This is a genomic window from Amphritea sp. HPY (assembly GCF_050870985.1).
Classification (GTDB): Bacteria; Pseudomonadota; Gammaproteobacteria; order Pseudomonadales; family Balneatricaceae; genus Amphritea.
Map to the genome: position 1 here is coordinate 1,200,721 of NZ_CP194015.1, position 57,671 is coordinate 1,258,391.

The following is a 57,671-nucleotide window of genomic DNA, read 5'->3' on the forward strand; positions in this document are numbered from 1 at the left end:
ACTCGTAGCCGTCGAGCTCCGAGCGGGGCGCCTGGGCGGATATTTCCACCTGACCCCGTGGTAATACCGTAGTGCCATTGATCACCCCCCTGCGAGAGGAGATATCTCCGGTAATATCGCCTAAACAGCTATCCGGCGTTGAAATCGCAATATCCACTATGGGCTCCAGTATAATCGGGTTGGCTTGTTGGATTGCATTCAGAAATGCCTTTTTGCCTGCCACTACGAAGGCTATCTCTTTGGAATCCACCGAGTGGTGTTTGCCATCGTAAACCGTGACCCGGATATCCTGTAGCGGGAAACCGGCAATCGCGCCACCTTCAAGCACCTGTCTCACTCCTTTTTCTACCGCTGGAATAAACTGGAACGGAATGGCTCCGCCCACCACCTTGTTCACAAACTCAAAACCCTCACCCCGTGGCAGGCTTTCCACCCTTAAAAACACCTCACCAAACTGGCCCGCACCGCCGGTCTGCTTTTTATGGCGGAAGTGACCTTCTGCTTTTCCGGTAATGGTTTCCCTATAGGCGATGCTGGGTGGTGCCGTTTCCACATTGATATTGTACAGATCGCTCATTTTTTCCAGCAACATACGCAGATGCAGATCCCCGGATCCGTAGATCACCGTTTCGTGTAGTGCGGCGTTGAACTCTACCCGCATGCTGGGATCTTCCGATGCCAGTTTGTGTAACACATCCGATAATTTTTGTTCGTCGCCCCGACGGCTGGGCGTGATGGCCAGGCCGCACATCGGTGGAGGTAACGTCAGGGAGCTGAGATGGTAGTAGTCCTCGTCGTGGGAGTCGTGTAGCACCGCATCAAAGTGGATATCATCAACCTTGGCTACAGCGCAGATGTCTCCCGGCACTGCCGACTGGATTTCTGAATGCTGCTTACCCTGCAGTTTCAGCAGGTGAGCTACCTTAAACGGCTTGCGGCCATCGCCAATAAATAACTGGGTCTGCGCGTTGACACTGCCCTGGTGTAAACGGAATACCCCCAAGCGTCCCAGATAGGGATCCACGCTGACTTTAAAAACGTGGGCGATTACGTGTTTGTCCTGGTCAGGTTGCACTGTTACAGGCACCTCATCGGGTGCCTCTCCCCTAAAAAAAAATGGTGGGTTGCCCTCCAGCGGATTGGGCATCAGGCGGGCGAAAATATCCAGTAGTTCCGGCACCCCTGCACCGGAACGGGCAGAGACAAAACAGACCGGCACCAGGTGGCTTTCTCGCAGGGCCAGCTCAAAGGGGGCGTGTAGCTGCTCCGGACTGAGCTCCTCTCCCTGTTCCAGGTAGAGCTGCATTAAATCTTCGTCCAGCTCCACTATCTGGTCGACAATGGCGGTGTGCACCTCTGCGACTGAGGAGAATGCCGTGCCTTGTTCACCGTGCTCGAAAAAGCAATCCACCACTTTATCTGCCCCGGCCGCAGGCAGATTGATGGGCAGACATTCAGGCCCGAATTGCGCCTGAATCTGCTGCAGCAGCACTGTCAGGTCAGGATGGGAGGTGTCGATTTTGTTGATTACAATCATACGGCACAGCTTACGGTCGGCGGCTACTTCCATAACACGCTGGGTTATCTGTTCGATTCCCATCTGGGCATTGATGCACACTGCGACACTGTCGACGGCGGGCAAGACACTGATGGCACGCCCGGCAAAATCCGGGTACCCCGGCGTATCGAGCAGGTTGATGTGGCTGCCAGCGTGATCAAAGCTGCACAGGGCAGAGTCCAGCGAGTGTTGCAGTTTGCGCTCCTGAGGGTCAAAGTCACAGACAGTGGAACCGCGTTCGATGCTGCCGGCAGTATTGATAGCGCCTGAGGCGAGCAACAATTGTTCCGTCAACGAAGTTTTGCCGCACCCCGCATGGCCCATAAGCGCAATATTGCGAATATTTTCTGTTGTAAATCGAGGCACTGTCCATCTCCTTTACGGATATCTGATTATGGGATAAAACACGTAAAAGTTACTTCAAGAATAGCCAATAGCGGACTTATCGAACAGGGCTGATTCAAGACGGGTTTAGGAAAAGGATCGCTGTGCCAGTCGCTGGTTGTTTTGACAAAGCATCATCTGGATGGCTTTCTTACGCACTGCATCCAGGTAAGCCTGGTAATCACTGAAACCGTGCTCATGGTCTGCCTGGTTGAGGGACTGGCTCTCCGTCAAAGCACTCTGTAATTTCAACTGCCTGGCCTGTTGTTGGATTCTGGATATGCCGGGCAATTGCTGATCACCTGGATGCATGTCGTCTCACCCCCTTTTCAGTTAACAGAATTCAAAGTGTAGAAGGGATTTATAAGTTGCCAGTGATCATGGTCTGCTGATGATTCATTGATCCTGATCAGCTCTAGCCTTGAGCTCTGCTTTGTGTAGTTACTGACCAAACAGCATTAGTAGCAATATCTTGTCGCTATAGTTCCAGTAGCGGCTAAATCGAAGATCCTTTTCCAGGCGTTCCATCTGCTATATTCCAGATATGCGGTCTGTTTCTGGAGGTGCAATATGTCGACTGTTCCTGAAGGAATCTTTGTTACAAAAGCGCGCTTCATACGAAAGTGTTGCCGTTTACCCTGCCTGCTGATCTTTTTAGTCCATTTACTGTTTTTCTCAGTACCGCTCTATGCTTCCTCTGCAAATTTTCAGTACCAGATGGCGATAGGTTCACCGCAGGAACAGCAGGTGATTGATACGGGAGATTATAAAAGTGGGCTGACACTCTGGGCTTCTCGTGCTGAGCAAGGTGATGCAAGTGCTCAGAACAATCTGGGGATCATGTATGCCAATGGCTGGGGCGTTCAGCAGGACAATGAAGTGGCTGCCAGGTGGGTGACACTTGCCGCAGAGCAGGGGGATTTATTTGCCCAGAATAATTTGGGAATCATGTATGCCAGGGGGCATGGCGTGCCACAGAACGACAACGTTGCAGCAAAATGGTTTACCCTTTCAGCCCTGCAGGGCTGGTCGTACGCACAGTTTTACCTGGGTATGTTCTATGCCTCCGGTTTGGGAATAGCCCAGAATAACGAGGCTGCGGTTAAGTGGTACAGGCTTGCTGCTGAACAGGGCCTTGCCGAAGCTCAATACAACATGGGCTATATGGTTAGCGGTGGACGTGGGGTTAGCCAGGATGATCAGGCCGCGACCCGGTGGTACAAGCTTGCCGCCGAACAGGGACTTGCCGAAGCTCAGTTCATTTTGGGTAACCGATATGCCTTCGGAATTGGCGAACAGCAGGACTATAAAGAAGCCGCAAAGTGGGTCTCTCTGGCTGCTCAGCAGGCACACCCTCAGGCCCGGCTTATCCTTGGCATGATGTACTTTTATGGCAAGGGCAAACCTCAGGATTTCCAGACCGCTATCAAGTGGTTAAATCTTGCTGCTGAGCAAGGTGACCTCACGGCTATGGAAAAGCTCGGCAGTATCTATTTACTGGGTGAGGTGGTCGCCGAAGATAAAGTGCATGCCCTCATGTGGTTAATTATCGCAACGCTAAGAGGTGGGGATCCAAAAATACGTGATTTAGTTGCTCAGGCAATGACTCCTTCCCAGCGTAATAAAGCACAAGAGCGGGCTTACGAGTGGCTCGGTGAGCGTGGCGTATACAGACAGCCGTGAATGGGCTGATAGCTGCTTTGTTTTGTGGATTTATTGGCTCGTCGTAATATAGTCGCAGACTCAATCTGCAGTTCTTTAATCGTCCCGGTTACCAGATGCGCTCATAGTTTTTCAAACACTCAGAGTTGCCTCCGTTTAAATCATTTATTGCTCATGTTGTCGTAGACAGCTGCTGGGTTGTCGCATCTGCGTTGTATCGAGTCGCTCGCAAGTAGTACCGGCGAATGTCCTCTGATTATTATGATCTCATGTTAGTTCCCGGGGCGCACAGAGCTGTGTTGGCAGGAGCTGAATCAAATAATGCGGGGCCTGCCGTTCTGCTTCAGCAGTGCGATGATAATGTTAAAGGAACAGCTATGAACAGAGAAACACCGAATTATATTCTGACCGCCACCTGCAAAGGTGTTATCGGCTCGCTGGATGTTGTGACCCGTTTTCTATGTGAACGACAGTGCTACGTCCATGAGATGCACACCTTTGATGATACAGAGGCCTGCCGGTTCTTTATTCGGGTTGAGTTCAAAAATGACAGCGTAGATGCGCTGCCAATCGAAGAGCTGAAATCCCAGTTCGCGGAAGCATCGGCTAAATTCGATATGCAGTGGGAACTACGTGATGCCAGTGTACCGGAAAAAGTGGTTATTCTGGTTTCAAAATATGATCACTGTTTGCAGGACCTGCTGTATCGCTACCGTACCGGTTCTCTGAATATTGAGATTCCTGCGATTATTTCCAACCATCCTGATCTGAAAGAATTGGCTGAATGGCATGGCATTCCATACCATCACCTGCCAATCACTGCAGAAACAAAGCCACAGCAAGAAGCACAGATGATGGAGGTTATTGAGCAAGCCGGAGCGGATCTGGTAGTGCTTGCCCGTTATATGCAGGTTTTGTCGAACGACCTGTGTAAAAAGCTGGAAGGTCGTGCAATCAATATCCACCACTCCCTGTTGCCGGGCTTTAAAGGTGCCAAACCTTACCATCAGGCGTTTGATAAGGGCGTTAAGCTGGTGGGGGCTACCGCGCATTATGTTAGTAGCGATCTGGATGAAGGTCCTATTATCACCCAGGGAATCGAGCCTGTTGATCATAGTTTTACCCCTGAACGTCTGGTGGCAAAAGGGCGTGATACCGAGCGTATGACGCTAAACCGTGCAGTAAAACTGCACTGTGAACAGCGGGTGTTTCTGTATGGCAATAAGACAGTGGTCTTTAGCGGCGAGTAAGTAGCAGCGAATAAGCAGCGACGGATAAGCGACAGAAAATAACTGCGCAATCTGCACTGATAATCAGGAGCAGGGTAACTGACAGGAATCATCTGTGCAGCTACCCTGCGATTTTGTTTTTGCTGAATTTGTTTATGCAAAGTAAGTAGGGTGATGAGATCATGACAGTTGAAGAGCAACATCTGACCGATGAAGAGTTGATCGCAGAGGCAGAGATGTCTCCCTGTGTTGGTGTCTGTAAATCAGACGAAAATACCGGTTGGTGTTTTGGTTGTGGCCGGACTGATACAGAGATTGAACAGTGGCAGGCGTTTGATGCAGGTACCCGTGCCGGACTGGAAGCTGAGATGCCTGACCGGGTGAAACAGCTGATTGAGCGTCGCCGGGCAGAGCGGGGTGGTTCGGCCCGTCGCAGTCGGCGCCGTACCTGACGCTGGCGACAGTGGAATTAAGATTTAAAAAACTATTTTCACTGCAGAGCGGGCAATTAACCAAAGCAGGGGGTTAATTGCCCGGTCTGCTTTCGGTACAGAGAATACATTAAGGGCGACTTCCCAAGTATGGTACTCAGCCGCCTAACTCCTCCAAAGCGGACATTCTCTGGAGCAACACGGTTGGACCCTTATCGACCCAAAGCCAACGTTCAGTGTCGCAGGTTGACGGCATGCGTAGAGAGATCATCCCCCGAATGCGGATCGGCTCGACTGTTTTATATCGTTATCACGACTGGGGGCTTGGCACAGCGAGGGACCGGCACCAGCTTTCTCATCGATTTGATAGTCCACTATTCCATCTACCCTTGCAGGCACTACACTTAGAATTAAACAGAAGAGCTCTTAAATTTTACATAAGGGAGCAGAAGATGGCAGTCGCAGAAACCGTACAACATTTTCTTGAACACCATTCCGTTGAGTACGGTCTGGTATCGCATCCTCACACAGGATCCAGTCACGAAACAGCCGAAGCCACTCATGTGAGTGAAGATCATATCGCCAAGGCCGTCCTTGTTAAGGATACTGCCGGCTATGCCATGGTCGTGGTTCCGGCTAGTAACTGGGTTGAGATAGAGCATTTACGAAAGGAATTCAACCGGGATTTTCATCTCGCTACTGAAGACGAACTCGCAAAACTGTTCAGCGATTGCGAGGTAGGGGCAGTCCCGCCCCTTGGCCCTGCTTATGGCGTCGAGACGTTCCTTGACCAGGCGCTGACCAGTCTTGCCAACGTTTATTTTGAGGCGGGTGACCATGAGCAACTGGTCCACACGACGGGGGATGATTTTCGAGCATTGTTGGGTGGTGTACGACACGGCTACTATAGTCATAGTGACTGATCAGTGAGAAGCAGAAGCAACTACACGCTTCAACGATGACGTCACCCCTCAAGCAGCATTGGCAGATACATTGAAACTAATAGATATCTCATCAGAGAATTACGGTGCAGTAATTTATGTTGGTGGCCATGGGCCATAATGGTGTTTAGCGGAAGATCATAGCTCTACTTGCCTGTGAGCAGTGCCGATACTAAGCTAGAGAGGGAAATAAAGTGCATGCGGACATCAATAAATTAGGACAGTACGGTATGAGTAAGGGTACAGTAAAGTGGTTCAATGCAGACAAAGGTTTCGGTTTTATCACTCCGGACGATGGAGGCAAGGATCTGTTCGTGCACCACTCTGAAATCAAGACGGGGGGCTATACAACACTCGATGAAGGCCAGAAAGTAGAATACGAAGTCGGACAAGGTCAGAAGGGGCCGTGTGCAAATAATGTTGTGCCGATTTAATTTTAAGCTGCAACACATAGAAATAACAGCCAGGCGACGCTATAAGGTGGATGCCTGTTGTTAGTGTTATCACTATTAGTTGCCCACGAGTGACCGTTCTGTGTAAAACGGTTGAACTCTGATGCACCGCCCAAAGCTGCCCCTAATGCCTCCTCTTTGTCACTGGAGCCGTAACCTGAAGCTCGGATAGGTAAACATTCAGCGTCCGCTATTGGCACGTAACCGACCATCAGCATCCTGGGAACGTGCAGAGGGTCGCTTACCGACACACACAGCGGACATAAAGTCTCGCCCTGGCAGGACTCACCCGCATCGATTCAGATTCTCTATAGCGGACATTGCAAGCTCAGGCCCAAAAACTAGATTTAATAACTATGTTCTAATTGTCAAAGCTGACAAAAGCGAATACGCGAAATAAATAATTATGTTAAATAAAGGAAGCCCCTGTGTGATCCCCTTGATGAGAAGGGCGTCTCGGTTGTAATTCGCTAGGCACAAGAGATGATCCCGTCCCACGCTGCCATGGCATAGTCTGCAACAGCAAGGAGATCTTTTCGTGAGGCCCCATCGCGTGCCTGTATCGACATACCTTGTTGAATTACGGTGTAGAAAGTTGCGATTTCCCGCCAGTCTGGCCCGTTAGGTAACTCGCCATCACTAACACCTCGTTCTAATCGCGAATGCAGCACTGTCATACATTGCGCACGACGCTCTTGCAGCGCTCTGCGAATGGCTTCATTTCCGCCTTCGGCATGTAGTGCTCCGAGTACGATGAGACAACCACGCGGTTTGTTGGATCGAGTAAACTCTTCAGCGCTTGCTCGAAGCATGGCTTTGATAGCCAAACGTGCTGTCGGCTCAGTTGTCATGGTTCCCCAGATCCGTCCTCCTTCAGTTGCACTATAGAGTTCAACAGCTTCATGGAATAACTTTTCCTTGCTTCCGAATGCCGCGTAGATGCTAGGAGAATTGATCTTCATTGCGTTTATTAGGTCCGGCATGGATGTGCAGTCAAACCCCTGTGCCCAGAACACTTCCATTGCCTTCTGTAGTGCAGCGGAGCGGTCAAAGTTCCGCGGTCGGCCTCGTTTTGTCATGGATGAATTCCTTTTTGTATTAATCGACACAAAAACGCCTTGATCTAAGTCATAGGGCTTATTATATTATGTATCAGTCGTTACATAAATAGGAAGTTAACATGAGTAGATTGAGAGGCAAGGTGGCATTGGTGACTGGCGGTAGCAGGGGTATGGGAGCCGCAATCGCCAGACGTTTAGCGTATGAGGGTGCGGATGTTGCGCTGACTTACAACAGTTCGGGAGATAAGGCGAATACTGTCGTTGCCGAGATCGAACAAGTGGGTCGTAAAAGCCTGGCGATAGCTGCGGATAACTCTGATCCTTCCGCCATTCAGGCGGCTGTGGAGAGGACTGTTGCTGAGTTGGGCCAGCTCGATATCCTCATTAACAATGCTGGCATTTTTGTCGTGAAGCCAATTGATGAGCTAACGCTTGATGACTTCGAACAGACGCTAGGTGTTAACGTGCGAGCTGTATTCGTCGCTTCCCAGGCAGCCGCTGCACATATGGGCGAAGGTGGTCGAATTATTTCGATCGGTAGTAACCTGGCTGAGCACGTGCCTATGCCGGGAGTAAGCCTATACAGTCTCAGTAAGTCAGCTCTTATAGGGTTTACAAAGGGCCTGGCTCGTGACCTTGGACCTAGAGGCATCACTGTTAACATCGTGCATCCTGGTTCGACAGACACTGACATGAATCCTGCCAATGGTGAGTACGCAGATGTGCAGCGCAGCCTTATGGCAATTCCCCGCTTTGGTGAGCCAGATGATATTGCTGGCTTTGTCTCTTGGCTTGCAAGTGATGAAAGTCGTTTTATAACCGGTGCCGGTCTTACCATCGATGGTGGCACCAATGCATGATCGCTGATTTAAGCGCTCACTTGGATGCGGGCCGTCGAGTCTGCGTCCTCTTTTCCCACCCAGTAAAGCACACTTTGGTTTGATCAATATGGACATGAATGTCGCGAAATCGGACGTTACGCAGATTGGTGTTAAAGCGTGCGAATCCTCAATCACTTTAGCTATTAGCCTGCTTGCTTTCACGATGTTTGTGATTGTCACGTCGGAATTCGTTGTCGTAGGCTTGTTGCCTGAAATGGCCACAGATCTCAATGTACCGCTCTCTGACGCTGGCTGGTTTGTCACCTGCTTTGCGCTTGCAGCATCGTTGCTTGGTCCTGTGTTGACAATACTCGCTTCTCGCTACAACCCGCGTGATTTCCTTATTGCTTCAGCGATCGCTTTCGCCGCAGGTAACCTTGCGATTGCATTAGCTCCACATTACTACATAGTTATTGCCACCCGGGTGTTACAGGGTAGTCTCTTACCTGCCATTGTCAGCGTCGCTGCTGTAGAGGCCGCCCGGATAGCAGGCTCTGAGCGTAAGGGGTGGGCTATCTCTCGTGTCAATTTAGGAGTGGCTGCCACCACTATTCTAGGTATGCCTGCTTAGTGCGATAGCAGCAGACAAGGTGGGTTGGCCAGCGAGTTTTGCAGTGCTTGCGCTGCTGGGCCTAATCTCGGCAGGTCTTATTGCTCTCTGGTTCCCACGTGCAAGCATGGTAATTGCAAAGCAATCATCGCTGCTGACTGAGGTCTCTCTACTGCGGCGGCGAAACCTCTTGATACACCTCTTGCTGTCATGTGTCCTGTTCGCAGGTATGTTTGCCGGATATACCTATATTGCTGCTCTGCTCGGAACTTTGGCCAGTATCGATGGGTCGACGATTGGCTGGGTACTGATGGGCTTTGGGCTTGCCGGGGTGTTAGGGAATTGGCTTTCCGGGCGTGTTGTAGACCGTGACCCAATTGCGGCGTCTGCTTGGGTCTCGTTCGCTTTAGCTATTGCTATGGCTTTAATTGCATCCGCAGGAAAGAGTCTGTTTGGGTTAATCTTGGTTGTCGGATTGTGGGGTTCTGCGCATTTAGCTGCATTTGTTGTCAGTCAAATTCGCGTAATGCAGGCCGGTCGAGGAGCGGAAGCCTTCGCCTTATCGTTGAATATTTCCGCCTGCAATCTCGGCATAGGCTTTGGTGCGACTTTAGGTGGTGTTGCTGTGACTCACTACGGCGTGGTGGCTGCTGGCTATGTTGGTGCAGCAGCGGCTGCTGTCGCATTTTTTATCACTATTGTGATGGTTGTGGATAGGCCCCGTTCGGATGCTGGGTAATCTAACGCAGCTTTGAATAGTTTAGTAAGCCAACGTTATTTCGATGAAAGTGCATGATATGGTTCTATTAAAAATAATAAGTCAGGGTATTATCAGCCCTCAGTGCCAGCTTTACCCTTTGTCCGCTTTTCAATCTCCAGAAGGCTGACTAAAAGCGCGAATCACCAGAACTCTCATGACTGCTCTTGGCACATACCCGTCATTAAAGCTTTACAGACCAGTGCTCTCTCGCATCAACAAAAGCGCACCAAAGAGGACGCTGATAGATTGCCTATCCATGTTTCAACTCGTTTTCAGTCGAATATCAGGAAAACCTCAGGTCGTTATATTGGCGCTAAATGGGCAGCCTCCCCGAATAGGCTGCTACCATTATGTACTGTATCGCCTACACTTTTACGCAGTAGCGCCGGATTTTCTCACAGCCTGAGCGGTCAAAAGAGCCATTAAATGGAATAGAAGAAGGAGCCAATACCTTGATGTATTTACTTAAAAACGATGATCTGGGCAAGCTGATCATGCGCCTGACAGTGGGTATTCTAATACTGCTCCATGGCGTCGCCAAGATCGATAACCCCGGCTCCCTCGACTTTATCGCCGGCCAACTGGCCAACAACGGCCTGCCCGGCTTTATCGCCTACGGTGTATTTGTAGGCGAGGTTGTCGCTCCGTTACTGCTTATCGGCGGTGTATACTGCCGCTTCGCCGCGTTGGTGATTGTCTGCAACATGCTGTTCGCCATCGGCCTGGTGCATACAGAAGAACTGTTCATGCTAACCAAGAACGGCGGCTGGGCGCTGGAGCTACAGGGTAGTTTTCTATTCGGCGCTGTTGCAATCGCCCTCTTAGGTAGTGGCCGCTACGCCATTAAGAGCGACTGACGAAGAACCAGAAACAACCTCGGATTAACTTGGAAGCTACTTTTGATCGCAACAACTATGGGTCCTGATATTTATGCTCTTGGCTGCTTCTTCTTGAGGCGTTATTGCTAATCCGCGGTGGCTTTATAGAGGTCGTGACCTGCCGATAGCAGACGCTCGGAACGTTAGTACTAACGTCTGCTCCTTTACTTCGTTGTTGAATAGCCCATCCTCAAACCTCAATCAGGCGACCCGGCTATGACCTGTTTGGGTCGAAAGCAAACCAGGCCCTGCCTGGATTAATTGCCCATCAGCAGAATGGTTTTTATATTTGAATAATTTCGCTGTGTAATGATTAATACTGTTGTCAGCTTATTTAAGCCTTGACTGGTTGTTATCGAGTAGGGCTTTGCTGAACTGCACCGGTACCCCTCTTACAAGTAAGGTTTAATGTCGCTCAGCGAACAGTTTGTGCCGCTAGCAAACTCCTTTAGGTTGGTCTGTTCCTGATAGCTTGTACCCTGGCCCAGGTTTTTATTTTAGAGGTAAGGTATGGCTTTTCGTTTGGGTATAGATACAGGTGGCACCTATACAGATGCAGTGTTGGTCGATGACCAGCAAAAGGTTGTGGCTACCTTCAAAAGCCTGACTACACGTTATGACCTGACTATCGGTATCGGTAATGCGTTGGCTGGATTGCCTGCTGAAATGTTACAAGAGATCACCCTGGTTGCACTGTCTACCACATTAACAACAAATTCCGTTGTTGAGGGGCAAGGGGCGCCGGTTTGTGTGTTGCTGCCCGGTTATAACGAACGCCAGGTTGCCCAGAGTGGCTTGCTGGATATTGTCACCGAAGAGGGAGCGGTTCTGTTGTCCGGGGGGCACGATGCAAATGGTGATGAGAACGAGCCTTTGGACGAAGCACGCGCGCGAGCAGCCATTCTGGAGCGCAAAGATAAGGTGTCCGCATTTGCTATTTCGGGCATGTTTGGCACCAGAAATACCAGCCATGAAGTGCGCTTACGCTCACTGGTTGAAGAACTCGCCGGTAAGCCTGTGGCTTGCGGCCATGAACTGGCCAGCAGTCTGGGTGCTCCACAGCGTGCACTGACGGCGGTATTGAATGCCCGGATGGTGCCTTATATCCAGCGTCTGATCAGTTCAGTTAAAGAGATTCTCAGTCATCACCAGATTCACGCGCCGCTGATGATCGTAAAAGGCGATGGTTCGCTGGTGAATACTGATACAGCCCTGCAGCAACCGGTAGCGACAGTTCTTTCCGGGCCCGCCGCCAGTGTGGTTGGCGCCTGTGCCCTGAGTGGACTGAAAAACGCCATTGTTGCTGATATGGGCGGTACCACCACTGATATTGCAATCGTTACCGATGGTCAGCCGCAGCTGTGTTCTGAAGGCGCACGGGTCGGTGACTGGCAGCCGATGGTTGAGGCTGTACGGGTGTACTCTGTTGGTCTGGGTGGCGATAGCGAAGTGCATTACAGCACCGCGGAGGGGATCGGTATCGGTCCGCGCCGGGTGGTGCCGATGTGTCTGTTGGGTCATCAGCATCCCTGGGTGCTGGAACGTCTGGAACATCAGTTGAATGATTATCCTAACGCGCGTAATAACCGTTTTGTGATGCGACTCGAAGCCAATGAAGTGCTGCTGAACCAGCTCAGTGAAGATGAGCGGTATGCATGGGACCGGCTGGCAGATGGACCATTGGAACTGGAAACTGCAGTGATGGAAGATCGCCAGCTGGGTCGCTCCCTGGCAATACTGCAGCGCGCCGGTCTCGCAATCTACAGTGGCTTCACACCATCGGATGTGGCCCATGTGCTGGGTTTGAGTAAGCATTGGTGCAGCGATACCGCAAAACTTGCGGCTAAAGTGTGGGCCAGGCAGCTGCGTAACCTGTATGGCATGGGTAAGTGGGAGCTGGGCGATGCGAAAGAGCCTTGTCGTGAAGTCTATCAACTGATTGTTACTAAGATCAGCACTACATTGGTAGAGGCAGGTCTGCATCAGGCAGGCAAACTGAGCGAAGCGCGAGCGCAGAATCTGGCAGGATTACTTACCGAGCTGATCTTTAATTCAGAGAGGGAACCGGGGGCCGGCGCGCTGTTCAATCTGGACTTTGCCGCCGATTATCCACTGGTTGCCGTGGGGGCTCCGTCCGCCAGTTACTATCCTGTTGTGGCCGATATGCTGGGTACAGAACTGATATTGCCGGAGCATGGTAACGTAGCTAACGCAGTAGGCGCGGTGATGGGCTCTGTGGTGCAGCGGGTTAAAGTGACAATCTCCCAGCCAACCTATGGTGCGTTCTCTTTGTACCATAAAGGCGAGCCGAAGCGTTTTAATAGCCTTCAGGAGGCGGAGAAGTGTGCTGAACAGATAGTCAGAGAGCAAGCGCTGAAAGCTGCCCAGGCAGCAGGTGCTATCTCTGTTGAGGTGGTCGTCTCGAAAGAGGAGAACCATATTACCCATGATATCGATGGTGAGCTGTTCCTGGATAGCGAGATCATCGCGACCGCAACCGGGCGACCGGATTGCAGTGCCATGACATTAGAGGACAGCGGGCCTGCCATAGTTAACCCGTCTCCCGGTAAAGGCCAGTCGTTCGAATCGGCTAGCCGGCACTGATGACATTACGTCAGGCGGATGGGTTTAATGACACGTATTGCTAGCCGGGATTCAATTATAGCGCAGCTGTCAGCCCGGTTAGCAGAGCAGGGATTGCTGGTCCGTTCCGCATTCAATCTTGCCGTCGATGATCCTGCACAGCCTGAGGGGCTGGCGCGTCCCGCTGCAACGATGTTGCTGATCGGTAATGCAGGTGCCTCTATGTGGCCTGCTTTCAGCCAGTCATCGGAATATCTAGACGGATTGCCTGATCCGCTGGACCGCTGGAGTGCCAGATTTGCCCGGCAACTGGCGGCAGAGTTTGATGCTCTGGCGCTGTTTCCCTTCGGTGGTCCGCCTTATCATCCCTTTCTTAGCTGGGCTAGGAGGGGGGAGCCAGGCTATGCATCCCCGCTGGGGCTGACGCTGCATCCGGAGTATGGGCTCTGGCATGCTTACCGCTTTGCGTTGGCATTTACCGATACTCTTAATATTGACGAGTGGCTTGATATTAAAGAATGGCAGGTGGTGGGGCAGATAGCGGCTGAGGCAGCTAACCCTTGTCTGCTCTGTGCGAAGAAGAACTACGCTGAAAAACCTTGTCTGACGAGTTGTCCGGTCGATGCTTTTACCGGTTCAGATTACCGGGTGGTGGACTGTGCTCGTTTTCTCGATCAGAATCCCCTGCATGATTGTATTCAGCGGGGCTGTCGTGCCCGCAGGGCTTGTCCGGTTGGGCGAAGTTATCATTACGATGATCTGCACGCCCAATTTCATATGCGTCAGTTTGTTGTCAACCATATCTATAAGGACTCTAAGCAGTGAGTTATACCCTGTATGGCGCACCCGATAGCGCTAATATCATTATTCATATGGTGCTGGAACAGATGGCGGTGGAGTATGACCTGGAGTGGGTCGATCGTGGCAGTAAAGCGCATCGCTCTGAACAGTTTCGCAGAACCTTGAATCCGCAGGGGCTGATGCCGGTTTTGCTGGATGGTGATAAGCCTGTTTTTGAAACGGCGGCAATAGCACTGCACCTGGCTGATAAGCATCAGCAGTTGGCGCCAGGGCTTCTTGTCGTGCCTGAACGGGCCTGGTTTTTACAATGGTTATTTTATCTGTCGAATACTCTGCATGCCGATCTGCGGGTGCAGTTCTATCCGGATCGTCACGTCTCAGATGCAGCTGCAGTAGAACCATTGCTGGAAAAGACCCGCCAGCGAGTAGCCGGTCATCTGTCCTTGCTGGATATGGAGTTGGCTAAGTATAGCGATGGCCCCTGGTTTCTGGGGCGGCAGCTGACTATTCTGGACTTTTATCTTGGGGTTTTGTGTCGCTGGTCTGTTTTGTATCCCCGTGGCAAGGCGTTAGCCTGCAGCGCACTGAGCAGTCTGCCAAATTTACAGCGCTTGTTGAGCGCGCTGGAGCAGCTACCCGCAGTTCAGAGGGTATTTCTACAACATAAGATCCAGGCTCCTTTTATTACTCAGCCGACGCCACCTGAGCTACCTGCTGAGCAGGTTTCGGCATCCTGAAATAACACGGTGGCAGGAATATTAAGATCACTTTGATTCGGCTTTTTGATATAGCGCAGCCGCTCAGGCTTTTTCTATGATGGGTATGCTCTTACAATGGGCGCACATTTTTTGTTGATTCCTTTCATTGATTCTTTTTATTGGTTTAAGGGCCTGCTGTAAAAGGCTGATATAAAAGCTCAGCGCAGCATAATTTAGGAACACCCGATGAAACAACTAGTCCTTGGCGGAGCCCGCTCCGGAAAGAGTGCCATAGCAGAGCGACTGGCAGCGGATTCAGGCAGTGAAGTGATTTATATCGCTACGGCCACCAGTGGCGATGGTGAGATGGCTGAGCGAATTGCTAAGCATCGTGAGCGCCGACCTGATCACTGGTTGCTGGCTGAAGAGCCTCTGCGGCTGGCCGCGACACTGAAGCAGCAGGCCCGGGAAGGGCGCTGTATCCTGGTCGACTGCCTGACGTTGTGGCTGACAAATATCATGTTCATGGATGAGGGCAAGCATTTTAACAGCGAGATGGATGCCTTGCTGGAAACCCTGCGGCAGCTGCCGGGCGAGATTATCATGGTCAGTAATGAGATCGGTATGGGGATTGTGCCGATGGGCGAAATGACGCGCCAGTTTCAGGATGAATCGGGCCTGCTGCATCAAAATGTAGCTGCCATCTGTGATCGTGTGGTTTTAACTGTTGCGGGCCTGCCGCATACCTTAAAAGGCGAGAAATTGTGATGATTGAATGGCTGATTAATACCCCGAAAGCACCGGATTCATCTCTGCAGACAACAGCCCTGGAACGTCAGATGCAGCTGACTAAGCCGCCGGGGTCTCTGGGGCGACTGGAAGATCTGGCGATCCGCCTGAGCGCCATGCAGGGGCGGGAAAAGCCGTCTCTGGAGCAGGTCAATATTTCTATCTTTGCCGGTGATCACGGCGTTGTCGCAGCTGGCGTATCCGCATTTCCGCAGGAAGTTACCGTGCAGATGGTGGCAAATTTCTCTGCGGGTGGTGCTGCGATCAGCGTGTTGGCGCGATCTCTGGGTGCAGACCTGCAGGTTGTCGATGTCGGCACGGTGAACGATCCGGGCGAACTGCCGGGTGTGATCAACCGCCGTGCCGGCGCTGGCACCGCTAATTTGCACCAACAGGATGCAATGACGCCTGAGCAACTGGCTATTGCGATGAATGCCGGACGTGAATCTGTATTGCGGGCGCATGAAATGAGTGCTGGTCTGTTTATCGGTGGTGATATGGGGATCGGTAATACGACTTCGGCAGCTGCTATAGCCTGCGCATTGCTCGGTGCTGAGCCAGTCGATCTGGCGGGACCTGGAACCGGACTGGATAGTTCGGGTGTATCACATAAAGCCAGAGTGCTACAGGAAGCGCTGATACGTTATCAAGGTCTGGCTAGTGATCCACTGGAAGCTCTGCGTTGTCTCGGTGGCTTTGAGATCGCAGCGCTGGCTGGGGCATATATCAGCTGCGCGCAACAAGGTTTGCCGGCGCTGGTGGATGGCTATATAACCACTGCAGCGGCTCTGGTCGCAGTGAAGCTGCAGCCCGGTGTTAAAGACTGGCTGATATTTTCCCACTGTTCAGCGGAACCGGGTCATAAAGCGATGCTTGAAGCGTTAGAGGCACTGCCTCTGTTAGATCTGGGAATGCGTCTGGGTGAAGGCAGCGGGGCGGCAACCGCAGTGCCGCTGTTGCGACTGGCTTGCGAACTGCATAATGGTATGGCGACCTTTGCCGATGCCGGTGTTGCGGAAGGTTGAGTGATTAAATAGAAGTATTTTTTTTGGTTTAGCTTCTGCTGCCGGGGCAGTAACCTGTGTTACTGTCCCGGCGCTGAGGGCTTGTCAGCTACCCCGAAAGGATCAGTTCTGAGTAGGTATCCACTGTGGAATCGCCAGCTCATTCTGTCTCAGGGCTGCGGTAAGAGTATTGAGCAACAGACAAGCGATGGTCATCGGGCCGACACCGCCGGGGACCGGGGTGATCGCACCGGCCACTTCACTGGCACTGGAAAACTGCACATCACCGACTAAGCGTGTTTTACCATTATCCTGTTCGATGCGGTTGATACCTACGTCAATTACAGTGGCGCCGGGTTTGATCCAGCTGCCTGTCACCATTTCAGGTCGGCCTACGGCAACAATTAGAATGTCGGCTCTGCGACACTCATCTTCCAGGTCTTTGGTACGGGAGTGGGCGGTGGTAACAGTACAGTTTTCGTTTAACAGCAAAGTGCTCATGGGTTTGCCGACTATATTTGAACGCCCCAGTACCAGCGCACGACTGCCATTCAGATCGCCTAAGTGATCTTTCAACAGCATCAGGCAGCCCAGTGGTGTGCAGGGAATAGTGCCATTGCCACCGGTTGAAAACCGGCCCACATTAACGGGATGAAAGCCGTCCACGTCTTTTTTCGGGTCGATGGCGTTGATCACGGTGTCAGCGTCTATCTGTTCCGGCAGGGGGATCTGCACCAGAATGCCATGCACGCTGTCATCGTTGTTTAACTTTTCAATTAGCGCCAGCAGCGTCTCCTGTGAGGTAGTTTCCGGTAGCTTATGGACAAAGGATGACATACCGGCTTCGATGGTTTGTTTGCCTTTGTTACGCACGTAGACCTGGCTGGCGGGGTCTTCACCAACCAGTATTACCGCCAGTCCTGGCGTAATTCCCTGTTCATGGAGCTTTGCCACTTCCTCTGCGATATCGCTACGGAGATTGGCGGCAAACGCTTTACCATCAATGATATGTGCCATCTGTGTAAGGTCTCTTATTTACTGGTGCTGGTTACTGGCTTATCTGCAAAGCCTGTTATCTGCTGTCGCTATTTTTACTTAGTCTTTATAAAAACAGGTCTGTATAAAAAAGCGGTCAAATAACGACGTAGATCAGATCTCTTATTTTCAGCTATACAGATTAGGCTTCATTAGTATTGCGGCATACTTCCGCGCGACCTGCTTTTTGCGCCTCGCGACCGGCTGTTTTGGGGGTGTCGCTTTCCAGTAACTTCGAGTCGCAACGAATGCCCGCACCAATAACGGTCTCGCCATAATCTAAACCCACATTCCGTCAGTGAAGACGGCGAAGATTGAATAACTGTTGGGGTTTGGCTGATGACTGATGTTGAAGAAATGTATGACGAAGAAGAACTTGATCTCTCGACTCTCCCCGATGATGAGCTTGTCGAACAGATGTATGACGATCTCTACAACGGCATGCGCGAAGAGGTTATGGAAGGTACTGAGATCCTGCTTGAGCGGGGCTGGACACCGGCTAAGGTTCTGAATGAAGCGCTGGTTGCCGGTATGGCCATTGTTGGTGTGGATTTCCGTGATGGAATTCTGTTCGTTCCAGAGGTGCTATCTGCCGCGGGTTCAATGAAAGGGGGGATGGAGATTCTTCGTCCGCTGCTGGCTGAAACCGGTGCTGAGTCTGTCGGCAAGATGGTAATCGGCACTGTTAAAGGTGATATCCACGATATCGGTAAGAACCTGGTGGCGATGATGATGGAAGGCGCTGGCTTTGAAGTGATCGATATCGGTATCAACATCCCGGTTGAAGATTATCTTGCCGCCCTGGAAGAACACAAACCCGACATCCTGGGTATGTCGGCGCTGCTGACCACTACCATGCCGTATATGAAAGTAGTGATCGATACCATGAAAGAGAAAGGTATTCGCGATGACTACATCGTACTGGTAGGCGGAGCGCCACTGAATGAAGAGTTTGGTGATGCAGTTGGCGCCGACGGCTACTGTCGTGATGCCGCTGTTGCTGTTGATATGGCAAAGGAGATGGTTGCTCAGCGACGGGCTGCCTGATCCGGACTGATAGCTGTAGTGAGCTCTTAAGTAAGTTCTATAGATAGTTAGCGGGGCGCCAAATATGCAGGCAGATGTAAATTCACAGCAGCAGGATCAGCCACGTCAGCGGGCCTGTAAAGTGCCGCAGTCGATCCGTGAATACTCGACCGAACGGTCGGATGCTTCTGCGGTAGTGATTACCTGTTCGGCGCTCTTGCGGGAGATCACTGCGATCTCCCGGGCTAATGGCTGGACTCATCTGCAGACACAGAGCATTAGCGCTGAGTTACATAATTTTCCGGAAAAGATTCCGGCGGCGGTTAAACAGCATATTGATGCTGCAAAAGCGAAAGGGCAGCAGGTTTTTGTTGCCTACGGTGACTGCGGTACTGGTGGATTGCTGGATGCCATGCTGGAGCAGGAAGGCATAGAAAGGATCCCCGGCGCTCACTGCTATGAGTTTTTCAGTGGCGGTGAACGTTTTAGCCGTTTTCATGAAGATGAGCTAGGTACTTTTTACCTGACTGATTTTCTGGTGCGTCATTTTGATCGTCTGGTTATCCGAGGGCTCGGGCTGGATAGAAAGCCTGAACTGGAGCCTCTTTATTTTGGTCATTATCGCAAGCTGTTGTATATCGCACAGAGCGATAATGATGACCTGAAACGTCAGGCTCAGGCGGCCGCAGATCGACTGGGGCTGGAGTTTGAATATTACGTAGGCGGTAGCGGTGATCTGGGTGCCGCACTTGAAACCTTTAACCGCAGAATCGCGGTTGAACTGAAGTAACCAGATTATCCCTATTCGTTGCAGTTTGATTCCACGGTTTTAGCGATCGTGGCGGGAGGTATATGTGTATTCCGTTCGTCTTTGGGTAGTACGCCATGCGGGTGCGTTTGAGCGTATTTACAACATGTTTGAGCCTGTTTTGGTTAAGTTGCACCCGGTGTGGAGCAAGATCGGCTATCAGCGGGCTGAGAAGCCGATGAGCAAATTTGAGCAGGCCTGCAAAGGGCTGCTATTTGATTGCAAGATGTGTGGCCAGTGTGCGCTGAGCTCTACCGGTATGTCCTGCTCTATGAACTGTCCGAAAAATCTGCGCAATGGTCCATGTGGCGGCGTACGCCTGAATGGTAATTGCGAGGTATACGCCGATCGCCGCTGTGTCTGGGTAGAAGGCTGGAAAGGAAGCCAGAAAATGAAAAATGGTGATCGAATTTTCGCGGTACAGAAGCCGGTTAATTTCAGCCAGCAGGGGAGTTCATCCTGGCTGCGGGTAGTGCGGCAGATCGCTAAGCGTAAAGAACAGTCTGGGGAGAAGTCACAGTGATTTTTCATGATGAACCAAACATCGGCGATCCGTTACCGATTCTGCCAGACCATACGTCTCCGGGTCGTCTGGAGCGGGTGTTAAGGGCCGGTCATTTTGCGGTGACTTCCGAGCTTGCGCCGCCGGATTCTGCTAATCCGGAAGATGTTTACGAGCGTGCCCGGGTGTTTGATGGTTATGTTGATGGCATGAACGCAACCGACGGTTCCGGTGCCAACTGCCATATGTCCAGCGTGGGTATGTGTGCGTTGCTGACCCGGGTTGGTTATTCCCCGGTGATGCAGATTTCCTGCCGTGATAAGAATCGTATCGCTATTCAGGGCGATGTCCTCGGCGGTGCGGCGATGGGCGTTACGAATATGCTCTGCCTGACCGGAGACGGTGTGCAGGCGGGTGATCATCCTGAGGCTAAGCCGGTATTCGACCTGGATTGTATGTCATTGCTGGAAACGGTGCGCGGCATGCGCGATAAACATGAGTTTCTCAGTGGTCGTAAGCTGACCGATCCGCCTAAGGTGTTTCTGGGAGCCGCGTCTAACCCGTTTGCGCCACCGTACGATTTTCGTCCCCATCGTATGGCGAAGAAAATCGCCGCCGGTGCGCAGTTTATCCAGACCAACTACTGCTTTGATATTCCCCGCTTTAAAGAGTTTATGGCCCGTTCGCGTGACCTTGGCTTGCTGGAGAAGGTTTTTGTCCTGCCTGGCGTAGGGCCAATGGCATCGGCCAGAACTGCCACCTGGATTCGCAACAATGTACCTGGCATCCATATTCCGGACGATGTGATTAAACGTCTGGCTGGCGCAAAAGATCAGAAAAAAGAGGGCCAGCAGATCTGTATAGACCTGATTCAGGAGCTTCGGGAGATCGAAGGCGTGAGTGGGGTGCATGTGATGGCTTATCGTCAGGAAGAGGCGGTAGCTGAAATTATTGATCGTTCGGGTGTACTGGATGGGCGTGTGCCCTGGTATCCGGGACGCGACGAAGAGTTACTCAAAGAGAGAGCATAATCATGACCGATACTATTATCAGCTCAGCCACTAAAGAAGCCATCATCGGCTTTGAGCGTCCGTTTACCATTATCGGTGAGCGTATCAACCCTACCGGACGTAAGATTCTGGCTGCTGAAATGAAAGAGGGCGATTACAGCCGTGTAGAAGCGGATGCCCGGGCACAGATCGAAGCTGGCGCTCATATTCTGGATGTGAATGCCGGTATTCCTCTGGCTGACGAACCGCGTATTCTGGCTGAAGTAATTCAACTGATTCAGGGTTTCAGTGATATCCCATTATGCATCGACTCCTCTATCGTGGCGGCGCTTGAAGCCGGTTTGGAAGTGTATCAGGGTAAAGCGCTGGTTAACTCGGTAACCGGTGAAGATGAACAGATGGAGCAGGTACTGCCGCTGGTTAAGAAATATGGCGCAGCGGTTGTCGCTATCTCTAACGATGAGACCGGTATCTCCCAGGATCCGGATGTTCGCTTTGAAGTTGCGAAGAAGATCGTCCAGCGTGCTGCGGATTATGGTATTCCAGCTTGCGACGTAGTCGTAGATCCGCTGGTAATGCCGGTAGGTGCGGTTAACACTGCCGGTGTTCAGGTGTTGAAACTGATCCATCGTCTGCGTACTGAGCTGAAAGTTAACACTACTTGTGGCGCATCTAACATCAGTTTTGGCCTGCCTAACCGGGATGGCGTTAACGGTGCTTTCCTGAGTATGGCGATCGCTGCAGGCATGACCTCTGCAATCGCTAACCCGCTGCATAAAGAAGTTATCGCCGCAACGCTGGGTGCTGACGTTATGATGGGGCGTGACCCGGATTGCATGAACTGGATTCAGCGTTTCCGTGAGGCTCCTGCAGAAGGTGCTGAAGGTGCCCGTGGTCGTCGTACCAGCGGCCGTCGTCGTCGTACTGCCTGAGGAAAAAATATGTCTGACATAGCTACAGTTGTTTTTACGCCAACCGGTCTGCGGGGTGAGTTCCCGGTAGGTACTTCTGTATTGCAGGCAGCACAGCAATTAGGTGTTGATCTGGAATCCAGTTGCGGTGGTCGCGGAGTCTGTGGCCGATGTCAGGTCATGCACAGTGTCGGGGAGTTTCCCAAACATGGGATTACCTCCCTGGCCGAACACCTGACCCCCCCCACTGAGCGGGAAGAGGGTAAGAATAACGAGGTACTCAGGCACGGACGTCGCCTGGGATGCTCAGCCCGGATCCTGGGCGATATGGTTGTTGATGTACCGTCCGACAGCCAGATACATAAACAGCATATAGTGAAAGAGGCGACCGCTGTTGAGATCGATCACGATCCGGCGGTGAAGCTATTCACTGTGCAGGTACCGCCACCGAATATGGATGAACCGCAGTCTGATCTGCGGCGGGTGCAGCAGATGTTACTCGATCAGCATCAGGTTCAGGCGATCAGTACCGATCTATCAGTGCTACAGGCATTACAGCCGGCATTAGATGGTGCTGAGCGACAACTGACCGTTGCGGTGTACCATGATACCGAAGATCAGAACCAGATAATTGCAGTATGGCCAGGTACTAAAGAGCGGGTTTATGGCTTGGCTGTAGACCTGGGCTCGACGACTGTTGCGGCACATCTGTGTGATCTGACCAGTCTTGATGTGGTTTCCAGCTCATCGGTCATGAATCCGCAAATTCGCTTTGGTGAAGACCTGATGAGTCGGGTTTCCTACGTCATGATGAATGAAGGCGGTGATCGTGAGATGACCCAGGCGGTGCGCCAGGCTTTTAATGAGATGGCAAAGGATGCTGCCGGGAAAGCCGGTATCGAGCTGGAAGATATTCTCGAGCTGACGGTAGTGTGTAATCCAATTATGCACCACTTGTTCCTGGGAATTGATCCGACGCCATTGGGGTCGGCTCCGTTTGCGCTGGCGACGGATCGTCCGGTGACTGTGCGTTCAGCTGAGCTTGAAATTCATCTGCATCCGCAGGCGCGATGCTTCGTGCTGCCATGTATTGCCGGACATATCGGTGCTGATACTGCCGGTGTTATTCTGGCGGAACGTCCGGATCAGGCTGACGAGATTACACTGATTGTCGATGTTGGTACTAACGCTGAAGTAGTGCTGGGCAATAAGGATCGGTTGCTGGCCGCGTCCAGTCCGACAGGTCCTGCTTTTGAGGGTGCGCAGATCAGCTGCGGTCAGCGAGCAGCAGCAGGTGCTATTGAACGGGTTCGCATTGATCCTGTAACACTGGAACCCCGTTTCAAAGTGATTGGCTGTGATCTCTGGTCTGATGATCCGGAATTTACAATACAGACTCGCAAGATCGGTATCAGCGGAGTTTGTGGTTCCGGCATTATTGAAGTGTTGGCGGAGTTGTTCCTGGCGGGCGTGATTGATTCCGATGGTGTGATCGATCCTGCGATGGCGGAGAAGAGTCCCCGTATCGTCCCTAATGGACGAACTTTCTCATATGTATTGTATGAGGGGGCTAAGACCCTGAGTATTACGCAAAATGATGTCCGGGCGATTCAATTGGCAAAGGCCGCATTGTATGCAGGCACGCAGTTGTTGCTTGACCATATGGGTATCAGCAAGGTTGACCGTATCTCTCTGGCAGGGGCTTTTGGCAGCCATATCGATGTTAAGTACGCAATGGTTCTGGGCCTGATTCCGGACTGTGATCTGCAGAAAGTCGGACCGGTGGGTAATGCTGCCGGTACCGGTGCTCGAATCGCACTGCTTGATCGCTCTAAGCGTAATGAAATTGAGCAGGTGCTGCGCCGGGTGGAGAAGATAGAAACCGCCACCGAGGCTAAGTTCCAGGATCATTTTGTGCAGTCGATGGCTTTTCCGCATCTTACCGATCAGTTCGTTGAACTGGCCAAAGAGGTTCAGTTGCCTGAGCGTCGTGTGGTAAATGCCGCTGGCGGTAGTCGCGGTGCTGGCCGTGGCCGGCGCCGGGTTCGACGAGCCTCATAGATAGAGTCGGCGTGCGACAGAAGCGATCTGAGAAATAAAAAACCGGGTGATGCACCCGGTTTTTTTACGTTCAGGATGAGCGGCGATGCAGTTCCATTTCTCTTGTCAGGTTACTCCCGGCCGGGTACTTTTAGTTTACGTTCATCTCGTGGTGGCAGGCCGAAGAAGTCGCGGTAGCACTTACTGAAGTGTGGTGCTGAGACAAAGCCGCAGGCCAGAGATACATCGACGACAGATTTGTCGGTTTGTAGCAGCAATCGGCGTGCGCAGTTGAGTCGCAGATCCATGTAGTAGCGGGTGGGTACGCAGTTAAGATACTTCTGGAAAAGACGTTCCAGCTGACGCCGTGAAATGCCTACCAGGTTTGACAGCTCATCGACGCTCATAGGTTCTTCGATATTAGCTTCCATCAGGGTCACTGCTTCGATCAGTTTCGGCTGGCCAGAGCCAAGGTGTAACTGTAGAGGCGTGCGTTGACGGTCATGGCGGCCACGAATTCGGTCGCACATGAACTGTTCTGAGATGTTCGCAGAGAGCTTGCCGCTGTTGGTTTCGGTTATCAGGTTCAACATCATGTCCATGGGGGCGTTGCCACCGGCACAGGTGTAACGATCCTGATCAATTTCATATAGCTCATCACTGAGCTGGAGTTTAGGGAACTCTTCGCGCATGCTGGCTATGTTTTCCCAATGCACGGTGCATTTGTAACCGTCCATCAGACCGGAGCGGGCTAGCAGATATGTGCCGGTGCACAAGCCGCCGAGCTTAACTTTCTTACGGGCCTGGTTGCACAGGTATTTTTGCAGGTCTTTTGAGAAAACGCCTGTTACGTCTACCCCGGAGCAGACGAAGATCATGTCCAGCGGAGGCGCCTCTTCGATAGAGTAGTCCGGGGCAATCATCAGGTCGTTGCTGGCGGGTACAGGAGCACCGTCCAGCGTAATTACGGGCCACTCGTAAAGTACTTCTCCCGACAGCCGGTTGGCCATTCTGAGAGGTTCGATGGCGGAAGTGACCGCAATCATCGAATATTTAGGTACTAGCAGGAACCCGAAACGCATGGGTCTGGTTTGTTGCTGCTGAGGTGTCATGTCTTCCTCATCGGAATATTATTACTGCACTCTTCCTGCACATACCTTGCTGCAGGTTTAAGCTGCAAAAACTGATAATTTCTGCATTGATGGAAGAGCTCATAATTTTTGTAATTATAGTGCGCTGGCTGCTTTTCATTTCCATTGTCTGGAAGCGAAGGTTCTCATCCGTGGGATATTGCACAGCGAACCTACCTGTCAAAAACAAGGGATCAGCCTGAGTATTATTATCGGGCCGGTTGCCTTTGGTTTTTACAGCATAGAATGTTAATAATCTTTATTATTTTTTTAGTTTTGACACCGCGAAGGTATAGCAGCCTTCGCGGTGTTTTTTCAAGTTACTATTTTATTCAAACTACTATGTTTATCAGGAGATATTTGAGTCCGGGAAAGATGCCTTTCGCTGTTCCATATAATCCAGCAATGCCTGGTCAATCGCCGGATCCAGTTCGGGCGCCTGATAGTCGGCCAGCATCTTTTTCCAATGCGCGTTGGCTCGCTCTTCCTGGGTCTTGCTACCTTCAGACTCCCATTGCTCGAAACTATTGTTGTCCGCTAAAGGAGAGCGATAGAACGCGGTTTTGAAGTTAGCCTGGGTGTGAGCGCAACCGAGGAAGTGATTACCAGGGCCTACCTCGCGGATAGCATCCAGTGCCTGGCCGTTCTCCGACAGGTCTACCCCTTTAAGCAGGGTTTCCATCATGCCGGCATTATCAGCATCCATGACGAATTTTTCGTACCCCATTACCAATCCGCCTTCCTGCCAGCCGGCAGTATGCAGTGCAAAGTTAACACCAGCCAGAGCGGTTGGAATCAGAGTACTTACCGCTTCACCAGCGGCCTGAGCATCCGGTACTTTAGCGGCGCAGAAGCCGCCACCGGAACGGAATGGTACGCCCAGCCGGCGTGCCAGATTGGCCATGATATAAAGTACCAAAGCAGGTTCCGGGGTGCCGAAGGTCGGTGCACCAGACTGCATGGAGATTGAGCTGGCGAAGCTACCCATAACCACTGGGGCACCAGGATTTACCAGTTGTATAAATGCCATACCCGCCATCGCTTCAGCCAAGGATTGCGCTGCCGTACCGGCTACAGTAACCGGTGACATAGCACCAGCCAGGATGAACGGGGTGACCACACAGGCCTGATTGGCTCGGGCATATACCTTGGCCGCCCCCAGCATAGTATCGTCGAAGGTCATTGGTGAGTTAGCGTTGATCAGGCTGGTAACGATGGTCTTTGGTTTGCCTGTTTCCGGATCGATGTAGTTATCACCGAACAGGATCTTACACATCTCTACCGTATCTTCCGCACGCTCGGGTGCTGTTACGGAGCCCATGAAGGCTTTATCGGAGTACTTCATGTGGGTGTAAAGCATGTCGAAATGACGCTTGTTAACCGGCAGGTCGACAGGTTCGCAGATGGTGCCGCCGGAGTGGTGCAGGCTAGGTGACATGTAAGCCAGCTTAACGAAGTTCTGGAAATCTTCGATGGTGGCGTAACGTCGGCCTTTGTCCATATCGTAGACGAACGGGCAGCCGTAAGCTGGAACAAAAACTGTGTTCTTGCCGCCAATGCGTACATTGCGTGCCGGGTTACGAGCGTGTTGTGTGTACTCCCGGGGAGCTGAAGCCTGGATAAGGGAACGGCACATGCCGCGCGGGAATTTTACCAGCTGGCCCTGAACGTCGGCGCCGGCATCACGCCAGATCTGTAACGCTTCTTCATCGTCACGAAATTCAATGCCGACCTCTTCGAGAATGGTTTCGGCATTTTGCTCGATCAGGCTCAGGCCGTCGTCATCAAGCACTTCGTAGTAGGGAATGTTACGGGTGATGTAAGGTACGCTGGCAACAGCTTCCTGAGATCCGGCTGAACGGCCTGCTCGGCCACGACGGCTGCGTCGTCCACGTACGGGTGCTTCTGTATCGCTCATTATCTGTGCTCCGATTTGTTCAGGTGAACCTGGGTCAGTGATGCCAATTTTTAATAAGTCGATGACCTGCTGAGGTCGCTCGATTGCCTGTTTAAGGTTTCAATCAGTATGGTTTGGCAGTAGTTGTGGAGCTGATCCATTAGCGACATTGTTCTGTTTCAAAGCGTCACTCCGAGGGAGGGATTTGTCGCATATGATCCGGTTTTGCCGTTTCTGATTATCGTTGCTGAAGCTTGTTACGGCTGCTTCTATTGCAGGACCGGATGGGTCGCAAATGAGATACTTTGGTGAGACTTGTTTTGCTAGATTTATTGTTTTTTGCTGCAGCAGTTTGCATTCAATCGCCTTCGGGCTATTTTGCTTATGCTGCTACAGAGTACCTAAGCAAGCCCAATGTAACGGCTGGGTGCGTATGTTCCTGTCAGGAGAGATCGATTTGGATTATCTACCGCTGTTCTTCAAGCTGGAAAACAGAACTGTTGTATTGGTTGGTGGCGGGCAGGTGGCGTTGCGCAAGGCCAGCTTGCTGGTGCAGGCCGGGGCCCGACTGGTGGTTATAAGCCATGCTGTTAATCCCGAACTTGCTGAGCTGGTTAATACGCATCAGGGCGAGGTAATCATCGATGATTACCATAGTAAGTTTCTTAATAGTGCTGATCTGGTTATTGCTGCAACGGACGATTATCAGCTCAACAGCAGGGTTCACTTCGATGCTGTCGAACGTCGGTTACCGGTTAGCGTGGTGAATAACCCCGCGTTGTGTAGTTTTATTTTTCCGGCAATTATTGATCGTTCTCCGGTCATTATTGGTGTCTCTTCGGGAGGGGAGTCACCGGTGCTGGCGCGTTTACTGCGGGCTAAGCTGGAAACCTGGATTCCCCAGGGCTACAGTCGCCTGGGTAAGCTGGTCGGACAGTTTCGCGAACAGGTGGCTGCCCGGTTTAGTGGCGTTAATGAACAACACAGGTTCTGGGAGAAAACCCTGCAGGGGCAGGTTGCAGAGAACGTATTTGCCGGTTGTGAAGACGCGGCAGCAAAGCTATTGCAACGGGCTCTGGATGAGTGTGATCCTGAGTATCAGCCTGCATATAAGACAGGGGAGGTCTATCTGGTCGGTGCCGGCCCGGGAGATCCCGAGTTGCTTACTTTCAAAGCATTGCGGCTGATGCAGCAGGCGGATGTCGTACTTTACGATCAGTTGGTTTCCGCTGAGGTTATGGCGCTTTGTCATACTGATGTCGAGAAGATTTATGTTGGCAAGCGCTGTGGTAATCATGCGATGTCGCAAGAGGCGATCAACGGGCTGATGGTTAAGTTTGCCCATAGCGGAAAACGGGTATTGCGCCTGAAAGGGGGCGATCCGTTTGTCTTTGGTCGCGGCGGTGAAGAGCTACAGGCCCTGAAGCAGCATGAAATTCCGTATCAGGTAGTGCCTGGTATTACTGCTGCCAGCGCTTGTTCCACGTACGCAGGAATACCGCTGACCCATCGTAACTTTGCCCAGTCGGTGACATTTGTGACCGGCCAGTTAAAAAACCGCACCAGTGATCTTAATTTTGCCCAGCTTGTACATCCTAACCAGACTGTTGTGTTCTATATGGGGTTACAGAATATGCCGTACCTGTTTCAACAGCTTATCGGTCATGGCAGGTCTGCTGATACGCCGGCGGCTATTGTTTCCCGGGGCGCAACTTCTGAGCAGAAAGTATTGACCGGGACTCTGAGTGACCTGGCTGGAAAACAGCGACAGGCACAACTGGCGGCGCCAGCACTGATTATTGTCGGAGAGGTCGTGAGTCTGCATGATGATCTGGCCTGGTTTGGCGAAGAGGTGATGTATAACCATGGTCTGGTGTTGCCGGATGAGATGGCTGAGAACGTTTCCAGAGCCTGTTAATCTATTCTTTCCTCGCAGTATTCTTCAGTCTTTTGTTTTTTTAAATGGTAAAAAAAGCCGGCTAATAAGCCGGCTTTTTTATGTTGCAGAGGAACTTATTGAACTTCGCTCTTCAGGCCTTTATATAAGCTCAGACACATGAAGATCAGTACTACAGTAAATGGCAGTCCTGTTGTGATCGCGCCAGCCTGCAGTGCGGTCAGTGCTTCAGAGCCGCCACCATACAGCAATACACCAGCAACAACACCCTGAAGCACAGCCCAGAAAATACGCTGTGGCACTGGCGCATCGACCTTACCACCGGCAGTGATTGAGTCGATTACCAGAGAGCCCGAGTCGGAAGAGGTGATAAAGAACACCAGTACGAGCACGATTGCCAGGATAGACGTCAGCTCTGTCAGAGGCAGGTTTTCCAGCATGTGGAACATCGCCAGGGATACATCACCAACACCTTTAGTCAGTTCACCAACACCGCCCTGAATCTGGTCCAGAGCGCTACCGCCAAAGGCTGCCATCCAGATCCCGGATACCAGGGTTGGAATCAGAAGCACAGCCGTCATGAATTCACGTACCGTACGGCCTTTGGAAATACGCGCGATGAACATCCCGACAAATGGAGACCAGGATACCCACCATGCCCAGTAGAACACAGTCCAGCCGGTGTAGAACTTTTCGTCGTCCCGGCCGATCCAGTTACTCAGCGGGATAATGTCACTGGCATAGCTGCTCAGTGTGCCGACGAAATTGCCAAAGAAAGCTGTGACAGAGCCTGCAACAACCACGAACAGCAGCAGTACAGCGGCGATGCACATGTTGATATTACTCAGCACTTTAACGCCACCATCCAGACCGCGTATTACGGAGAATATAGCGATTGCTGATACCGCAATGATGATACCGACCTGGGTGGAGATATTGTTATCAATGCCGAACAGGAAGTTCAGGCCGCCTGCTGCCTGGGAAGCGCCCAGACCCAGAGAGGTCGCCAGGCCAAAGATAGTAGCCAATACCGCTACGATATCGATTACGTGTCCCATTGGTCCCCAGACTCGCTCACCCAGTAGTGGGTAGAAAGCGGAGCGGATCGTTAGCGGAAGGCCTTTATTGTAGGTGAAAAATGCCAGTGCTAAAGCGACGACACCATAGATAGCCCAAGGATGCAGACCCCAATGGAACATCGTCGCGCCCATTGCGGCAGACGCGCCTTCCGGAGTATTGGCTGCTGCATTAAGCGGCGTGCCCCACCAGTCGGTATAGTAAGCTACCGGCTCAGCAACACTCCAGAACATCAGGCCGATGCCCATGCCTGCAGCAAACAGCATCGAGAACCATGACATTCTGCTGAAGTCAGGTTTGGCTGTTTTTCCGCCGAGTCTGATCTTGCCAACAGGCAAAAAAATCAGGGCGATGCAGAACAACACAAAGAGATTGCCGCCAATCATAAACAGCCAGTCAAAGGTCTCGATTGACCAGGTGCGTGCACCAACCAGCATCTCTTTGGCTTCGGTCGGAAATATAAGTGTCAGAATAACAAATGCCAGGATGGCAAATGCGCTGGTACTGAATACAGGGTTATGGATATCCATCCCCATAACCTGAATATTGTTTTGCCCGGCCTGGTAGTCGGAAGTATATTCCGAGCTGGTATCCGGGCCTGCTGCCACAGTTTGGGCGCCTTGAGCATTTTCGTACATTGAATTACTCCTGTTATTTTTATTATGAGTCAGCACTTTCCTGCGTTCCTGTCGAAGGCCAGGGGAACAGAAACGCAGAAAACAGAAAGTACTAATCTACTCATGCAACATCATAAAGAAGTGTAAACAGGCGTGATGGTTCTGATTGCGACCTGTAATGCACTGAAATCGTCGGTTAAATAAAAAAAGAAAAACAAAATAAATGAATAAATGATCGTCTTTATGACAGACAATCTGTTGTTTGATGGTTTGCTCAATCGACAAGTCTATGTAGATACTTTAACGCGTGTAATGGTAGGTCAAAGTCAATTTATGCGGGGCCTGGTGCGATGGTCCTTGTTTGAAATACATAGATCCACTGAAATCGCTTGTCAGCGACTTCTGTATCTTTCTCTTTGCTTGCTTAGCCATATCATCAGATATGGGTCTTTTGTGATTATTTGATCTATTAATTCATGAAATGATCATTTCTGAAATAATTCAAGGTCGTGCTTTGATTTCTTCTAATTGTAAAATTCCACAAACAAATCAATAATTTTCAGCTGCTATTTGAAATAATTCGATGTTGGTCCGGGTTATGCACTTACTTAATTGAAAGTGTGAGCCGGATCAGTGAGTGATGGTTTAGTTATCAAATTAGAGAACCAGGGAGTTAAAGGGAGTTAAGAGTCAGTTCCTGGAGGGTGGTCAAAATGTTACAGCAGGGTATGCCAAGAATACTAGAGAAAGAGAATGAACAGTTTTCTGGTACCGGTGGCGTCAGTGAAAATAACGCTTCAGCCTGCTTTTTGCCGGCGTTTATGGATTCAGTCAGCGGACGGGTAGAGTTGTCCCGGTTTGTTGATGGTCGGATCGCGCCCTGTCACCTGCTCGATGGATTGCCCGAAGAATGGATTACCCAGCGCGACCTTGCTGGTCGTGTCAAAGAGATAAGTGGTGCGGTTATATCGGGCTTTGTTCGCCTGGGTCGTTTCTTTACCCGGCAGGAGGCGTCAGACTTTATTGCGCGCCTTGAGAGTTAACAGCGCGCAAGCCTGGTTAATCATTCAGAATTACTATGCAGTTAGTGCTGCGTATAACCATCTTCGTGCATTTTCTGGCGCGCTTGTTCGAGATCCAGTTTCTCAATCGGCTCCGACAGATAGTAGGGCAATTCAACCGATTCATCGGTCAGCTGGATCATCTTGCCTTCTATTAGTCGCTCGACAACCGATTCAATGGTTTTGGCCAATTCGGTAGGTGCCGATGCCGGGTATTGGGCCGCCATATAATCGATAAGCTGTTGCAGGGTATGTTGACCATCAGCCAGTGATACGACGATACCCAGCCAGTCTTCAATATCTGTTGTGTGCGCAGGATTATGGATATCAACCAATGCGACCTTGCCGCCCTTACGGGTGAAAATAACGTTACGATAAAAGTACTTGTTGGTTTCCAAGGCAGGGCTCCTGTTTGTAAATTCTGTGCCAGACTATAGCAAGCGCAAGGGTAAGGCTATATACCTCTAAAGTGAAGGGCGGAGGAAATCCTTTGTTCTTTGATCGAAAGGGTATTCTAACGAGGTTCGGTGCAGGCTGACAGCTGTAAAGGATTCTCCTGGCTTCAACAATAATTGCTTCAATATTGATTAGAGCTGATTGCCAGATTATTGGGCTGTTGGCCAATGTGATCGATCTGTAGGATGGAAGGAAAAACATAGCTATACGTTAAATTCTTGGGGCCAGGGTGTTCCGGTTGCGCGCGTGCCAATAACCGTTATCATAAGCTTCTTTTTTAAAAAGATGCATATTACAAAGGGACTTATGTATGTTGCGCCTCACTATTGTTCTACTTGTTTTGCTGCTATCCGGCTGCGGTAATGACACCGATACGGTTACGGTGAACAAAAAGGATACACCTTCCCATGCGGCTTCTTCGCCGACTGACGACGCTCAGCCTTCTGATGCCGTTCAGCAAAGCGCCGAATTACAATTAACATGGTCTGATTACGCTGATGGCAGCCCTGTTGTCAGGGATTCAACATCAACAACGGTCGACATTTATGCCAGTCTGTCTAGCAGTCTGGAGGTTGGCGGGGCAGACCTGGCAACAATGTTTGCGGTCTCTGATGCTAGCGCCAGAATCGAGCTTAGTGATAAAGGTGCGGGACACTATGATGTAGTGATCGGTAATATTTCGCGAGATCAGAGCTGTGCCAGAGAGATTTCAGTGAACTGGGATGGAGGAGACCTGAATGAAGATTTCTCTGGCAAGCAAAACTTTATCGTGCCGGCTGTAGAAGGTAACGACCGATCACCGTTACAACTGCTTTCCAGTGAGATTTTTCCCGGTGATAGTGGTGCCATTGAACTGGTATTTAATCGAAATCTGAAAACCGACCAGGCTTTGAAACATCTGATATCCAGCAGCTATTCATTTACCAGCTATAAAACTGTTAAAAATAAGGTCTACCTTGGCCTGAACCATTCCAGTACTGAGCAGATAGACCTGACTATCCATAAAGAGTTGCAGGATGGTTGCGGAATCGGATTATCTGCCCGGCAGCAAAAGTCGTTCAGTATTGAGCCGCAAAAACCCGGGGTCCGCTTTACCGGTAAAGGCGTGATTCTGCCGGATGCCAGCAAAATTGAGTTGCCGTTCCAGGCAGTGAGTGCAAAGTCAGTCACGATCACTGCTTTTGAAGTGTTTGAGACTAATATTGGACAGTTCCTGCAAGAAAATAAACTCCAGGATACCAAGTCACTTGAGCGGGTAGGGCGTTTCATCTGGCAGAAGTCAATTAGTCTGGATGAAACCAGTAATCGCACCTGGAAAGATTACCGTTTAGATGTATCGGAGTTATTGAATAAGCAGACCGGCAGTCTGATTCGCCTGTACCTGTCGTTGGACCGAGGTGATTCTTTATACCCTTGTAGCGATGAGGAAAACGCAGTTCCTCTGCCAGAGAGATCACTGCCGGTAAATGCGGAAGAGTTTAGCTACGCAGGCGGATCAAGTTCATGGGATTCCTATGAACAAAGCTCAAATAGTCGTCACAACAATAATGCCTGCAAGGATAGCTACTTTGCGCGATCTTCGGATACTAAATCGGCTAAAAACCTGTTGCGCTCCAACATCGGAATTATTGCTAAACAGGCGCCTCAGAGTGACATCATTCATGTAACGACAACCAGTCTTAAGACCGCACAGGCAATTCAAGGGGTGCAGCTTGATGTTTTCAACTTTCAGGGGCAGCGCATAGGTGTCGGCCAGTCTGATAAGCAGGGTTTCGCCGTGCTTGAAGTCAGTGGTAAACCGTTTTATCTGCAAGCGCAGAACGGGCCGCAAAAGGGCTATATCAAACTGTCTGACGTCAGCGCGTTAACCACCAGTCAGTTCGATATCGGTGGTAAGCACCTGCAAAGCAATATTAATGGTTTTAGCTATGGTGAGCGTGATGTCTGGCGACCAGGCGATACCATCTATCTGACATTTGTACTGCATGACAAGTTAGATGAACTACCTGCCAGCCACCCTGTTGTAGTTGATCTGTTTAATCCTTCGGGGCAGCTGGTGCTTTCGACATCCAGCAATGAGCCTGTTGGTAACCTGTATACCTTTACCTTATCGACCCCTGAAGGCGCACCTACCGGGAACTGGGAGGCTATATTCCGGGTTGGAGGGCTGGATTTCTCCCGTCCGCTGAAAATTGAGACGGTGGTGCCGAATCGATTGAAAGTAGAGACCGATATTCCAGATGATGTGCGCATCAAAGAGTCTGTCGAGCGGAAGGTTACGCTGATGTCGCGCTGGTTACATGGCGCCCCTGCCGCAGATCTTAAGGCCGAAGTTGCTGTTTCTCTGGTGCCGATCAGGACTCAGTTTGCCGGTAAATTCCCGGATTATCTGTTTGATGATCCTGCTCGGGAATACCGCTCCAGAAAAATAAGCCTGTTTGAAGGAGCGCTCGATAGCCAGGGGGAAGCTGAGTTTGCTCTGCGGATTGAAAGCAATACCCCGCCGCCCGGTATGTTACGGGCTGTGTTTGCTAATAAAGTGTATGAAGAGGGTGGCCAGTTCAGTATAAACAGTTTTTCCAGACCTTTTGATTTCTATGATCGTTATGTCGGTATGCTGTTGCCTGAAGGCGATGCGGAACGCGGTATGCTGTTAACCGATGAAGAGCATAAAAGTCGTTTTGTCGTACTCGATGATGCTGGTCATCCGGTCAGTAATACAGATCTTGAGATCTCAGTGTATAAACTGAGCTGGAAATGGTGGTACGAGAAAAGCGCTGAATCGCTGGCTCGCTACGCCGATGGACGCCATAGCGAACTGGTTTCATCGGGCCAGGCGAGCACCGATGAAAACGGACAAGCGGAATGGCCACTGCGGATCAATTATCCGGACTGGGGTCGCTATCTTGTTCGAGCCTGCGTCGCCGGTGAAAGCACTCACTGTACCGGCAAGATAGTTTATATCGACTGGCCTGGATGGGCGGGGCGCCAACAGGAATCACAAGGCGACAATGTTGACCGTTTAACGCTGTACAGTGACAAGAAAAAATATGTGGTAGGCGACGTTGCGACTGTAAGTTTACCTCAGCTGAAGAGTGGCCATGCCCTTGTATCTGTTGAGTCTGCGAATGCGGTATTGGATCGGTTCTGGGTTGATGTGACTAATAAGCAAAGCTTCGATGTTGCGATTACCCCGGCGATGACACCGAATGTGTATGTCAGCGTCACTTACTTACAGCCGCATCAGGATCGGGACAATGATCGACCGATGCGCCTGATGGGAATTGTTCCTGTGCTGGTGGAAGATCCTGATTCTCATCTGCAGCCGGTGATCTCAACCGTGACAGAGGTCAAGCCGCAAGCGAGTTTCGAAATCGAAGTGGAGGAGAGCCGGGGGCGTCCTATGGCCTATACCCTGGCGATTGTTGATGAGGGGTTGCTGGGACTTACCAATTACAAAACGCCTGATCCGTTTGATTACTTCTATCAGCGTCAGGCGTTGCAGGTGAAAACCTGGGATATCTATAAAGATGTGGTTGGTGCCTATAGCGGCATCCTGCATGGACTGTTACCTGTGGGTGGTAGCGACAGCGAAAGCGGTGATGACAAGGACAAGAAAAACCGCCGTTTCCCACCGGTTGTACAGTTTATCGGTAGCTTTGAATTGTCAGCTAACGAGAGTCGGACTCATACCATCAGGTTACCGATGTACCTGGGCGCAGTCCGGGTTATGGTGGTAGCCGAGGATGGCTATGCCTATGGCAAGGCGGAACAGGGGGTCATCGTACGGGATAAAATATCGGTATTCCCGACGCTGCCGCGTATTCTAAGGACGCAGGAGAAGGCGGATGTGGCGGTTGAACTGTTCAATAATACTCAGCAGCAGCAAAAGGTACAGGTGTCATTAGATGCAGATGTCACAGCGGTTGATATTGCGGTCAGTTCAAAAAGCGTGATAATCCCTCCGAGTTCATCATCTATCGTCAATTTTGCAGTTCAAACCCGGCACGTTACTGGCAAGACTGCGTTTAACTTTACGGTAGCATCAGACTCTGATGTCAGTAAGCAAACCTTGCATCTTGATATCAAAGCACCAAACGCGCAGTCATACCGAACGGAGTCTTACACTCTTACACCCGATGTTCCACTGGATCTTTCGCTGGTGCCGTTTGGTATCGACGGCAGCAATCAGGCTTCTGTCGCCTTAAGCTTTTTTAAGCCGATTAATCTCAAGGCACGGCTGGATTATCTGATCAGGTATCCCCATGGTTGTATTGAGCAGACCACCTCTTCGGTGTTTCCGCAGCTGTATCTATCGCAGCTGAGTAAACTGGATGATACGCAAAGAGAGGCGGTGCAAAACAATATTGCGTCGGCCATCGTCCGGTTACAAACCTTTCAGACATTTGAGGGTGGTTTTGCCTACTGGCCAGGGCAGAGTACTTCCAATCCGTGGGGGTCCAGCTATGCCGGGCATTTTCTGGTGTTGGCGAAAGATGCGGGTTATGACGTGCCTGAGCATCTGTTGAGCCAGTGGCTGTCTTATCAGCATGTGGCCTCTAATTACTCATTGAATGCGACTGATGCAGGAATGGTTAAAGCGCAGGCGTATCGGTTGTATACCCTGAGTCTTTCGGGCAATCCTAACTGGTCGGCTATGTACCGTCTCAAAGCACTCAATATAAGCGATAGTGCCAGCCTGGCGATGTTGTCGCTGGCCTACCTTCATGCCGGACAGCCTGATGTGGCGAAATCACTGATTGAGCGGGGACTTACGGCAGATGCCCGCTATGATACCAACTCGATCAGCTACGGCTCTGAACTACGCGACCGGTCGTTGTTTTTATTGCTTTACTCGCAGTTAATGGAGCCCCATGATGCGGCACAGCTGGCTGAAAAAATAAGCGCTGATCTGGCTTCAAAAAAATGGCACAGCACACAGTCTACAGCCTTTGCCCTGGTTGCTTTAGCGCAATATGAGCACCAGCGTGAAGTCACCGCGGTCAGTGGTGAAGCGATTCTTGAGGTGGCAGGTGAGACGTTAACTCTGGCGATTAGCAACCAGCTCAGTGAAGCGCCGATTACTGCTGATCCTGACCGCAAGAAACAGCTTTTGCTGACCAATAAAAGTGAAGCGCCGATGTGGGTAACGGTAACTCAGGCGGGTATCGCTAAGCCGGGCAGTGAAGACGTATATGCTAAGGGGCTGCGGCTTGAAGCACACTATCTGGACAGTAACGGTGAAATTGTCGATATCACTAAGCTTAGCCAGGGGAATAATGTCACGGCTGAAATTACAGTGACTAACGATACTCCTTCAAAGGTGAGTAATGTTGCGCTAAATTTCCTGGCCCCGAGTGGCTGGCAAATTGATAATGAGCGGCAGGCCTGTGGCCTTAAAGTCTGCTTATTTGATTATATTGATATCAGGGATGATAGCGTCAGTGCTTATATGGCACTCGATGCCGGGGAGTCTAAAGTGCTGACTATTCAGTTTAATGCCTCCTTTAGCGGACACTACTATCACCCAGCCACATCAGCTGCGGCTATGTATGATGACAATCTGAAAGCGCAATTAAAGGGCTCCTGGGTTGAGGTTGTTAAGTAAACATCGAATTGTTGCGTGCTTAAGTTTAATCGTTGCTACCGTTGCTGTAGTTGGCTTATCACTGTTGTGGCCGTTATCCGCGCCGCTGATCGGTAAGCCTTACTCAAAGTTGTTACTGGATCGGAATGGCCAGTTATTGAGTGTGAAAATTGCAGCAGATGAGCAGTGGCGTTTCGCTCCGGTCTCGGTTCTGCCTGATAATTATAAAACAGCGCTTATTCAGTTTGAGGATAAGCGCTTCCTATCACATTTTGGTATCGACCCTCTGGCCCTTGCCCGGGCTTTATACCTCAACCTTTCCAAGCGGCAAGTGGTCAGTGGTGGCAGTACGATCACGATGCAACTGGCCCGGATGATTTATGGTAATAAGCCCAGAAGCTATGGCCAGAAGTTACTGGAGTTTCATCTTGCGCTCAGGCTGGAGGCGCAATATTCGAAGCAGGAAATTTTAACTCTTTATGCTGCTAATGCGCCGATGGGTGGCAACACTGTAGGTATTGAAGCGGCTGCATGGCGTTACTTTGGGCGCCGATTATCTGAGCTGACCTGGGCTGAATCGGCGTTGCTGGCAGTGTTGCCAAATAACCCGTCAGCGATACATTTGACGCGGGGCCGTGGCCAGCTGACAGCGAAGCGAAACCAGCTGTTACAAAAGCTTCAACGTAAAGGTTATATCAACGTTCAGGATTATCAGTTGTCGATATTGGAGCCTGTTCCGGGGCGCCCCGTTGAGTGGCCAAAACGTGCGCGGCACCTACTAGAAGAGTTAGTTAAAAAACACCCGCAACAAGCGGTATTTTATAGCCATATAGATAGTCAGTTACAGCAGAAGATAGGGTTTCTGTTACAGCAGCATAGTCGTCGGCTGGCGGCTATCGGGGTGAATAATCTGGCGCTTGTTGTTGCCGATAACAGGACGATGCGGGTTACAGCTTATTTTGGAAATGTTACGCCGCAAGCTAAAACGGAATACTCACCCCATGTTGATATTGCCAGTAAAGCGCGCTCTTCCGGGAGTACCTTAAAGCCATTTCTGTATGCCTCGATGCTGGATAACGGTGATATTGTCCCTGAAACACTGATTCCTGATGTGCCTACCGCTTATGGAAGTTACCAGCCTACTAATTACGATAAATCCTATCGGGGCGCGGTCTCGGCTAAAGATGCATTAGTCGCTTCGCTGAATATACCGGCAGTTCGGATGCTGAATGAGTTCAGTTACCAGGCTTTTTATGGGCAGTTAAAACAGTTGGGGTTTAGTCATCTGTTTCGCACAGCAGACGACTATGGGTTATCTCTGATTCTGGGTGGCGCCGAAGTGAGTCTGATTGATCTGACTACAGCCTACGCCAATCTGAGCAGGCAGTCGCAGGCTGCTCAGCAACTCCACCAGCAGGCGCTGGTTCTTTCCGGCGATGGCCAGGTACATGATCCTGCAGCCTATCCAATCACCCCGGGAGCAGCCTGGCTAACCCTGGATGCCTTGTCCGCGGTGACCCGTCCGGGACTACATAACATGCATGAAGAATTTAGCGGCACTAAGAAAATTGCCTGGAAAACCGGTACCAGTTATGGCTTGCGGGATGGCTGGGCTATTGGCACTACCAAAGAGATCACTGTTGGTGTCTGGGCCGGTAATGCGAATGGTGAGGGGCGGCATCTACTGACAGGTACGCGGGCTGCTGCGCCTGTTCTGTTCGATACTATGAATATTATTGAAGATCTGAATTGGCTTGATAAGCCCGTTACGGCATTAAAAACGATTGAAGTCTGTGCCGAGAATGGCTACCTGCCAAAATATGGATGCCCGCGTAAGCAGACATCGATGCCTGTCAGTACGCAATTTGAAAAAATAAGCCCACATCACTATCGGGTACCGATAGACAGCAAAACCGGACTGCGCAGCAATGGCAACTGTAATAAACAGGGACGCTTGTTGAGTAAGACCTTTTTTGAACTGCCACCTTCACAAGCTCATTTTTATCGGTTGCGCCATGCATCCTATACTCCGATACCGGCGTTCGGTGAAGATTGTGAGCATAATGTGTCGACAATCCTGAATGCTATTGAGATCACCTATCCTAGGCCAGGGCAGCTGATTAGTCTGCCAAGATATCTTGGTGGTGAGCAAGGCGAAGTCATTCTACGGGCTAATGCAAAAACACCGAATGCCCAGCTGTTCTGGCATCTTGATCAAAAGTATCTGGGCGCCACACGAACCTTTCATGAGCTAAGTGTGCCGGTGCGGCCTGGCAGGCATCTGTTACGGGTTATAGATGAGCAGGGCAACATCCGTCAATTGAGGTTTACGGTTGTCAGATAGCAAGGCGCTTAGTGATTGTATTCATTGTGGGCTGTAATTGGCCTGTACGGCGATGTTAAACGTTACTGTTCAAGGAAAAACTGATGTTTGAAACTGCAAATCAGGCGCTGATCATTGTTGATGTTCAGAAAGCTATCGATTGTTACTCGCAGAAGCAACGCAATAATCCAAATGCTGAATCTGTTATCGCATCTCTGCTGTCCCGTTGGCGGCACAGGGGATTACCAGTTATCCATGTTCGACACTCTTCAAAGTTTGAAAGTTCGCCTTATCATGCCAGTTCAGAATTCTTCGGTTTTAAGGATCTGGTGAGCCCGGCTGCAGGTGAACTGGTTGTGACTAAAGCTGAAAACAGTGCCTTTATCGGTACCACGCTGCAACAGGAGTTAGTTGCTCGTGGAGTAACAGAGATTATCGTGTGCGGAGTGCTGACCAATAACTCAATCGATGCGACGGTGAGGGTGGCTGCTGGTCTGGGTTATAAGGTGTTTGTCCCTCAGGATGCGACGGCGGCCTTTGAGTTAGATCTGCTAAACGGTAAACAGGTGGTGGCGGATGATGTGCACTGGATGTTTTTAAGCAATTTGCATGAAGAATATTGTACTGTGTGCACAGCGGGCCAGTTGCTGAATAGTGCGATAAAGGGCGATTAGTGAGCGCGTTTGTATTTCATTTGAAGGTAAGGGGCTACAGATGGCTTATGAGATGTTGGTTGGCTTGAATGTGTTGGATGATCGTCTCTATCAGGAATACAGAACAGAGATGAAACCGATTCTGGCAATTTATGGCGGTGGGTTTGGTTACGATTTTAAAGTTGCAGAAATGCTGCAATCTGAAGCCGATGCTGAAATAAACCGGGTCTTTACTATCTATTTTGAGAATAGCGATGCAATGGATGGCTTTTTCTCAGATGCGGATTACCTGAAAGTGAAGCAGCAATTCTTTGATAAGTCGGTAGGCAGTGTGACGATAATTTCCAGTTATGAGAAAGCGGTCATTTGAAGAGCCCTTTTTGGTGAGTTTGATTTTTAGGCTGTTTTCGGGCCAGCTAGCATTGAAACAGGCTCCGTTTATAACTCAAAACAGGTAGGTTTGTGCTGGTATAGCTGCTATTACTGCCTAAAAAAGTCTCAACAATGCTAGAATCGCTGAAGTTTATATCTGTCACTGCTGGCAGTTGAACGACAGTATTTTATTTTCATATTTCTAAAGGTTGTTATGAAAGTACCAAAACGCCTTCGGCCGCTGGTTGAGGATGGCCTGATCGACGAAGTGCTTAGTCGTCTCATGAGCGGTAAAGAAGCCGATATCTTTATCGTGCGTTGCGGCGACATAATTCGCTGCGCCAAGGTCTATAAGGATGCGGTCAAACGCAGTTTTAAGAATGCTGCGCAATATCAGGAAGGGCGTAAAGTTCGTAATGGTCGTCGTGCCCGGGCGATGGAAAAGAACTCGGCCTATGGCCGTAAGCAGCAGGAAGAGATCTGGCAAAACGCTGAAGTCGATGCGTTATCAAGGCTGCATCAGGCCGGCGTGCGGGTGCCGGAGACTTTCGGTTGTATTGATGGTGTGCTGTTGATGGAACTGGTCACCGATGACGAAGGTGATGTTGCCCCGCGTCTGGGAGAGGTTGTTCTGACTGAGGAGCAGGCCCTCGAAGACCATGCGGTGATGATGTACTACGTGATGCTGATGTTATGTGCAGGCATTGTTCATGGCGATCTGTCTGAATTCAATGTGCTGGTGGATGATTACGGCCCGGTGATTATCGACCTGCCGCAGGCGGTCGACGCTTCGGCTAACAACAGTGCCCGGGCAATGCTGCTGCGTGATGTAAATAATATGACCCGTTACTACGGAGAGTACGCTCCACAGATTCTTGCATCACGTTATGGTGAAGAGATGTGGGCGTTATATGAAGAGGGTGAGTTAAAACCCGATACCGAGTTAACAGGTTTATATGCCGGTGATGCTGATAGTGCAGATGTTGATTCGGTTATGGATGAGATTAAGGCAGTAATGCAGGAAGAACGTGAACGTTTAGAGCGTATGGAAGCTGAAGAGGCCTGAAGCATTCTATCTAAGGAAGTTGTTCCTGATATTTTGCAAGCCAAAAAAAACCGCCTGATGGCGCAATGCGGTTCGCTTAAGCAGAGCAGTATTTAAACAGAGTAACATTGTGATCCACTGGATAGCTGGTCTTTGATATTTTTACGTCCGGGGTGTGGTCCACCTCGGACGCCTTTCTAAAAACAGGGCTGCGATGCCTGATCACAGCTCTGATAATCGTCGCCCTGTTCCTGAGACCGGCTGAGCACCGGCCATCACTATTACCTGTTCCGTTATGTGTTCGAGGCGATAATATCCCGCAATACCATCGGCAAGATGCCCTTGTGACGTATCTGATCAAGCTCTGATGAAGTATCAACACGTGATAGCAGCTCAAACTGCTCTGATGAGCCATCCGCCCTGTGAATGGTCAGCTCCAAAGAACCCCTGGGCTCAAGGGTATCAATACCATTCAAATCAAATGTTTCTGAACCATCCAAATTGAGAGAAGCTCGCGTCACCCCTTCTGGTAATTGCAGCGGCAGAACGCCCATGCCTACCAAGTTGGATTTGTGAATACGCTCAAAGCTCTCCGCAATAATAGCTCTGACACCCAGCAAGGCTGGCCCTTTTGCAGCCCAATCCCGTGACGATCCTGTGCCATACAGCTTACCGCCAAATACAACGGTGGACGTGCCTTCTTCACGGTAACGCGCAGCGGCGTCGTAAATAGACATTTGAGCAGGTTCAGCTTCTGAGGAGTGCTCAGACGGATGATAAGTGGTTACGGCACCAGTGGTGCCAGGTAGCATCAGGTTTCTGGCTTTAACGTTGCCGAAAATGCTGCGCAGCATCACGTGGTGATTGCCTCGGCGTGCCCCAAGTGATGTCAGGTCAGATTCTGCAACACCTTGTGAGGTTAGGTACTCTCCTGGTGGAGAATCCGGGCGTATACGGCTTACCGGTGAAATATGGTCTGTGGTTGTGTTGTCATCACACATCACCAGCATGCGTGCCCCTGAGATATTGTTTAACGCGTCTTGTGGTGTTTCCAGTGAGAAACCGTCGAAGAAAGAGATTTCCTGGATGTAGGTCGAATCTGCATCCCAGTCATAAACCGGGCCGGCAGGAGATTCCAGGTTCTGCCATGTATCCGGGCCGTCGAGAGAATTTTCATAGGTTTCTCTGAAGGCTTTCGGATCCATACATTCACGCATGGTCTGCATAATTTCAGAATTGCTGGGCCAGATATCTTTAAGGAAAACATTGTTGCCTTTAGCGTCCTGACCAATAGGTTGAGTGGTCACATCAATATTCACGTTACCCGCCATCGCCATAGCAACGACCAAAGGGGGTGACATGAGGAAGTTGGCATCAACATCCGGATGCACACGGCCTTCAAAATTTCGATTACCGGATAAAACCGACGCTGCGATAATATCGCGGTTTTGCAACGCTTCTTCGATACTTGGTGCCAGAGGGCCAGAATTACCCACGCAGGTTGTACAGCCATAACCCGCGGTATTAAAACCCAGTGCATCTAAATGTTGTTGCAGGCCTGCCTTGGTTAGAAAGTCGGTGGCCACCGGTGACCCCGGTGCTAACGATGTTTTAACGCCATCAGGTACTTTCATCCCAAGCTCATTTGCTTTCTTGGCAAGTAAGCCAGCGGCAATCAGTAAGCCGGGGTTAGATGTATTGGTACAGGCCGTGATCGCGGCAATCACGATATCGCCGTCCTTTAACTCCCTTTCAGGTAACGGCGCGAAAATACCCGCTTCGTCTGCTTTCATAGGGGTCACGTTAACGACTTCGGGTTTGCGTTCTCCTTCAGCCGCAGCCTTTCTGAAAACGTTGCCGATCTCAGCCAGAGGTAATCTGTCCTGAGGCTTTTTCGGACCAGCCACAGAAGGCTCAACAGTGGATAAATCAAGCTGAAGAAGATCTGTATAGTGCGGAAGAGGCTGTCCTGGCGTCCAAACCATATTTTGTGCTTTATAAAAAGCGAGTGGCAGATCTCCATCCCTACCGGTTGCTCTCATATAATCGGCAGAAATTTCATCAAATGGGAAAAAGCCCATGGTGGCGCCATATTCGGGCGACATATTGGCAACGGTCGCCCGATCAGGCAGGGAGAGGCTGGCGCTTCCCTCACCGATGTATTCAACAAACTTACCAACAACACCACCCGGATATTTTCGCAGCATTTCCGTGATCGTCAGTACTAAGTCTGTCGCGGTGACACCTTCTCTTAGTGCTCCCGTGAGCTCAACACCCACTACTTCTGGTGCCAGCATTTGCATGGGTTGGCCAAGCATGGAGGCTCCGGCTTCAATGCCGCCAACGCCCCAGCCCACAATACCTAAAGCGTTAGCCATTGGCGTATGGCTATCCATACCAATGAGGGTATCCGGCACCATCAGGTCATTGATGTTGAGATAGCCTTGGGCCAAATATTCCAGGTTAACCTGATGAACAATACCGGTTTGCGGGGGAATAATCCTGATGGTGTCAAATGCCTGTGCACCCCATTTCAAAAATGCATATCGTTCTATATTTCTTTCAGCTTCCAGTTCGCTATTGATTCTTAGAGAAGCCGGGCTACCCGTATTATCCATGGTAACTGTGTGATCGATAACCAGGTCGGCGCGCACCAAAGGCTCAATTATCGCGGGATCCAGACCCATGCGCTGAACCGCTGAGCGCATAGCAGCAAAATCCACAATAGCGGGTGTGCCACTCAGGTCGTGCATAATGACACGACCTGCCGTGAAAGGAATTTCGATCGGCTTTGTGCCTTGATGTTCTGTCCAGCTTCCAAGAGCCTGAACCTGCTCAGCGGTTACGCCGTTTTGGCCAACATTTCGGGCGATACCTTCCAGGATAGGGCGAAGAGAAAAAGGTAGTTCATCAAGCTTTATACCAAATAGTTCAGCGGTATCTGGAAGGCTATGGTAGCTGTGTGCTGTTCCGGGAATTGTTTTAATGGAACGGGATGGATCGAAATCGATAGGACTTGTCATATTTTATACCTCACGCAGATGGGACGTTTCTGAACCTATAACCTTTTTCGTACGAGCCTCCGGTCATTGTTGGAGCTGCTCGATCTCCTTGTTAGTCATATATTCAGCCGTCAAACGAACCGCTATTACCTGCAACATGAATTATTACTTTATCAGGATTGTCGACAATATTATCTGATAGACGCCTTAAATCAAGTGATATCGGAATGCTTTCGTCTGAATTACATACAATCTACGACTATTTGCTAGTGCATATAGACTTTTTTGAACAATTTTTAAGTAGTATTGGGCTAGTTTATGCAACGCAGAATGACTGTGGCGCTACTTCAATGAATGAATAAAGGATCAAGGATTGAATAAGCAAAGCGAAGCCACATGTGTAGGTGAATGGGCTGCTAAATTCAAGCCAATGAGAGAAGAGGCTCCCTAACTGGCGCACTTTCGGTACAACTATACTCAACTCGGTAGTGCCCTGAGGTTCCATATCCTCTGAAGTCGACCAGGACCCAGGTACGATTCAGGGTGTCTAACAGGTCGATTAAATCACTAAAGGCACTAGAGTCAGTTAACCAACCGTGGAATAAAAAACGATTGACTTACCTGGGCACCTAAAAGAATTAAGCATCAATCTAAATGATTATTATTAACAACAAATAAGACCCTACCATATTTATAAAGAAATACATTAAACCAATGTATACCATCTGAAATACGTTGATTTTACTACTATTTATCTTATTTATATCGACTATAAGCTTCATTTAAATAGTTTTCATTGAGCTGTTTGTAACTTTTTCTTTATAATCTGTCACCGAATCATAATTCGATTTAATTGAGACGAGACGTTGGACGCCATGAGCTACTATTCTGAGTACTTAGAAGAAATTGAGGTTCGTAAAAAGGACCTGGGTCTAAACCCAAAACCAATCGATAGCGCTGAATTGCTATCTGAAATCATTGCCCAGATTAAAGACGCGGGTAATGCAGAGCGCGAAGCTTCTCTAAACTTCTTCATCTACAACATTCTACCTGGTACTACTCCAGCGGCTGGCGTTAAAGCGGATTTCCTGAAAGAGATCGCCCTGGGTAAAGAAATTGTTGCAGAGATTTCTGCTGAGTTTGCTCTTGAGCAACTATCTCACATGAAAGGCGGTCCTTCTGTTGAAGCACTGCTGGATATCGCACTGTCTGACGATGCTCAGGCTGCTGCCGCGGGTGAAGTTCTGAAGTCTCAGGTATTCCTGTACGACGCAGACACCGCTCGTCTGGCTGACGCTTTCAAAGCGGGTAACGCCATCGCCAAAGACATCCTGGAAAGCTACTCAAAAGCTGAGTTCTTCACCAAGCTGGATGAGATCCCAGAGAAGATCAAAGTTATTACCTACATTGCTGGTGAGGGTGATATCTCTACTGACTTACTGTCTCCAGGTAATCAATCTCACTCCCGTGCTGACCGTGAACTGCACGGCCTGTGTATGATCTCGCCAGAAGCTCAGCAGGAAATCGCTGAGATGGGCAAGCAAAACCCTGATGCTAAAGTGATGCTGATCGCTGAAAAAGGCACCATGGGTGTAGGCTCTTCCCGTATGTCCGGTGTTAACAACGTTGCACTGTGGGCTGGTGAAAAAACTTCTCCATACATCCCATTCATCAACAACAATCCGGTCGTTGCAGGTACTAACGGTATCGCTCCTATCTTCCTGACGACTGTTGGTGTAACTGGCGGTATCGGTCTGGACCTGAAAAACTGGGTTAAGAAAACCGACGCTAACGGCGAAGTTGTTCGTGACGCAAACGGCGACCCAGTACTGGAAGAAGCATACTCAGTTGCTACTGGTACCGTTCTGACCATCGATACTAAAGCTAAGAAACTGTACAACGGCGACCAAGAGCTGGTTGATATAGCTGATGCTTTTACGCCACAAAAAGTGGAATTCATGAAGGCTGGCGGCTCTTACGCGGTAACCTTCGGTAAGAAGCTGCAAACGTTCGCTGCTGAAACTCTGGACGTTGAAGCTCCAGCTGTTTATGCACAATCTAAAGAAATTTCTCACGAAGGCCAGGGCCTGACTGCTGTTGAGAAGATCTTCAACCGCAACGCTGTTGGTGTATCTTCTTCTACTCCTTTGCACACTGGTTCTGACGTTCGCGTTAAAGTGAATATCGTAGGTTCTCAGGATACTACTGGTCCTATGACCTGTCAGGAACTGGAAGCCATGGCTGCTTCTACTATTTCAACCAGCGTTGATGGTGCCTTCCAGTCTGGTTGTCACACAGCATCTGTATGGGATAACAAAGCTAAGGCAAACACGCCTAAGCTGATGGCGTTCATGAACGCATTCGGTGCAATCACAGCACGTGACCCGAAACACGTTTATCACTCCATGACTGACGTAATTCACAAGGTACTGAACGACATTACCGTTGACGATCGTGCGATCATCATCGGTGGTGACTCTCACACCCGTATGTCTAAAGGTGTGGCGTTCGGTGCTGACTCCGGTACCGTTGCGATCGCACTGGCGACTGGTGAAGCAGCAATGCCAATCCCAGAGTCTGTGAAGGTAACCTTTAAAGGTTCTATGCAGCCTCACATGGACTTCCGTGACATCGTACACGCGACTCAAGCACAAATGCTGAAGAAGTTCGCTGGCGAAAACGTATTCCAGGGTCGTGTAATCGAAGTACAAATCGGTACTCTGCTGGCTGACCAGGCCTTCACCTTCACTGACTGGACTGCAGAAATGAAAGCGAAAGCTTCTATCTGTATTTCTACTGACGAGACGCTGATCCAGTCTCTGGAACTGGCTAAGTCCCGTATCCAGATCATGATCAACAAAGGTATGGAAAACGAAGCGGGTATGCTGCAAGGTCTGATCGACCTGGCTGACAAGCGTATCGCTGAAGTGAAATCCGGCGAAGCGCCTGCTCTTGCTCCAGACGACAACGCTAAGTACTACGCTGAGCTTGTAGTTGACCTGGACGTAATCGACGAGCCAATGATTGCTGACCCAGACGTAAATAACGAAGAGATCTCTAAGCGTTACACCCACGATGTGATCCGTCCGGCTTCTTACTACGATGGCCGTCAGGTAGATCTGGGCTTCGTTGGTTCTTGTATGGTTCATAAAGGTGATATGCAGATCATCGCTGCGATGCTGCGTAACCTGGAGAAGAAAGGTCCTATCACCTTTAAAGCGCCATTAGTCGTTGCGCCACCTACTTACAACATCGTTGACGAGCTGAAAGCGGAAGGCGACTGGGAGCTGCTGGAGAAATTCGCTGGCTTTGAGTTCTCTGACGAGAATCCAAAAGAAGAAGCACGTACCAAGTATGAAAACATTCTGTACCTGGAGCGTCCTGGATGTAACCTGTGTATGGGTAATCAGGAAAAAGCAGAAGCGGGTGACACCGTACTGGCTACTTCTACCCGTCTGTTCCAGGGCCGTGTTGTAGAAGATACTACAGAGAAGAAAGGTGAGTCTCTGCTGGGCTCAACCCCAATGGTTGTACTGTCTTGTATCCTGGGTCGCTTCCCGACTCTGGAAGAGTACAAAGAAGCGGTTGAGGGTATTAACCTGACTACTTTCGTTCCGCCTGGTGAAGACCTGAGCGTAGCACATGCGGCTATCCCGGCTGCACGCATCTGATCACTGATAACGTGACTAACAAAAAGCCCTGATCATTCAGGGCTTTTTTTTTATTATCTGTTCAGGCTCGGACCTGGCTTTCTAACCACCTCTGTGCAGCCTGAACAGATGTCGGTGTTGCGCAGCAGGCGCAATGGAACATTGCTGGCTGCGCTTACCTCGCATTGGCTGCCGCCAATGGTGGAGAGCTTTGTAGCCTCTGCTTACCCCGCTAACTGACGATGAACCAAAAAAAACCGATGTTGGTATCAACATCGGTTTTTCTATCAAGCCCTTTTAAAGCTCACCTTCTATAGCTCAAATGCTTAAGTGAACAGCATTGCGCCATCAGGCGGGTTTTTTAAGGCTGCTTAAACGTTATGCAGATGCGATAACGTTAGATGCAGCGTCCTGGTAGCTCTGGATCTGATCGAAGTTCAGGTAGCGGTAAACATCTTCAGCCATGCTGTCGATCTTAAGAGCGTATTCCATGTACTCAGCTACAGTCGGCAGCTTACCGGTCAGAGCGGCAACAGCGGCCAGCTCAGCAGAAGACAGGTAAACGTTAGCGCCGGTACCCAGACGGTTAGGGAAGTTACGGGTAGAGGTAGACACGACAGTCGTGTTATCACCTACGCGTGCCTGGTTACCCATACACAGGGAACAACCTGGCATTTCCATACGTGCGCCAGCCTTACCGAAGATGTTGTAGTAACCTTCTTCAGTCAGTTGAGCGGCATCCATCTTAGTCGGTGGAGCGATCCACATACGGGTTGGCAGCGCAGTGCCAGCCGCATCCAGCAGCTTACCAGCAGCACGGAAGTGGCCGATGTTAGTCATACAAGAACCGATGAATACTTCGTCGATCTTCTCGCCAGACAGCTCAGACAGCAGCTTCACATCATCCGGATCGTTAGGGCAGGCCAGGATAGGCTCTTTAACGTCAGCCAGATCGATTTCGATAACTGCAGAGTAATCCGCGTCAGCATCGCCTTCCATCAGTTCTGGGTTAGCCAGCCACTCTTCCATACCTGCTACACGACGCTCGATAGTACGAGGATCGCCGTAACCCTGATCCATCATCCACTTCAGCATGGTGATGTTAGAGGTCAGGTATTCTTTGATCGGCGCATCGTTCAGCTTGATAGAACAAGCCGCAGCGGAACGCTCGGCAGCGGAGTCAGACAGTTCGAATGCCTGTTCAACTTTCAGGTCTGGCAGACCTTCGATTTCGAGGATACGACCAGAGAAGATGTTCTTCTTACCGGCTTTAGCAACAGTCAGCAGACCCTGCTTGATCGCGTAGTAAGGGATAGCGTTAACCAGGTCACGCAGAGTGATGCCCGGTTGCAGCTTGTCGCCCTTGAAGCGAACCAGAACAGACTCAGGCATATCCAGAGGCATTACACCTGTAGCGGCTGCGAAAGCAACCAGGCCAGAACCCGCTGGGAAAGAGATGCCGATTGGGAAACGGGTGTGGGAGTCACCACCGGTACCAACAGTATCAGGCAGCAGCATACGGTTCAGCCAGGAGTGGATTACACCGTCACCAGGGCGCAGTGATACACCGCCGCGGTTCATGATGAAGTCTGGCAGAGTGTGGTGAGTCTGAACGTCAACCGGCTTAGGATAAGCTGCAGTGTGACAGAAGGACTGCATTGTCAGGTCAGCAGAGAAGCCCAGGCAAGCCAGGTCTTTCAGCTCGTCACGGGTCATCGGACCAGTAGTGTCCTGAGAGCCTACTGTAGTCATCTTAGGCTCACAGTAAGTACCAGGACGAATACCTTCTACGCCACAAGCCTTACCAACCATCTTCTGAGCCAAAGAGTAACCTTTGCCAGTGTCGGCAGGCTGCTCAGGCTTACGGAACAGATCAGTTGGCCCCATACCCAATGCTTCACGGGCACGTTCAGTCAGACCGCGACCGATGATCAGAGGGATACGGCCGCCGGCACGTACTTCGTCCAGAATAACCGGAGTCTTCAGACCGAATTCGCACAGCACTTCGCCAGTATCAGCGTTCTTGGTAACACCTTCGTATGGGTAAACGTCAATAACGTCGCCCATGTTCATCTTTTCAACGTCCATTTCGATCGGCAGTGCGCCGGCATCTTCCATAGTGTTGAAGAAGATAGGTGCGATCTTGCTACCGAAGCAGTAACCACCTGCACGCTTGTTAGGTACGTTCGGGATATCGTCACCGAAGAACCAGAGTACAGAGTTTGTCGCAGACTTACGGGAAGAACCGGTACCTACTACGTCACCTACGTAAGCAACAGGGTGGCCTTTAGCTTTGATCTCTTCGATCTGCTTCAGTGGGCCAACAACGCCGTTGTTGGTTGGCTCAATACCATCACGCTCCATCTTCAGCATCGCATTGGCGTGCAGTGGGATATCAGGACGGGTGAAAGCGTCAGGAGCAGGGGACAGATCATCGGTGTTAGTTTCACCGGTAACCTTGAATACAGAAACTGTTATTTTCTCAGCCAGTTCAGGCTTGGAAGTGAACCATTCGCCGGCAGCCCAGGATTCCATGATCTGCTTAGCAGAAGCGTTACCCGCCTCAGCCTTGTCTTTAACGTCGTGGAATGCGTCAAACATCAGTAGGGTGTGGGACAGAGCTTTAACAGCCGTTGCAGCCAGAGCTTCGTCATCCAGCGCAGCGATCAGCGGCTCGATGTTGTAACCGCCCAGCATAGTACCCAGCAGCTCAACTGCTTTAACGTTGCTGATCAGTGGGGAAGATGCTTCGCCTTTAGCGATAGCAGCCAGGAAGCCTGCTTTTACGTATGCCGCCTGGTCAACACCGGCTGGTACACGATTTTCCAGCAGGTCCAGGATAAATGCTTCTTCACCAACTGGTGGGTTTTTCAGTATCTCAACCAGAGCCGCTGTTTGATCAGCGTCCAGTGGTTTAGCCGGCACGCCTTCTTGGGCGCGTTCTTCTACATGTTTACGGTAAGCTTCAAGCACGATATAGCCCTCATCGGTTTATCTCTGTCAGGCATAGTGTTGTTGTAAATATAGGCCTGACAGCTGATCGATCGTAATTTATCGATCTTGAATTGGCGCATGAATTCTATCGCAAACCGCCCGTAAAGTTAAGATTTGTCGACAATTTCTACGCTTATGCTTTCTTACTAGAGAGAAGTAAGAGCCGATCTCTGTTTTCTGATTAAATGATCTTATGTTGCTGATATAGATCAAGAATTGGTTGTTTTGGGGGGGTAACCGGGCGCAAAAAAAGTATGATGGTGCTGCTTTGAATGAAAATTCTGTTTGTATTTAGTTAAACAGGCGTTTATATATTAACGCTCGTTACTAAACTGTTGGTCGATGAGATTGTTACTCTGACTCTGGAAATAAGTGCCAGTTTAACCCTTACATCGGATCATGCAGGTACAGAATAATAACTATCAGACGTAAAGGATAAGCGTGTGAACTCTCCGATATGGGCCGCGATATCAGGTTGGGAACTTAATGCCGAATTAGAAGGTATGAGTGCACTCAATATAGAGACTCTGTTTACTGCACTGGAGGGCAAGTCGCTTATCTATGATGGTCCTCATAAATCGGTTTTGCTGCACCATTTTACCCGGCTGGTGGCGTCTCAGCCTAATAATCTTCGTAGCCATGTGCAGCGGGTTTATCTTTCTATTCTTTGTCATGACGCGGCAGAGTTAAGTGGTGCAATAAGTGATCTGTTTCAGACTCTGAACGGCCGTGGGCAGGCGTTGCGCAAACGTCTGTTAAATCAGGCGGCTCCCCTGTTGCGCGCTGATGAACTGGCTCTGTTGCGACAAATTGATGAAACCGGTGAGCTGAATCTGCTGTTGAAAATACAGAGTCAGCGCTCGATGTTGTGTAACGGTTGTTACTCTGTAGCCTGATCAAAAACAGACTCTTAGCAATTAAACGATCAAAAAAGGAATGATTGTGGGTATTTCGCAAATAAAACTGAGCAGGAACGCTGCCAATCGTGTAATCCGGGTTGGTATTGCTGGTTTCGAGAGTCAGTCGCGTACTGCGATCAATCTGTTTTTTATGCAGCAGGGTCAACAATACACTCTGGTACCGATGGAACAAGCCGATGTGCTTATCGTCGATATGGAGCATCCGGCGGTTACTCCTGTGCTAGAACAGTACCGTAGCCTGCGTCCGTTAGTCGCAGTTACCGCAACGGAAAATGCTTTTGCAGGTGCTGTAACACTTAAGAAACCGTTGGAAGGCAAGCGCCTGATGAAAGCGATTGGCCAGGCCTGCGAACAATTTGTACCGGCTAACTCAGCAGAAAAAGAGTTGCCTGCTGCGGTTACGAATGGCGGGGAAAAAGCGTTTCAGGAGTATCAGAAGCGTGTTGCAGCCGGCCGTCAGGCTATGGAAGATTATCAGCATAACAGCACAACACGAGAGCAACTGTCATCTAAAGTGCGACAGCGCTTCGTGCTCGAAGATACACCGCAAGTTACGCCAGAAAAGGTCGTTAAGCCCTCTGTGCCTGCTAAGAAGCAGACTAAACAACAAGCTAAGCAACAGGCGGCGAAGCCTGTCGCTGCAAGTAAAGCTAAAACAGTGACCAGGCAAGCAGCTGCTAAAGTTGCTGCCAAGAGCCAATCTCAAGCAGATCTGCCGCAAGAGCGTAAAGCACCAGAAAAGAAACCGCAGGAAATTAAAGCCAGGCTTTCATATCAAATGGTGTATGAATGCTGTGGTAACGCGCCGGATGTCAATATGCATGAGCCGGAGCAGCGCCGCCGAGTGTTTTTTAAAGATAATTCAACCTTACTGGCAGCGCTTAAAGATGCTATCGATGAGGCTCAGAAAACCCAGCAGCCAGTGGAAATAGCAGGCTTGCCGGGCACTCTGGCATTCCTGCCTGGGCCGGGCTGCTTCCTTTTCGATTTTAGCGAAGAGCTATTAGTGCCTCTGGCGCTGACCCGTTTTGGCTATCAGGAGCTGAACCTGAAGAGCCGCCCTGATCTGGATGTCGATCGGCCTAGTATCGCGGGGTCGAAAGTAACAATTGAAGCCTGGGATCAACTGCTGTGGAAGGTCGCTCTGTGGACCTCTAAAGGGCGCCTGAATAAGGCTCTCGATCCTGAAAAACCCTATCGATTGGCAGCGGAACTGGATTTTGATCGTCTGTTGGCGATTCCGCATGCTTCGACTATCAGTAGCCTTTGGGGACGGCATAGTTTGTCTGCTCTGGAAGTGGTTAAAGTGCTTAAAATTAATCAGCGCTATGTATTTTCATTTATGTCGGCAGCCAACTCGTTGGGTGTCTTTAAGTAGTACTTTTAAGTAGTTCAATCAGCGATGCCCCGGTATGGGGTAATCGTAGTGTCAGGATGACATGAAGGATAAGTAGTAGGGAATCGTTGTAAGTATTTTCTGTAGTATATCCAGTGAGGGATTTGTGGGAGATTATAATCAGGATTCAATTCGCTATATTGCGATCACTCCGAGTGGCGCATATTTTGCGACATTGAATTCTACACCTGATGATGCGCGGGCATTATTGTTACAGCTGTTATCTACCGACTTCGCATTGCTATATTCCCTGGAACTGGTAGCCGAACTGGCGGATCTGGACGAAACCCAGGCCATGGGATTGTTCCAGCAACTACTTGATCGGGGGTTTGTAGCGCTGACGGATGCACCACCTGAGATCCCTCGTGGGCCGCTGGAAGAGTTGTTACCGGATATGCTTAAGCAGTTATCCGATTCCGGCAAGTCGTTGCTGGCTGACGATCAGGGCTTCTGCCTTTCTTCGACCGGTTATTCGGCTGAGCAATCTGAGACACTGGCTGCACTGGCTGCCGATCTGATCTCATTGCAGGAACGTCATAAGCAGGTTCTTAATGGTGAGTTGGGGCTGGCAGGTGACTCCTGGGGCATTATGAATGCGGTAGGCCAGAGTCAGATAGGTTGCTGGGTGCTACACATTGGTCATCAGCGTTTCTGTCTGGTGATTTCAGACATGCCAAGACTGAATCAGCAGGCGTTTGCTGCTTTGCTGGGTTGTCTGGCGCGTCGCTATCTTGAATATTAAATTTTTCTGATTAAAAAACAGGGCCCGCCTGACGGGCTCCTTTGCACTTAATAAGGAGTGTTCTATGCGTTCTGAGATGCTTACATCAATTCTGAGTGATCTCAACGGCACATCGGCTGATATCGAAGCCTCTGCGGTTATTTCGACCGACGGTTTAATGATTGCTGCGTTGTTGCCATCAACTATGGATGAAGACCGTGTCGGTGCGATGAGTGCCGCAATGTTGTCTCTGGGTGAGCGTACGTCTAAAGAGCTGACTCGGGGTGATCTTGAGCAGGTGCTGGTTAAAGGTGATGAGGGTTATATCCTGATGACTCATGCGAATCAGGATTCTGTACTGACTGTTGTAGCTAAACCTAATGCCCGTCTGGGTCTGATTTTCCTGGACGTTAAGCGTGCCGCTGAGGCGATCGGTAAGATTCTTTAAATGTGGTTTTAATCAGGTGTCGGTGTTCAGGGATGAATCACACAAACAGGGATGAGGCGGGCTGACGCCTTAACCAATAAGGCTAGAAGTATGTCTGATCAAGACACAGGTGAGACCCGTACCGTCGAGATTAAATATTTCGACGGATCAACGCGTACCGCTGAGATTGTCGACAGAGAGGTTCCCTATCCTGACGGCAAGTTAATCGTATCCCGTACCGACCCGCAGGGTAATATTACCCATGCGAACCAGGCATTTATTGATATGTCCGGTTATACCGAAGAGGAGTTGATCGGTACAAATCACTATATATTGCGTCATCCTGATATGCCTGCGATCGCTTTCAAAGGGTTGTGGGATACTATCGATGCGGGCACTAAATGGCATGGTTATGTTAAAAACCTGCGTAAGGATGGTGCGTATTATTGGGTAAAAGCGACCGTTATTCCGAATATCCGGAACGGTAAATTAGTAGGTTATACCTCGGTTAGACGTAAGCCTTCGCGAAGTAAGATTGCGGAAAGCGAAGCGTTGTACAAAACCCTGTTGGCTGAGGAGTAAGACCATGACTTACAATTTAACGGTTAGCCCTGACTTTGCGCCTGACCACATCTCCGGTTGGTATTTTTTTAACACATGGCTACAGCGTCAGCTTGATACAGGTATTCATCTTGAGCTGTACGATTGCTTCGATGAGCAGCGCAAGGATATCAAGGCGGATAAGTTTGATCTTATTTACGCTAATCCCTACGATGCTTCAATGCTGGTAAGAGAGTTAGGCTTTACCGCTATTGCGCGCCCGGCGGGTAAGTCCGATGAGACGGTTATTGCAGTGAATGCCGATTCGGCATTTCAGACTGTGGAAGACCTGGCCACTGGTAGTCGTGTTGCTACAACAGATGATCCTGATGTGCATACCATGGGGATGATTATGCTGGAATCAGCCGATCTGGATAAGTCCAATGTCGAGCTGAGCGAGCAGGCGAGCTACATAGTCGTCGCTAAAAAATTACTTAACGGTGATGCTGAAGCAGGTTTTTTCCTCAAGGAAGCTTACGATGAGCTGTCGGACCTGATTCGATCAAAAATGCGGGTTCTGGTCAGTAGTCAGATCAGTGTGGTTCATCACTCCTTGCTGGTTGGGCCGCGTATGGCGGATCAGGTGCCTGCGCTGCAGCACTGCCTTCTTTCCATGCAGGACACCGAAAAAGGCAAAGGTGTGCTGGAAAGCATGGACTTTGACGGTTGGGAGCCGATGGACTCGGAGCAGACCGAGTTTATGATCGACCTGATTGATACGCTTATCGATTAAAAACTTAAGTTTTTAATCGAAATAGCTGGATAGAACGCGCCTTAGGGCGCGTTTTTTTATCTGTCACGCTTTGAACCGCTGTGGCTGCTTACAACGTAGTATACATTCCCACTTCACTGCTGATGTATGAAATTCCCAGGTCAGGTCTTCGGTTATTTAGGTTTTTATTTGGCCCGGGGTGTATTCTATTCTGAGTAGCCCAGATTGAATTCGGATGCTGATTCAGCCTGGGTTCTTGCAGAATCAGAGTTAGGCAGGGGAGGTGGGTAATGGCTACTTGGCTTATGTGGGGTCTGCAGGTTATGTCGGCCCTCTTTATATTTTGCATCGGTTTAGTGGTGTTTATAGTTATCTGCCTCTATATACAGGATGTAACTCAGACTAAACAGGCGATCCGGCGCAATTACCCTGTGATAGGCCGTTTTCGTTATCTGTTCGAGAAACAGGGAGAGTTTTTTCGGCAGTATTTCTTTGCTATGGACCGCGAGGAGATGCCTTTCAACCGTGCTGAGCGTAGCTGGGTGTATCGTGCTGCAAAGAATGTAGATCGTATGGTTGCCTTCGGATCTACCCGTAACCTTGATTCGCCAGGCACTATTCTCTTTATGAATTGTGCATTTCCGACGCTTGAAGAGGATGCGGTACCCACCAGTAAGATCACCCTGGGGCCGTTTTGTAAACATCCATATACCACCAGTTCGGTGTTTAATATTTCCGGTATGAGTTACGGCGCGATCTCTAAACCTGCGGTTTTAGCGCTATCCAGGGGGGCGGCGAAGGCCGGTTGCTGGATGAATACCGGGGAGGGAGGGCTGAGTTCTTACCATCTTGAGGGTAATTGTGACATTGTATTTCAGATCGGTACTGCTAAGTACGGAGTACGTGACGAAAATGGACAACTTAGCAATCAGCTGCTGCGTGAGGTTGCCGGGCATCCTCAGGTGAAAATGTTTGAGATCAAGATGAGCCAGGGTGCTAAGCCGGGTAAAGGCGGTATTCTGCCCGCTGCGAAGCTGACCGCAGAGATCGCTGCGATCCGCGGGATTCCGCAGGAGCAGGCATCAATCAGTCCTAACGGGCATCCTGATATCCGGTCACCAGAAGATCTGCTAAACATGA

45 protein-coding genes (2 of these 45 only partly in view) are annotated in these 57,671 nt (G+C 50.2%); 35 read left to right on the top strand and 10 right to left on the bottom strand.

Translation table 11 applies throughout. The features are described from left to right. Together fusA and ACQUQM_RS05290 are read right to left on the bottom strand one after the other, a co-directional pair. Positions 1-1,924, bottom strand: the 5' portion of a protein-coding gene (gene fusA / locus ACQUQM_RS05285; RefSeq protein ID WP_432473442.1) for an elongation factor G. It extends 140 nt beyond the left edge of the window; 1,924 of the gene's 2,064 nt are visible here — the first part of the coding sequence; the start codon lies at positions 1,922-1,924; the stop codon falls past the left edge of the window. A 105-nt stretch (positions 1,925-2,029) separates the two neighbouring features. Further along, positions 2,030-2,254: a hypothetical protein gene (locus ACQUQM_RS05290; protein WP_432473443.1), complete on the bottom strand. Its 225-nt coding sequence runs from the start codon at positions 2,252-2,254 to the stop codon at positions 2,030-2,032. Between the two features lie 258 nt (positions 2,255-2,512). Between ACQUQM_RS05290 and ACQUQM_RS05295 the strand changes: the two genes are divergently transcribed. The 5 genes from ACQUQM_RS05295 (at position 2,513) to ACQUQM_RS05315 (ending at position 6,639) form a co-directional block, all read left to right on the top strand. Then, the gene (locus tag ACQUQM_RS05295) at positions 2,513-3,625 is read left to right on the top strand and encodes an SEL1-like repeat protein (RefSeq protein ID WP_432473444.1); all 1,113 of its coding nucleotides are present in this window, start codon (positions 2,513-2,515) and stop codon (positions 3,623-3,625) included. Positions 3,626-3,981: 356 nt separating this feature from the next. Then, positions 3,982-4,854: a formyltetrahydrofolate deformylase gene (gene purU / locus ACQUQM_RS05300; RefSeq protein ID WP_432473445.1), complete on the top strand. Its 873-nt coding sequence runs from the start codon at positions 3,982-3,984 to the stop codon at positions 4,852-4,854. A 161-nt stretch (positions 4,855-5,015) separates the two neighbouring features. Then, positions 5,016-5,285 carry a DUF1289 domain-containing protein gene (locus ACQUQM_RS05305; protein ID WP_432473446.1) on the top strand — a complete coding sequence of 90 codons (270 nt, stop codon included), beginning with the start codon at positions 5,016-5,018 and terminating at the stop codon, positions 5,283-5,285. 431 nt (positions 5,286-5,716) lie between these two features. Next, on the top strand, positions 5,717-6,187 hold the full coding sequence (locus ACQUQM_RS05310) for an aminoacyl-tRNA deacylase (RefSeq protein ID WP_432473447.1): 471 nt from the start codon (positions 5,717-5,719) through the stop codon (positions 6,185-6,187). A 248-nt stretch (positions 6,188-6,435) separates the two neighbouring features. Then, on the top strand, positions 6,436-6,639 hold the full coding sequence (locus ACQUQM_RS05315; RefSeq protein ID WP_432473448.1) for a cold-shock protein: 204 nt from the start codon (positions 6,436-6,438) through the stop codon (positions 6,637-6,639). Positions 6,640-7,127: 488 nt separating this feature from the next. On the opposite strand, the gene ACQUQM_RS05320 is transcribed toward ACQUQM_RS05315, so the two are convergent. After that, on the bottom strand, positions 7,128-7,766 hold the full coding sequence (locus ACQUQM_RS05320; protein WP_432473449.1) for a TetR/AcrR family transcriptional regulator: 639 nt from the start codon (positions 7,764-7,766) through the stop codon (positions 7,128-7,130). A 71-nt stretch (positions 7,767-7,837) separates the two neighbouring features. Here ACQUQM_RS05320 and ACQUQM_RS05325 point away from each other — a divergent pair, with 71 nt between their 5' ends. The 9 genes from ACQUQM_RS05325 (at position 7,838) to cobT (ending at position 16,683) form a co-directional block, all read left to right on the top strand. Then, on the top strand, positions 7,838-8,578 hold the full coding sequence (locus ACQUQM_RS05325; RefSeq protein ID WP_432473450.1) for an SDR family NAD(P)-dependent oxidoreductase: 741 nt from the start codon (positions 7,838-7,840) through the stop codon (positions 8,576-8,578). An 88-nt stretch (positions 8,579-8,666) separates the two neighbouring features. Next, complete coding sequence (locus tag ACQUQM_RS05330; protein ID WP_432473451.1) at positions 8,667-9,170, top strand: MFS transporter; 504 nt, start codon at positions 8,667-8,669, stop codon at positions 9,168-9,170. A 43-nt stretch (positions 9,171-9,213) separates the two neighbouring features. After that, positions 9,214-9,888, top strand: a complete 675-nt coding sequence (locus ACQUQM_RS05335) for a hypothetical protein (RefSeq protein WP_432474800.1) — start codon at positions 9,214-9,216, stop codon at positions 9,886-9,888. Positions 9,889-10,364: 476 nt separating this feature from the next. Beyond that, positions 10,365-10,766 carry a DoxX family protein gene (locus ACQUQM_RS05340; protein WP_432473452.1) on the top strand — a complete coding sequence of 134 codons (402 nt, stop codon included), beginning with the start codon at positions 10,365-10,367 and terminating at the stop codon, positions 10,764-10,766. Positions 10,767-11,297: 531 nt separating this feature from the next. Further along, positions 11,298-13,391 carry a hydantoinase/oxoprolinase N-terminal domain-containing protein gene (locus tag ACQUQM_RS05345; protein WP_432473453.1) on the top strand — a complete coding sequence of 698 codons (2,094 nt, stop codon included), beginning with the start codon at positions 11,298-11,300 and terminating at the stop codon, positions 13,389-13,391. Positions 13,392-13,418: 27 nt separating this feature from the next. Further along, a complete protein-coding gene (locus tag ACQUQM_RS05350; RefSeq protein WP_432473454.1) occupies positions 13,419-14,195 on the top strand; it encodes a hypothetical protein in 777 nt (258 codons plus the stop codon). Further along, a complete protein-coding gene (locus ACQUQM_RS05355; protein ID WP_432473455.1) occupies positions 14,192-14,908 on the top strand; it encodes a glutathione S-transferase family protein in 717 nt (238 codons plus the stop codon). Before ACQUQM_RS05350 ends, ACQUQM_RS05355 begins: the two co-directional genes overlap by 4 nt. Positions 14,909-15,115: 207 nt before the next feature. Then, entirely contained in the window at positions 15,116-15,637 is a 522-nt protein-coding gene (gene cobU / locus ACQUQM_RS05360; RefSeq protein ID WP_432473456.1) for a bifunctional adenosylcobinamide kinase/adenosylcobinamide-phosphate guanylyltransferase, read from the top strand. Further along, positions 15,637-16,683: a nicotinate-nucleotide--dimethylbenzimidazole phosphoribosyltransferase gene (gene cobT / locus ACQUQM_RS05365; RefSeq protein ID WP_432474801.1), complete on the top strand. Its 1,047-nt coding sequence runs from the start codon at positions 15,637-15,639 to the stop codon at positions 16,681-16,683. The genes cobU and cobT overlap by 1 nt, the downstream gene beginning before the upstream one ends. Positions 16,684-16,785: 102 nt before the next feature. On the opposite strand, the gene folD is transcribed toward cobT, so the two are convergent. Beyond that, positions 16,786-17,679, bottom strand: coding sequence for a bifunctional methylenetetrahydrofolate dehydrogenase/methenyltetrahydrofolate cyclohydrolase FolD (gene folD / locus ACQUQM_RS05370; protein ID WP_432473457.1), 894 nt, complete (start codon positions 17,677-17,679; stop codon positions 16,786-16,788). 357 nt (positions 17,680-18,036) lie between these two features. Here folD and ACQUQM_RS05375 point away from each other — a divergent pair, with 357 nt between their 5' ends. The 6 genes from ACQUQM_RS05375 to ACQUQM_RS05400 all read left to right on the top strand — a co-directional run bounded on the left by ACQUQM_RS05375 (position 18,037) and on the right by ACQUQM_RS05400 (position 24,015). Beyond that, positions 18,037-18,744, top strand: a complete 708-nt coding sequence (locus tag ACQUQM_RS05375) for a corrinoid protein (protein WP_432473458.1) — start codon at positions 18,037-18,039, stop codon at positions 18,742-18,744. Positions 18,745-18,808: 64 nt separating this feature from the next. After that, the gene (locus tag ACQUQM_RS05380) at positions 18,809-19,513 is read left to right on the top strand and encodes a DUF1638 domain-containing protein (RefSeq protein WP_432473459.1); all 705 of its coding nucleotides are present in this window, start codon (positions 18,809-18,811) and stop codon (positions 19,511-19,513) included. A gap of 64 nt (positions 19,514-19,577) precedes the next feature. Next, positions 19,578-20,054, top strand: coding sequence for a methylenetetrahydrofolate reductase C-terminal domain-containing protein (locus ACQUQM_RS05385; protein WP_432473460.1), 477 nt, complete (start codon positions 19,578-19,580; stop codon positions 20,052-20,054). After that, entirely contained in the window at positions 20,051-21,064 is a 1,014-nt protein-coding gene (locus ACQUQM_RS05390; protein WP_432473461.1) for a methylenetetrahydrofolate reductase, read from the top strand. Before ACQUQM_RS05385 ends, ACQUQM_RS05390 begins: the two co-directional genes overlap by 4 nt. A 2-nt stretch (positions 21,065-21,066) precedes the next feature. Beyond that, positions 21,067-21,975, top strand: a complete 909-nt coding sequence (locus tag ACQUQM_RS05395; protein WP_432473462.1) for a dihydropteroate synthase — start codon at positions 21,067-21,069, stop codon at positions 21,973-21,975. Positions 21,976-21,984: 9 nt separating this feature from the next. Beyond that, the gene (locus ACQUQM_RS05400) at positions 21,985-24,015 is read left to right on the top strand and encodes an ASKHA domain-containing protein (protein WP_432473463.1); all 2,031 of its coding nucleotides are present in this window, start codon (positions 21,985-21,987) and stop codon (positions 24,013-24,015) included. A gap of 110 nt (positions 24,016-24,125) precedes the next feature. On the opposite strand, the gene ACQUQM_RS05405 is transcribed toward ACQUQM_RS05400, so the two are convergent. Continuing rightward, complete coding sequence (locus ACQUQM_RS05405; protein WP_432473464.1) at positions 24,126-25,106, bottom strand: GlxA family transcriptional regulator; 981 nt, start codon at positions 25,104-25,106, stop codon at positions 24,126-24,128. A 367-nt stretch (positions 25,107-25,473) separates the two neighbouring features. Beyond that, complete coding sequence (locus ACQUQM_RS05410) at positions 25,474-27,042, bottom strand: trimethylamine methyltransferase family protein (RefSeq protein WP_432473465.1); 1,569 nt, start codon at positions 27,040-27,042, stop codon at positions 25,474-25,476. Positions 27,043-27,478: 436 nt separating this feature from the next. On the opposite strand from ACQUQM_RS05410, the gene cysG reads away from it, so the two are divergent. After that, the gene (gene cysG, locus ACQUQM_RS05415) at positions 27,479-28,939 is read left to right on the top strand and encodes a siroheme synthase CysG (protein WP_432473466.1); all 1,461 of its coding nucleotides are present in this window, start codon (positions 27,479-27,481) and stop codon (positions 28,937-28,939) included. Positions 28,940-29,034: 95 nt separating this feature from the next. Here the strand turns inward: cysG and ACQUQM_RS05420 are convergent, their stop codons facing one another. Further along, positions 29,035-30,633, bottom strand: a complete 1,599-nt coding sequence (locus ACQUQM_RS05420; RefSeq protein ID WP_432473467.1) for a BCCT family transporter — start codon at positions 30,631-30,633, stop codon at positions 29,035-29,037. A 692-nt stretch (positions 30,634-31,325) separates the two neighbouring features. On the opposite strand from ACQUQM_RS05420, the gene ACQUQM_RS05425 reads away from it, so the two are divergent. Continuing rightward, on the top strand, positions 31,326-31,655 hold the full coding sequence (locus ACQUQM_RS05425; protein WP_432473468.1) for a hypothetical protein: 330 nt from the start codon (positions 31,326-31,328) through the stop codon (positions 31,653-31,655). 41 nt (positions 31,656-31,696) lie between these two features. Here the strand turns inward: ACQUQM_RS05425 and ACQUQM_RS05430 are convergent, their stop codons facing one another. Further along, positions 31,697-32,071 (bottom strand): hypothetical protein, encoded by a 375-nt coding sequence (locus ACQUQM_RS05430; RefSeq protein ID WP_432473469.1) that lies wholly within the window; start codon positions 32,069-32,071, stop codon positions 31,697-31,699. A 368-nt stretch (positions 32,072-32,439) separates the two neighbouring features. Between ACQUQM_RS05430 and ACQUQM_RS05435 the strand changes: the two genes are divergently transcribed. The 5 genes from ACQUQM_RS05435 to ACQUQM_RS05455 all read left to right on the top strand — a co-directional run bounded on the left by ACQUQM_RS05435 (position 32,440) and on the right by ACQUQM_RS05455 (position 42,130). After that, positions 32,440-37,737, top strand: a complete 5,298-nt coding sequence (locus ACQUQM_RS05435) for an alpha-2-macroglobulin family protein (RefSeq protein WP_432473470.1) — start codon at positions 32,440-32,442, stop codon at positions 37,735-37,737. After that, entirely contained in the window at positions 37,727-40,060 is a 2,334-nt protein-coding gene (gene pbpC, locus ACQUQM_RS05440) for a penicillin-binding protein 1C (protein WP_432473471.1), read from the top strand. Before ACQUQM_RS05435 ends, pbpC begins: the two co-directional genes overlap by 11 nt. Positions 40,061-40,143: 83 nt before the next feature. After that, positions 40,144-40,713 carry a cysteine hydrolase family protein gene (locus ACQUQM_RS05445; protein ID WP_432473472.1) on the top strand — a complete coding sequence of 190 codons (570 nt, stop codon included), beginning with the start codon at positions 40,144-40,146 and terminating at the stop codon, positions 40,711-40,713. Positions 40,714-40,753: 40 nt separating this feature from the next. Then, positions 40,754-41,062: a DUF1330 domain-containing protein gene (locus tag ACQUQM_RS05450; protein WP_432473473.1), complete on the top strand. Its 309-nt coding sequence runs from the start codon at positions 40,754-40,756 to the stop codon at positions 41,060-41,062. A 216-nt stretch (positions 41,063-41,278) separates the two neighbouring features. Further along, on the top strand, positions 41,279-42,130 hold the full coding sequence (locus ACQUQM_RS05455) for a PA4780 family RIO1-like protein kinase (RefSeq protein WP_432473474.1): 852 nt from the start codon (positions 41,279-41,281) through the stop codon (positions 42,128-42,130). Between the two features lie 272 nt (positions 42,131-42,402). Here ACQUQM_RS05455 and acnA read toward each other — a convergent pair whose 3' ends face one another. Further along, positions 42,403-45,132, bottom strand: coding sequence for an aconitate hydratase AcnA (gene acnA / locus ACQUQM_RS05460; protein ID WP_432473475.1), 2,730 nt, complete (start codon positions 45,130-45,132; stop codon positions 42,403-42,405). A gap of 854 nt (positions 45,133-45,986) precedes the next feature. On the opposite strand from acnA, the gene ACQUQM_RS05465 reads away from it, so the two are divergent. Continuing rightward, complete coding sequence (locus ACQUQM_RS05465; protein ID WP_432473476.1) at positions 45,987-48,782, top strand: bifunctional aconitate hydratase 2/2-methylisocitrate dehydratase; 2,796 nt, start codon at positions 45,987-45,989, stop codon at positions 48,780-48,782. A 357-nt stretch (positions 48,783-49,139) separates the two neighbouring features. Here the strand turns inward: ACQUQM_RS05465 and acnB are convergent, their stop codons facing one another. Continuing rightward, entirely contained in the window at positions 49,140-51,734 is a 2,595-nt protein-coding gene (acnB, locus tag ACQUQM_RS05470) for a bifunctional aconitate hydratase 2/2-methylisocitrate dehydratase (protein ID WP_432473477.1), read from the bottom strand. Between the two features lie 464 nt (positions 51,735-52,198). Here acnB and ACQUQM_RS05475 point away from each other — a divergent pair, with 464 nt between their 5' ends. From ACQUQM_RS05475 to ACQUQM_RS05505, 7 genes are all read left to right on the top strand, one after another. After that, the gene (locus tag ACQUQM_RS05475; RefSeq protein WP_432473478.1) at positions 52,199-52,651 is read left to right on the top strand and encodes a hypothetical protein; all 453 of its coding nucleotides are present in this window, start codon (positions 52,199-52,201) and stop codon (positions 52,649-52,651) included. Between the two features lie 46 nt (positions 52,652-52,697). Next, on the top strand, positions 52,698-54,053 hold the full coding sequence (locus tag ACQUQM_RS05480; RefSeq protein WP_432473479.1) for a hypothetical protein: 1,356 nt from the start codon (positions 52,698-52,700) through the stop codon (positions 54,051-54,053). Between the two features lie 124 nt (positions 54,054-54,177). Beyond that, a complete protein-coding gene (locus ACQUQM_RS05485) occupies positions 54,178-54,813 on the top strand; it encodes a hypothetical protein (protein ID WP_432473480.1) in 636 nt (211 codons plus the stop codon). A 64-nt stretch (positions 54,814-54,877) separates the two neighbouring features. Then, entirely contained in the window at positions 54,878-55,240 is a 363-nt protein-coding gene (locus tag ACQUQM_RS05490; RefSeq protein WP_432473481.1) for a roadblock/LC7 domain-containing protein, read from the top strand. Positions 55,241-55,330: 90 nt separating this feature from the next. Further along, the gene (locus tag ACQUQM_RS05495) at positions 55,331-55,801 is read left to right on the top strand and encodes a PAS domain-containing protein (RefSeq protein ID WP_432473482.1); all 471 of its coding nucleotides are present in this window, start codon (positions 55,331-55,333) and stop codon (positions 55,799-55,801) included. A gap of 4 nt (positions 55,802-55,805) precedes the next feature. Beyond that, positions 55,806-56,552 (top strand): phosphate/phosphite/phosphonate ABC transporter substrate-binding protein, encoded by a 747-nt coding sequence (locus tag ACQUQM_RS05500; RefSeq protein ID WP_432473483.1) that lies wholly within the window; start codon positions 55,806-55,808, stop codon positions 56,550-56,552. Positions 56,553-56,821: 269 nt separating this feature from the next. Beyond that, positions 56,822-57,671: the 5' portion of an FMN-binding glutamate synthase family protein gene (locus tag ACQUQM_RS05505; RefSeq protein ID WP_432473484.1), read on the top strand. Its footprint extends 680 nt past the window's final position; 850 of the gene's 1,530 nt are visible here — the first part of the coding sequence; its start codon is at positions 56,822-56,824; its stop codon lies beyond the right edge, outside the window.

Bases quoted from the DNA above. Each gene is read 5' to 3' on its own strand.
- ACQUQM_RS05465 (WP_432473476.1), top strand. From the start codon at position 45,987: ATGAGCTACTATTCTGAGTACTTAGAAGAAATTGAGGTTCGTAAAAAG.
- ACQUQM_RS05350 (WP_432473454.1), top strand. From the start codon at position 13,419: ATGACACGTATTGCTAGCCGGGATTCAATTATAGCGCAGCTGTCAGCC.
- ACQUQM_RS05290 (WP_432473443.1), bottom strand. From the start codon at position 2,254: ATGCATCCAGGTGATCAGCAATTGCCCGGCATATCCAGAATCCAACAA.
- ACQUQM_RS05420 (WP_432473467.1), bottom strand. From the start codon at position 30,633: ATGTACGAAAATGCTCAAGGCGCCCAAACTGTGGCAGCAGGCCCGGAT.
- ACQUQM_RS05310 (WP_432473447.1), top strand. From the start codon at position 5,717: ATGGCAGTCGCAGAAACCGTACAACATTTTCTTGAACACCATTCCGTT.
- ACQUQM_RS05490 (WP_432473481.1), top strand. From the start codon at position 54,878: ATGCGTTCTGAGATGCTTACATCAATTCTGAGTGATCTCAACGGCACA.
- ACQUQM_RS05455 (WP_432473474.1), top strand. From the start codon at position 41,279: ATGAAAGTACCAAAACGCCTTCGGCCGCTGGTTGAGGATGGCCTGATC.
- ACQUQM_RS05450 (WP_432473473.1), top strand. From the start codon at position 40,754: ATGGCTTATGAGATGTTGGTTGGCTTGAATGTGTTGGATGATCGTCTC.
- ACQUQM_RS05405 (WP_432473464.1), bottom strand. From the start codon at position 25,106: ATGACACCTCAGCAGCAACAAACCAGACCCATGCGTTTCGGGTTCCTG.
- ACQUQM_RS05380 (WP_432473459.1), top strand. From the start codon at position 18,809: ATGCAGGCAGATGTAAATTCACAGCAGCAGGATCAGCCACGTCAGCGG.
- ACQUQM_RS05345 (WP_432473453.1), top strand. From the start codon at position 11,298: ATGGCTTTTCGTTTGGGTATAGATACAGGTGGCACCTATACAGATGCA.
- ACQUQM_RS05410 (WP_432473465.1), bottom strand. From the start codon at position 27,042: ATGAGCGATACAGAAGCACCCGTACGTGGACGACGCAGCCGTCGTGGC.
- cobU (WP_432473456.1), top strand. From the start codon at position 15,116: ATGAAACAACTAGTCCTTGGCGGAGCCCGCTCCGGAAAGAGTGCCATA.
- ACQUQM_RS05295 (WP_432473444.1), top strand. From the start codon at position 2,513: ATGTCGACTGTTCCTGAAGGAATCTTTGTTACAAAAGCGCGCTTCATA.
- ACQUQM_RS05500 (WP_432473483.1), top strand. From the start codon at position 55,806: ATGACTTACAATTTAACGGTTAGCCCTGACTTTGCGCCTGACCACATC.
- ACQUQM_RS05400 (WP_432473463.1), top strand. From the start codon at position 21,985: ATGTCTGACATAGCTACAGTTGTTTTTACGCCAACCGGTCTGCGGGGT.
- purU (WP_432473445.1), top strand. From the start codon at position 3,982: ATGAACAGAGAAACACCGAATTATATTCTGACCGCCACCTGCAAAGGT.
- ACQUQM_RS05330 (WP_432473451.1), top strand. From the start codon at position 8,667: ATGGACATGAATGTCGCGAAATCGGACGTTACGCAGATTGGTGTTAAA.
- ACQUQM_RS05395 (WP_432473462.1), top strand. From the start codon at position 21,067: ATGACCGATACTATTATCAGCTCAGCCACTAAAGAAGCCATCATCGGC.
- ACQUQM_RS05305 (WP_432473446.1), top strand. From the start codon at position 5,016: ATGACAGTTGAAGAGCAACATCTGACCGATGAAGAGTTGATCGCAGAG.
- cobT (WP_432474801.1), top strand. From the start codon at position 15,637: ATGATTGAATGGCTGATTAATACCCCGAAAGCACCGGATTCATCTCTG.
- folD (WP_432473457.1), bottom strand. From the start codon at position 17,679: ATGGCACATATCATTGATGGTAAAGCGTTTGCCGCCAATCTCCGTAGC.
- ACQUQM_RS05325 (WP_432473450.1), top strand. From the start codon at position 7,838: ATGAGTAGATTGAGAGGCAAGGTGGCATTGGTGACTGGCGGTAGCAGG.
- ACQUQM_RS05315 (WP_432473448.1), top strand. From the start codon at position 6,436: ATGAGTAAGGGTACAGTAAAGTGGTTCAATGCAGACAAAGGTTTCGGT.
- ACQUQM_RS05375 (WP_432473458.1), top strand. From the start codon at position 18,037: ATGACTGATGTTGAAGAAATGTATGACGAAGAAGAACTTGATCTCTCG.
- ACQUQM_RS05425 (WP_432473468.1), top strand. From the start codon at position 31,326: ATGTTACAGCAGGGTATGCCAAGAATACTAGAGAAAGAGAATGAACAG.
- acnA (WP_432473475.1), bottom strand. From the start codon at position 45,132: ATGACAAGTCCTATCGATTTCGATCCATCCCGTTCCATTAAAACAATT.
- ACQUQM_RS05445 (WP_432473472.1), top strand. From the start codon at position 40,144: ATGTTTGAAACTGCAAATCAGGCGCTGATCATTGTTGATGTTCAGAAA.
- ACQUQM_RS05495 (WP_432473482.1), top strand. From the start codon at position 55,331: ATGTCTGATCAAGACACAGGTGAGACCCGTACCGTCGAGATTAAATAT.
- ACQUQM_RS05340 (WP_432473452.1), top strand. From the start codon at position 10,365: ATGTATTTACTTAAAAACGATGATCTGGGCAAGCTGATCATGCGCCTG.
- ACQUQM_RS05435 (WP_432473470.1), top strand. From the start codon at position 32,440: ATGTTGCGCCTCACTATTGTTCTACTTGTTTTGCTGCTATCCGGCTGC.